Origin of the sequence: Microbaculum mangrovi (assembly GCF_051390635.1) — a bacterium.
Taxonomy (GTDB): Bacteria; Pseudomonadota; Alphaproteobacteria; order Rhizobiales; family Tepidamorphaceae; genus Microbaculum.
The window spans coordinates 1015028-1070053 of the sequence record NZ_JBPODT010000001.1; the positions used below are offsets into that span (position 1 = coordinate 1015028).

Below are 55026 nucleotides of genomic sequence, written 5' to 3' on the forward strand. Positions count from 1 at the left end.
GCTGAAACGCATCGGCACCGTCGCGGAGGCCGCCGCCGCCGTCCTGTTCCTCGCCTCGCACGAGGCCGGCTTCATCAACGGCGCGGCCCTGCCGATGGAAGGCGGCGCGACGGCCGGGCAATGGTGATCCGTTGCGGCAGGGGTGATCCGTTACGGCAGGGGTGATCCCCTGCGGCAGGGGTGATCGGTTTCGGCAGGCCCGGAGGCGTATATCCGACCGGCGTATATCCGACCGGCGCCTATCCGCCCGCCGCCGTCGCGATATAGACCCGCGCCGCCTGAAGCACGTTGTTGGCGGCGACGGCGGCAAGCAGCAGACCCATGACCCGGGCGAGCACGTTGGCGCCGGACGCGCCGATGATTCTGCTGATCGGGTTGGCGAGCATCAGCGCCACCCAGAGCAGGAACAGGACGACCAGCAGCAGGACGACGGTATCGACCTGCTCGCCGAACGAATAGCGCTCCTTGTCGGTCAGCAGCACGACGACGAGCATCGCGCCGGGCCCGGCGATCCCCGGGATCGCCAGGGGAAACACCGCGATCGACTCCTCCGGCTCGGACCCCGGCGACGCCTCCACCACTTGCGGCTTGGTGTGGCCGAAGATCATGTTGAGCGCGAACAGGAACAGTACGATGCCGCCGGCGATCTGGAACGAATAGAGCGGGATGTTCAGCGCGCTGAGCAGGAACTGGCCGGCGGCGATGAAGAACAGCAGCACGCCGGCGGAAATCAGCACCGCCTTCGTGGCCAGCGCCCGCCGTTGCGCCGCGACCATGCCCGGCGTCAGCGCCAGAAAGAAGCCGACCGTGCTGAGCGGGTCGAGCATCACCCAGAGCGTCACGAAATTCGTGACCAGTTCATGCCAGTGAAGCTGGATCAGGTTCGCCCCCCCAAACGCCTTGGCGTCTTCTGCGCCGCGGACGGACTCACCCTTGCGGTGAATCGCCTTCACACAGCTTGCCCGAGAAACGCCGGCATTTGAACCGGGCGAACCGCAGGGGCGAAGGCCTGCCCCGGATTGTCGACGGGATGCCGGCGCCGAAGGGATATCGGGGCGGAGGGGATGTCGGCGCCGAAGGGATGCCGACTCGGGGGGATGCCGACTCGGGGGGATGCCGACTCGGGGGGATGCCGGCGCGGAGGAGATGCCGGCACGGATCCATGCCGATGCCGCGCCGCTTACCCCGGCTAGCCTTCCGAAAACACAAAAGCGCCCGCCTTACGGCGAGCGCTTCGTCGTATCCTCTCGGGTTCGAACACCCCGACCGGTCTTCATCGTGCCGGTCGGCGGCGGGAGGTCAGTGTACGGAAACCTTTCTCGTACGAAGTCGCTCGATTTCTTCTTTAAGTCTGAGTTTCTTCTTCTTCATGTCCGCTACGCGGATATCGTCGGCATGTGGCCGGGACATCTCCTCCTCGATTGAGCGCTCCAGCGCCCGGTGTTTTTCGACGAGTTCGGCCAAATGCGATGCGACCGTCATATGCACCTCCTATGCCGCTATGAAGGATGACTGGAGTGTGACATAAGCACCGTTTCTTGTCGACAAATTGGCACCCAGAAACCGTCCGGCAAGGTGCACCGCGCGGAACGGCGTGGATAACTCGCATTCCGCCCTTGACGGCGCGCGACCGGCCGGGGGCTTCTGGTATGGTATTATCTGGAACGGACCGTTCCCGGAGGCCTGCATTTGATGAGTGACGAGGACGAAGAATCCTTGCGCGACCAGTTGGTTGCCCTGCAACAGGAACATCGCGATCTAGACAGCGCCATCGCCGCGCTGGACGCGTCCGGTTCCGCCGACAATCTGCAGATCAAGCGGCTGAAGAAACGCAAGCTGTTCCTCAAGGACCGGATGTCGCACATCGAGGACCGACTGACCCCCGACATCATCGCCTGATCGTCGCCCGGTTGCCCGCGCCCGCCCGGCGTCGCCGCTCTCCGGAAGGCTCAGGACCCGCCGCGCCTGGCCCCGTCCATGGCCTCGTCGGCGCGGCCCAGCGCGGTCTCGGCGGAATCCGTCGCGGCGAGCGCGGTCGCACCCGCCGATACCGCCACGATCACCTGATGGCCGACGACCGAAATCGGGGTCCCGGCAATTGCCGCGGCCAGCGCGTCTGCCTTCTGCTCGACATCTTCGGCCGAGGCCGTCCACAGGATCGCGCCGAATTCCCGCCCCCCGAGCCGGCCGACGATATCGGACGCCCTGAGCCGCGACCGCACGCGCGCGACGACCTCGCGCAGCACCGCGTCGCCGGCCGCGTGGCCGTAGGCGTCGTTGATCGCCTTGAGACCGTCGACATTGAGGCAGATCAGCGCCGCGGGCGTCGCGTAGCGGTCGACCACGGCAATTGCCCGTTTCAGCTCGCGCATGAAGCCACCGCGGTTCAGCACCGGCAGCAGCGCGTCCTCGTCGGCCAGCGTCTCCAGTTCGGCGACACGGCGGCGCGCCAGGTCGAGTTCGCCGGTCAGCGCGTCGACGCGGGTCGCCAGCTGCAACACCATCGAGCGCACGTCATCGCTCAGATCGGTCGCATCGATGTCCTTGAGCGCGCCGTCGGGGGACCGCCGGGCCTGTCGGCGCGGCGACTCGGACCGCCGGACGGTATCCTTGGCGGCCTTTGCGCGCCGGGTGCGTTTCGTTTCCATTCCGAATCCCCGCTAACGCGCCAATATAACCGAATCGGCGGCGGATTAACCATGGTTCGCGACGGGCATGGCGTACGCCGTTGTGCGTATATCGCCTCCCCGGGATGCCGCCGTCGACGTCCGTGCGCGCTATCGTTCACACACGCTTGAACCCGGCCGCGCCGTCCCTATAATCCGCCGTTTTTCCGGGAGAACCGCGATGGCCGAAACGCCACCCGCCGAAACGCCATCCGCCGATACGCCGGCCGCCGATACGCCACCCGTGGCCATCATCATGGGAAGCCAGTCCGACTGGGCGACCATGCGCGCCGCCGCCGAGGCGCTGGATGCGCTCGGCGTCGCCTACGACGCGCGCATCGTCTCGGCCCACCGCACGCCGAAGCGGCTCTACGACTTCGCCTCAGGCGCGCGCGAGGCCGGCTTCAAGGTGATCATCGCCGGCGCCGGCGGCGCCGCCCACCTGCCCGGCATGGCCGCCGCGATGACGCCGCTTCCCGTCTTCGGCGTGCCCGTCGAATCGAAGGCGCTGAGCGGCCAGGACAGCCTCTTGTCGATCGTGCAGATGCCGGCCGGCGTTCCCGTCGGCACGCTGGCGATCGGCAAGGCCGGCGCCACCAATGCCGCCCTGCTCGCCGTAGCCGTGCTGGCGCTCGCCGACCCCGCCCTGGCCGCGCGGCTCGACGCCTGGCGCGCGGCGCAGGCCGGGTCGGTCGCCGACCGGCCGAGGGACGAGGCGTGAGCGCGCGCCCCGCCCCGCTTGCGCCCGCCCCGCTTCCGCCCGGCTCGACCATCGGCATCTTCGGTGGCGGCCAGCTCGGCCGCATGCTGGCGATGGCGGCCGCCCGCATCGGCATGTCCTGCCACGTCTACTGCCCCGACCCGGACAGCCCGGCCTTCGCCGTCGCCGCCGCCCGCACGGTCGCCGCCTATGACGACAGGGCTGCGCTGGAGGCGTTCGCCTCGGCCTGCTCCGTCGTCACCTACGAGTTCGAGAACGTTCCCGCCGAAACGATCGAGATCCTGTCGGGACTGGTCGCCGCCCGCCCCTCCGGTCGCTCGCTCGCCGTCTGCCAGGACCGGCTCGAGGAAAAGCGGCTGTGCGAGGACCTCGGCGTCGGCACCGCCGCCTGGGCCCGCATCGACGGCCCCGACGACATCCGCGCCGCCGTTGAGCAGTTCGGCGCCCCGGCGATCCTGAAGACGCGCCGGCTCGGCTACGACGGCAAGGGCCAGGCCAACGTCATGGGCCAGCAGGACGCCGACGCCGCCTGGGCCGCGATCGGCGAAGCCCCGGCCGTGCTCGAGGCGCGGGTGCCGTTCGTCTGCGAGGTGTCCGTCGTCGCCGCGCGTGGGGAGGACGGCACGTTCGCCGCCTATGACGTCGCCGAGAACCGCCACGACGGCGGCATCCTGCGGGTTAGCCGCGTTCCCGCCCGCATCTCGCCCGAGATCGCCGACGAGGCCGTCGATGTCGCCAGGAGCATCGCCGAGGCGCTCGGCCATGTCGGTGTCCTCGCCGTCGAGATGTTCGTTGTGCGCCAGGCGCAGGGCGACTCGCTGCTCGTCAACGAGATCGCGCCGCGCGTGCACAACACCGGCCACTGGACGATCGAGGCCTGCCCGCTGTCCCAGTTCGAGGCGCATATGCGCGCGGTCGCCGGTTGGCCGGTACCCTCGACGGCCCGTTTCGCCGACGCCGAGATGACCAATCTCATCGGCACCGACGCCGATGCCTGGCAGGCGATCGCCGCCCAGCCCGGCACGGCCCTGCATCTCTACGGCAAGGCCGAAAGCCGGCCGGGCCGCAAGATGGGGCACGTCACCCGGCTTTTTCCGCTTGGCGAAATGCCCGCGGGTTAATATTCTCGAAGTAGACTTGGACGTCGATTTCTGCTAATCGACCGCCCGATTTTCACTCTCGACCGGAATGGTCGCGGGAACTTCTGCCGGTCCGGTGTGGACCGACGAAAGTGAAATCGGACATTTCGAGCTGTATCGGATCACAGGAAGGGTGCGCGCGTGCAGGTTATCGTTCGCGAAAATAACGTGGATCAGGCTCTCAGGGCGCTCAAGAAGAAGATGCAGCGCGAGGGTATTTTCCGCGAAATGAAGCTTCGGAATTTCTATGAGAAGCCGTCCGTGAAGAGGGCGCGCGAGAAGGCCGAGGCGATCCGCCGGGCCCGCAAGCTCGCCCGCAAGCGCGCCCAGCGCGAAGGCCTGATCGCCGGTAGCCGCAAGCGCTGAGCCGGCCGCCGGACCAACGCAAACCGCGCGGGGTGCCCGTCCACCCCGCTCAAGCGATCCCAAAACTGCCGCAAATGGCATCTAGGCGGAACAGGTTCCGCCCCGAATCCATGCCGGCTACGCGATCCATGACCTATTCCTTCTCGGCAAGACGCGCGGTTGCGACGGCTGGCGCGGTGCTGGGCATCGGCCTCCTGGCCGCCTCCTGCCAGTCCCTGCCGAGCGAAACCTTCGCCTCCGCCGATACCGGCACCTTCGCCGGTGCCTCGGTGAACATCGCCTCGCTCAGCGAGGTCATCAAGCGCGAGCCCAACAATCCGAGCGCCTACAACGTGCGCGGAACCGCCTACGGCGCCTCTGGGCGCTACGACGAGGCGCTCGTCGATTTCGACAAGGCCATCCAGCTCGACCCGCAGTTCCACCAGGCCTACGCCAACCGGGCGCTGGTCTACCGCCAGCTCGGCAAGATGGACCAGGCGCTGAAGGACTACGACCAGGCAATCCGCACCGAGCCGCGCTACGCGCCGGCCTATATCGGCCGCGGCAACGTCTACCGCCAGTCCGGCCAGATCTCGCTGGCGCTCGCCGATTTCGACCGCGCCATCCGCCTGCAGCCGGACGATCCGCAGGGCTTCCACAACCGCGCCCTGATCTATCAGAGCCGCGGCCTGCACAATTTCGCGATCGAGGACTTCACCACCGCGATCGGCCTCGATCCGGCCGCGCCGGAGCCCTATCACGGCCGCGGCATCTCCAACTTCCAGATCGGCAACGTCGACGCCGCGCTCGAGGACTTCAACCGCGCCCTCGAGATCAACGTGCGCTACTACGAGGCCTGGACCAGCCGCGGCATGGCGCTGGAGGCGCAGGAGGACTTTGTCCAGGCGGTCGCCGCCTACAACCGCGCCCTGTCGATCAACGGCAACTACGCCCCCGCCAGGGAAGGCCTGCAGCGGCTGCGCGGCAAGGTTCCCGGCGGCGGCATCCTCGGCGTCCGCTGACCGCCCACCAGCTCAAAGCCCGCCACGTCAAAGCCCGCCACGTCAAAGCCCGCCACGTCAAAGCCCGTCCGCGACGATCTCGTCGTCGGAGAGCGCCCATCGCTGCGCCGTCGCGGCTAGCCTCTCGGTGACCGCCATGCGCGCGGCCCGGTCGCCGCTCAGGCGGGCGACGAAATCCGTCAGCGCGGCCGCATACCCGACATACGCCCTGACCCGCTCCAGCATCTCCGGCTGGGACAGCGCCGGATAGCCCGTCTCCGCGCCGCCGGTCTGCGACAGCAGCACCGGGCTTGCGTCCGGCGCCGCCGCGCCGCGCGTCGACACGTAGGCCAGCGGCCGGGCGATCGTGACGCCCTCCACGGTCGCCGAGACCGCGTGCGGCGCCGCCAGCACGTAGTTCACGCCGAGCGATTCGGTGGCGTTGATATGGGCGAGTTCCTCCGCCGGCATCATCAGGACGTGCAGCGCCGCGCGGGCGTCCGCCGCGCGGTGCCTCGCGCCGTGCCCCAATGGGAATGGATGCATCGTCGCCGGCACCGAGCCGTACGACGCGATATGGGCGGAATAGACGCTGACCGCGCCCGCGACCGTCGCCGGCGCGATCAGGATGGGCCGGGCCGCGTGCCGGCCGCGATACTTTCGGGCGAGCTGCACCGTCGAGCCGTTCGACCCCGCCGCGATCAGCACAACCGCGTCCTCGATCTCGATCGTCTGGTGCTCGGTGGTGATCGCGACCGCGCGCGAGGGCACCGGCAGGCGCAGCCCGGCGGCGACATGCCCGCGCTCCGGGCCGATGTCGACCACATGCGCCGCGTGCGCGCCGGAGCCGGGATCGAACAGCACCGGACCGGGATGGCGCGCATAGGGATAGCCGAGTGCCCGGGCGATCGCGTCGTCGCCCGGGCCTTCGCCCGGCTCTCTCGCCGGCGCTCCGGGCAAGTCCACGTTTGGTTCGCTGGTGGGGTCCTCGGGCATGGCGCCAACAGATAGCGGGCGCGCCCGGCTTGTCCAGACGCCGCCGGACGGCGCGACGGCCTCCCGGCGGCGTCCGCGATGTCCCGCTACTTGTTGAGCGGCTGGATCGTCAGGATGACGCGCGTGGGCTGGAACACCTGCTGGTCGCTGCCCTGGTTGCACACGTCGTCGAAGCCGAAGCCGTAGGCCAGCCTCTTGTAGGCGTAGCGATGGATGGTCTTCGAGTACATGTTGACCGGCGCGTTCCGGTAATAGGCGGTCGTTGCCGGGCACGCGCTGATCGAGTTGCTGGCGAGCATGGTGGTCCGCATCAGCGTCGCCTGCACCATCGTCATCAGCTCGCCGGCGCCGGTTTGCAGATCCGCGTCGCCCGCCGGAGACACGGTCGGCGCCCACGCCTGATAGGCCTGCATGGTGGTCGGCTTGGCGAAGGTGACGGTGCCGCCGGCCCCCGTGCGGGTGAACACCAGATCGGTGCCGCTGACCGCGCCGGTGAAGCCCTGGGTCGGTCCCGTCGTCCTGGCAACGACGGTCTTGGCCGCGCTGCCCCCGGTGTACTTGTTCCACACCGAGTCGATGTAGCCGTCGAACTGGTCGGCCGGGAACACGCCCATGCTGATGCCGTTGTAGGGCGAGATCACCCGTAGCGGGATCTTCTTCCTGCCGCCGATGACGAGCCGCTTCCACGGCGCGCCGGCCTTCTTCATGGCGGCGAATATCCGCTTTCGCGCCTTGGCCGACTTGAACCCGCCGCGCAGCGTCGCCGGATTGTTGTTGGCGTCGACGCCCACGAAGGTGAACAGCATCGGCAGCCCGAACATGTCCACCTGCGTCTGGTTGCCGTTCAGGTAGGTCGCGTTGGCGGGAAGCTTCGGGGGAACCGGCGCCGGCTGCGGGCCCCAGCTGTATTCGAACCAGTCGAACAGCGTGCGGAAGTTCGGGTTCTTGCCGCCGGTCGGATCCGACTGCGACCAGCCGGAGGGCGTGCTCGGCACGCCGCCGGCGCTCGTGAACTTGAGCTTCCGGCCGTAGGACACGTAGACCCGGGTGTTCATCATCTCCGGGACGCGGATGGTGACCTTCTTCTTGTTCCCGAAGGCCAGCCCGTAGGCCTGGTAGCTGGTGCTGTTCGGAAAGGTGCTCACCGTCCCGGCCGGGTGAGCGACATAGTAGCTCGTGCCGTTGTACGTGCCGTAGACGAACACGAACATCTTGCCGCGTCCCGACCTGTTGACGATCGTCAGCGGCACCGTGCGCAGGTGCACTTTCGCTTGGATATCTTGGGCCGCGCCCGCTGCGCCGGAGGGCGCGACGGCTATCGTCACGGCAGCAGCGCAGGCGAATGCCAGAACGGCGAACGCACGCGCCAGCGTCTTGAATGAGATCATGTGGTCCAGCCCCAGGGTTGCCGGCGACCGAACGACACGATTGTCACGCGTAGTCGCCGCGCGGACGGAGACCTTGCCTGCAACGACATAATATTTCGTGAACCTGACGAGCCTGGACGACCAGCAAACACGACCCTTTTCGGTCGCAATACAGACAGAATCCGAATGGACATAGAAAAAGGGGCGCCGGAAAGGGCGCCCCAGTCAATTGTTACCGCCCCGTTACTTAATCGGCAGGATGTCGATCCTCATCCAGTCGGGATCATGCACACCGATATAGCTCGACTGGCTGCACGTATCGTCGTAGCCGAAGGCATAGGCCTTGCGCGCGATCGACGGCTTGTGGATCGCCTTGGCATACTCGTTCACCGGAGCATTCTTGTAGAAGCTCCTCTTCCTGCACGACTCGAGATTGCCCTGCTTGTTCAGCGTGGAGCGCAGGAAAGCGCCCTGAAGCAACGCGCCGATCGCGCGTGCCTGCTGTTCGACGAGCACACCGCCCGGCATCGGATCGGGCAGGATCGCGCCCTCGTAGACCTGCCGCGTCGTCGGCTTGGGGAACGAGAAGGACGTGGCCGGGTCGCCGTCCTTCTTGAACACCAGATTGCCGTTCTCCACCTGGCCGGTGTAGGCCACGTTCTGCGGCTTGGCGGTCATCTTGCCGGTCTCGTAGGTCTTCCAGACATCGTTGATGTAGGAATTGAGCTGCTTGGTCGGGAACACGCCGGCGTCCATCCCGTGATAGGGCGCGATGGCGCGCCGCGGATTCCGCTTCCTGCCGACCAGCAGTTTCTTCCAGGGCCGCTTCGCCTGCCTCAGATCGGCGAGGATCTGCCTGCGCGAGTATTTCGCGCGGAAGCCGCTCCGCTTGACCACGGGAGTGGTGTAGTCGCCCTGCTTGCCGGCGAGCTTGATGCGCGTGGCGAAGCCGAACATGTCGACCTGCGTGGCGTTACCGCCCAGCGTCGAGTGCGGGCCGTCCTGCACCCAGGTGAACTCGGTCCAGTCGAACAGCGTCCTGTAGTTGGGATCGCCCTTGGACCAGCCGGCCGGCACGCCCGGCACGTTGGCGGACGAGACGGTGAGCTTCAGCGGCTTGCCGAAGGAGAAGTAAATCCGCATGGCCTGAAGCTGCGGCAGGGTGATCGTGGTCCTGCGCGCCTTGCCAACGCTGAAGCCGAACGGCACCGGCGTCGTCTGCTCGGTGAAGGCGGCAATGTTGCCGCTCTTGTCGGTCATGTAGTACCAGGTCGGACCGTCCATGCCGACAACATAGACGTACAGATCCTTCCTCGATCCGGACTTGTTGATCAGCTTGAACGGAATGGTCGGCAGCACTTCCGCGGCCGCGGCGGCAGTTGGCGCGGCGGCAGCCGGCGTGACGGGAACCGTCCCCGCCAGCGCGAGAGCGCCGAGGACGATCGCCCCCGTTAAGGCGCCTCCGGACACGGTCCTGGCAATCGCCCCCCGTGTTGTGGCTATGAAGCTCTTCATGGTTCTGGTGTACCTCGCTCTTCAGGTCTTGCCGGGCCCTGGAACGAGACGGTCGCCGTGCCGTTTTTCCGCGGACGAACGGCATGACGAAGATTTCGAGGCCGGATCAGTACCGGCCTCGCTGGTGCCCCAGACCTCTTGGCCTGCAGCTTCCGTATACGTGATGTGTTAACGACTTTGCCGACTTCGCGAATTTATTTGAAAGAAAAAACATCGGCGAGGGACCGGGCGGTGACGATGACGGCCCAGCCCGACAGACCGGTCCTCCCGGCCGAACAGTCCGCCCGACCTGTAAGTCCGCCCGGTCTATCAGTCGGGCTGCCACAGGCAGGTCTTCTTGCCGTTGCCGCCGGTGTAGCAGGTACAGGTGTACTGCACCCCGTTGCGGAACCTGGTCTCGCCCTCGGGGCAGGCCATGGCCGGCGTGGCGACAGCGGCGAAGGCAGCGACAAAGCCGACGGCGGTGAGAAGAACGGCGCGTGCCCGTTGTGTCATCGGTGTCATCGGATTCTCCTTTGGAGATACCTACGGCACGTCCCGCCGAATGGACCAGTTTCCCCCGCCGCGTGTGCGGCAAAGAAAAAAGCCGCGCGGGATACCCCGCCCCCAATACCGCACAGAAAAAGCCGCGCGGGGTACCCGCGCGGCTTCCATCTTATTTGAGAGACAAGGCATCGATCGCGGGACCAGCGTCGAGCCGGGCCTGCGGCGCCTCGGATACGGCATCCACGACTTCGCGCGTTCTGGCGGGAAATGCAAAGCGATCAACTCAACCTCGTCCCATTATCCCCGTCCTGATTGCCGTACTCGCCTGCTGGAACCGCTTCTTCGGGCAAGGATTTTATTTCCGACTTATGTGCGATCGACTATCGGCCCGTGCGGGCTCGCGGATCGCGCATGTGCTGCCATGGGCTGCAGACGTGATTGCGCGCACCATTGAAACCGGAGGCATGAGATGAGGCTGAGAGCCACGATTGAAGGGGTCGTCCTCGCGACGTCTGTCCTGTTGTGCAACGGCGCGGCGTACGCGCAGGATATCCCGCAAAAAGAAGCCGACACGATCGCGGTGGAGGCTTATCTCTACCTCTATCCACTCGTCACCATGGATCTGACACGCCGGCAAGTGACCAGTCTGGATCCGTCCACCGATGCCTTCGGTGGCGTGCAGAACTGGTTCACCAATGTCCGTGCATATCCGACCGCCGGCCAGAAGGCGGTGGTCCGGCCGAACTTCGACACGCTCTATTCGTCCACCTTTCTCGATCTGACCGGGGAGCCGATGATCATTTCGGTTCCCGATACGGGCGGGCGCTACTATCTGCTGCCTATGCTCGACATGTGGACGGATGTCTTCGCCTCTCCCGGTTGGCGGACTACCGGCACCCAGGCGGGCAATTTCCTGGTTACCCCGCCCGGCTGGAAGCCCGGTCTGGGCCGGGATTTTGCCAAGGAGCTGGGCCTGCCGGAAGGCACGCAGCGGATCGACGCGCCGACGCCGTATGCCTGGATCATCGGGCGCACCAAGACCGATGGACCGTCCGATTATGCGGCCGTCCACGCCATCCAGGACGGGTACAAGATCACGCCTCTGTCCCAATGGGGACAGGAGGTCACGGAACCGAAGTTCTCGCCCGACCCCACCGTCGATACGAAAACGCCGCCGAAGATCCAGGTCGATACCATGGCTGGCAAGGACTACTTCGCCTACGCCGCCGAGCTGCTCAAGATCAATCCTCCGCACACCACCGATCAGCCGATTATCGCGCGGCTGAAGCGTCTCGGTATCGAGCAAGGCGAGAGTTTCGATTTCGACAATGCCGATCCGGTGGTAAAGGCGGCCATCGAGGCTGCTCCGAAGACCGCTCAGCATCTCATGGCCTGGAAGACGCCCACGATCGCACAATCCGTCAACGGATGGTCGATGGACGTCGACACGGTGGGCGTGTACGGCAACTACTATCTGAAGCGCGCGATCATGGCGCAGATCGGTCTCGGCGCCAATGTACCGCAGGACGCGGTCTATCCGATCACGCTCACTGACGGCAAAGGACGGCCGCTCGACGGTGCGAACGACTACGTGCTGCATTTCGAGGCGTCCGAGATCCCGCCGGTGGACGCCTTCTGGTCGGTGACTATCTATGACAATGACGGCTACCAGATCGCCAACAGCCAGAACCGGTTTGCCCTGTCGAGCTGGATGCCCCTTCAGCACAATCCCGACGGGTCGCTCGACCTCTATTTCCAGAGGGAAAGTCCCGGCGCGGACAAGGAAGCCAACTGGCTGCCGGCGCCCGACGGCGAGTTCAACGTGACGATGCGGCTCTATGCTCCCCGGCCCGACGCGCTCCTCGGAAAATGGGCGCCTCCGGCCATCGGCAGGATCCAGAAGCTCTCACCACACACGGCGCAGTAGCCGTCCGGGCCGAGACATGACCACGCCGGCGACACCCGGCCTCGACAGCTCAAGAAACACACCCAAGAAACACACGACGAAAGACACATGAAACGCATCGCATTCTGGGCCTTGATTGCCCAACTCGCCGCCTCCCTCGCCGCGCCCGTTTTCGCTCAGACGACCGCTCCGGAAGGTGGAAGTCTCGCGGAGAACGTCAAAGCGCTTCGCTCCTACGCACCGAAAACCAATCCCGGTCGGACGGACTTCAGTGCGACCGATCGTGCCGCAATCGCCAATCAGATCTACGCGTATTCCTTCGCCTACGACAACGCGGATGCGGACGCGTGGTTCAATCTGTTCACGCCCGACGCCGTGTTTGTCGCCGGTGTCCCCGGCGAGACGCCGGTCGCATTCTCGGGCGAGGGTTTCAGAGCGTTCTGGACCGCGCGGCTGAACACGTTCCGCGCGTCCGGGAATTTGCGCCGGCATTTGATGTCGAACATCCTGTTTCTCGAACAGACCGCCGACACGGCGCATGTCAGTGTCGTCGGATTGCTGACCAATGCGAAGGACGGCAAGACCTTCAGCGACGTGACGAGCCTCAACTACGAAGGCTGGTTGGTGAAAGGTCCGGACGGGTGGAAGATCCAGCGCTGGCATGACTTTCCGGATTCCGTCGTGCCTCAACAGTGAGATCGACAACGTCGCCGAGGCCTAAAGTCCCTCCTTTCACGGCCGCCGTCGGAGCGCTGTAGCCGTGAAAGGCAATGTTGCGTGTCCCGGACTTGAGGACGGAATTCCCCTGAGCTTCGCAAACCAGAGGACGACGGTCTCTTTTCCCTGAAACATGTTCCCGTTGCCGGCATTGTGGCCGCGGCGGCGACGGCGCGACTTTCGATGACTTCCCGGCTTGCGCACCACGGCGACAGTCGCCATGGTCCGCATCGCATTCTTCGCGGTTTGCGTTGTTTCGGGGAAGTAGGTGACAGACCGAGGGCCAATTTTCATAGTCAGAGCCGGCGGCTTTGGCCCTCTCCCTGCCGTCTTCAAGCGGCGCGCCGGTGAAAGAGCATTGTGGGGGGCCTTCGAGCAGGAGGGGCTTCCCGTAGAGCTGATCGGCGCGCCGCAGACGGCCGTTCCACTCCGCGCGATGATCGGCCTCTTCGAGCGATGCGCACGCGAATTGGATGACCGGGCATTCGGGCTCGACGTCGGATTCGAGATGCAGAGGTCCTGGGGATTCGGTTTGTGGGGCCGGTATGGTGCGCTTGCCCCAACCCTCGGATCGGCGATCGCGCGATACAATCGGACGTTCCGGGCCCACGCGTCCGGCGGCAAACTGGAGCTGATCCGACGCGGCTGCCATTGGCTGTGGCGCCATGTGAGACAGGATCTCGACATTCCCACCATACAGCATGTTGACCATCGGATCGGACCGATGGTCGCCCTTGCACGGGAGTTCCTCGGCCAGACCTGGTCACCGGAGTGGGTCGAGGTGTCGTACCCGCGGGATCCCGAAGCGCATGTGATGGAAGACCGTCTGCAGATTCCGGTGTACTTCGGCTGTCGGGGCACGGGGATCGTATTCAGGTCCGAAGACCTGTCGGCACGGAAGATCCAGAAGCCGGTAGACGACTCCAAGGTCATCACATTGCGGGAAGTCGTTGCCGAAGCCGTTCTGTCACAGGCGCCCGAGCCGGCCCGCTCGCTGTCGGCCATCGTCGCCCTTCGTCTGCTGGATGGGCACACCGACATCGAAGGCACGGCGCGTATGGCCGGGCTGAGCGTCCGGAGCCTGCAACGGCAGCTCCTGGAAAACGGACATTCCTATCGGGAGATTGTGACCGTCGCGCGCAGGGCGCGGGCGGTCGGCCTGTTACGGGAAACCGACCGCCCGATTGTCGATATCGCAATGCTGCTCGGCTACGCGGACCACGCCAGCTTTACCAGGGCGTTCCATCGCTGGCTGCAGTGTTCTCCCTCGGAGTTCAGACGCCGCGGCCATCGAAACGCCGCGGCGTAAAGTACCCCCTACATCGACTTGACGATCTCCTCGGCCATCTTCTTGGCGTCGCCGAGCAGCATCATCGTGTTGTCGCGGTAGAACAGCGGGTTGTCGATACCGGCGTAGCCGGACGCCAGCGAGCGCTTCACGAACATCACCGTGCCCGCCTTCCACACCTGCAGCACCGGCATGCCGTAGATCGGCGAGGACGGGTCGTCTTCCGCCGCCGGGTTGGTGACGTCGTTGGCGCCGATGACGAAGGCCACGTCGGTCTGCGCGAACTCCGAGTTGATGTCCTCGAGCTCGAACACCTCGTCGTAGGGCACGTTGGCCTCGGCGAGCAGCACGTTCATGTGGCCGGGCATGCGGCCGGCGACCGGGTGAATGGCGTATTTCACCTCGACGCCGTGCTCCTTGAGGGTGTCGGCCATCTCCCTGAGGGCGTGCTGGGCCTGGGCGACCGCCATGCCGTAGCCCGGCACGATGATCACCTTGCTCGAGTTCTTCATCAGGAAGGCGGCATCCTCGGCCGAGCCGAGCTTGACCGGCTTCTGCTCGCCGCCGCCGGACGCCGCCGCCGTCTCGCCGCCGAAGCCGCCGAGGATGACGGAGATGAACGAGCGGTTCATGCCCTTGCACATGATGTAGGACAGGATCGCGCCCGACGAGCCGACCAGCGCGCCGGTGATGATCAGCGCGGTGTTGCCGAGCGTGAAGCCGATGCCGGCCGCCGCCCACCCCGAATAGGAGTTGAGCATCGAGATCACCACCGGCATGTCGGCGCCGCCGATCGGGATGATGATCAGGATGCCGATCAGCAGCGACAGCGCCGTGATCGTCCAGAACACGGTGTGGCTCTCGTTCGTAACGAAGGCGACCACCAGCACCACGATCGCCACGGCGATGGCGATGTTGATGAGGTGGCGGGCCGGCAGCATGATCGGCGCGCCGCTCATGCGCCCGTCGAGCTTGAGGAAGGCGATGATCGAGCCGGTGAAGGTGATGGCGCCGATGACCACGCCGATCGACATCTCGACGAGGCTGGCCCCGTGGATGCCGCCGGGCGTGCCGATGCCGAAGGCCTGCGGCGCGTAGAGCGCGGCGGCCGCCACCAGCACCGCCGCCATGCCGACGAGCGAATGGAAGGCGGCGACGAGCTGCGGCATCGCGGTCATGGGGATGCGCCGGGCGATCAGCGCGCCGATGGCGCCGCCGATGGCGATGCCGAGCACGATCAGGCCCCAGGACATGATGCCCGAGGGGGCGGCCAGCGCCAGCGTCGTCAGGACGGCCAGCGTCATGCCGGCCATGCCGTAGAAGTTGCCCTGGCGCGAGGTCTCGGGGCTGGACAGCCCGCGCAGCGCCAGGATGAACAGGACGGCGGAAACGAGATACAGGAGTGCGGTGATGTCTGCGCTCATATCGCCGGCCTCACTTCGCTTTTTTCTTGTACATGGCCAGCATCCGCTGGGTGACGAGGAACCCGCCGAAGATGTTCACCGAGGCGAGCACCAGGGCGGCGAAGCCGAAGCCGCGCGCCCAGCCGGTGCCGGCTTCCATGATCCCCGAGGCGTCGACGCCGACGGCGAGCAGCGCGCCGACCACGATCACCGAGGAGATGGCGTTGGTCACCGACATCAGCGGCGTGTGCAGGGCCGGCGTCACCGACCAGACCACGTAGTAGCCGACGAACACCGCCATGACGAAGATCGACAGGCGGAAGACGAAGGGATCGATCGCGCCGCCGGTGGCCGCGTGCGCGGCCGCGCCGACCGCCTCGCTCAGGGAGTCGGCTACGGTTTGCGCGTGGGCGGCGGCGGCGTCGGCCGCCTTCTGGGCCTTGGCGGCGAGCCGCTCGGCCTTCTGTATGGCTTCCTCGGGTGTCAGACCGGCCATCGCTCAGTCTCCTTTTCCGGAAAAGGACGGATGCACGACCGCGCCGTCGCGGGTAAGCAGCGTCGCGGTGACGAGCTCGTCGTCCCAGTTGATGGCGAGTTCCTTCTTCTCCTTGTCGACCATGGTCTCGACGAAGGCGAAGAGGTTGCGCGCGTAGAGCGCCGAGGCGCTGGCGGCCAGCCGGCCGGGCACGTTGGTATGGCCGATGATCTTGACGGCCCCGACCTCGGCCACCTTGCCGGGCACGGCGCCCTCGACGTTGCCGCCGCGCTCCACCGCCAGGTCGACCAGGATCGAGCCGGGCTTCATGCTCTCGACCATCGTCTTCGACACCAGCTTCGGCGCCGGGCGGCCGGGGATCAGCGCCGTGGTGATGACGATGTCCTGCTTGGCGATGTGGGCGGCGACGAGCTCGGCCTGCTTGGCCTGATACTCCTTCGACATCTCCTTGGCGTAGCCGCCGGCGGTCTCGGCCTGCTTGAACTCCTCGTCTTCGACGGCGACGAACTTCGCCCCGAGCGACTCCACCTGCTCCTTGGCGGCGGGCCGCACGTCGGTGGCGGTGACCACCGCGCCGAGGCGCCGGGCGGTGGCGATCGCCTGCAGGCCGGCCACGCCCGCGCCCATGATGAAGACGCGCGCGGCGGGCACGGTGCCGGCCGCCGTCATCATCATCGGGAAGGCGCGGTCATATTCCGCCGCCGCGTCGATCACGGCGCGGTAGCCGGCGAGGTTGGCCTGCGACGACAGCACGTCCATCACCTGCGCGCGGGTGATCCGCGGCATCAGCTCCATGGCGAAGCCCAGGACCTTGGCCTCGGCCATCTCCTTGAGCGCCGCCTCGTTGCCGTAGGGGTCCATGATGGCGACGACGGCCGCGCCGGCCTTCATCTTCTTCAGCCCGGCGGCGGCGGGCCGGCGCACGGCCAGCACCACGTCGGCGTCCTTCACCGTGGCGTCGGCGGTCTTGGCGATCGTCGCGCCCGCCTCCTTGTAGTCGGCGTCGGGATAGCGCGATGCCGCGCCCGCGCCCGCCTGCACGCTCACCTCGGCGCCCAGCCCGATGAATTTCTTCACCGTCTCGGGCGTCGCGGCGACGCGCGGCTCGGTCTTCTCGGTTTCCGCTGGAACAGCGATCTTCATGCCCGTCTCCTCGCCCTCTCGGGGACACGCGACCGGCCGCATCCGGCCAGCCGGTCAAGCAAAGCCTGGTGGACGGCGACGGTGCCGCCGTCCGGTTACTGGTGCGGGTAACCCGTTACCCGATCAGCAGCTTGAGGACGAGTACGCCGAGCGTGAACACGGCGATGGGGATCGGCGAGCCGTTCATCACGAAGCCGACGACCGCACCGACGATGGCGAGGAACACGCCGAACCCGGCCAGGCCCCACGCGCCCGCATTGCCGACCGCCAGCATGACGACGACGGAGATGCAGAAGGCGACGGTCAGCGTCGTGAGGTGGATGAAACCCTGGTAGGTTTCGTCATGCTGCTTCATTTCGACGCTGGCTTCGGATTTTTCCGCCATGGGGCTCCCCCGGATTTCTGATGACTGCAACGTGCGCCCTGTATACCAGAGCCGCGCGCGGGGGCAATGCATCACGGCGCCGCGCCGTAACGGTAGCTGCGCTAAATCGCACCGGTTAGATGCCGCGGGACAGCATGATCGTCGAATACGCGACGAATGGCACCCCAACCACCATCCAGAGCGCGCGCAACCGGTAACGGAACGTCACGTACACAAGGATCAGGGCCCACACCGCAAGCGCGGCCACGGTCGCGATTTCAAGGTTCGTCGTCAGGTCCGCGAAGCGATCGGGAAACGGCGCATTGCCGCTGTAGCCCTTCGGCGGCAGCCGTCCCGCCAGACCGAAGAAATCCGTAGTGTCCGGGTCCGGCACCATGGGGATCTCGCCGGTCCATAGCATGTAGCCGGTCAGGAAGATCTTGCTGTTCACGATGACGACGCTCGCGAACGCCGGCACCAGCGAGCCGACCACGAACCAGCCGAGCCCCTTGCCACCGGGTGGCGGTGGCGGATTCTGTGCCAGCGGATTGTCGACGATGTCGCGATGTTCCGCACCGCAATGGACGAAGGCTATCGACAGGAAGACCGCGCCAAGCAGCGCGGTCGGCGGCAACGCCAGGCCGAACAGGACCGCCTTTGCGAGCCGGTCGTCGGGGAATACGTAATTGCTTACCACGGTCGCGACCGCCATCAGCGGGAAAATCGCCAGGAACAGGCCACCAGCCAACGCCAGCGTATTGCCGGCGCCCAGCCGCCATGCCTGGCCCCAGCTCAGCGTCTGGTCGAGCGCGCGCGAGGGCATGCGCAGCGCGAACCGTGCCGCCGGCGGAAACAGCAGGATCACCAGGAAAGCGATCACTGCCGTCGAATAGACTTGCGGCACAGCAGTGTAGCTACGAACGATCGGGCCGATGACGTTGGCGACCAGAAGCCCCGCGCCCACCCGAAAGCAGACGAACAGAAACGCCACCTCGGCGAAATAGATCCCCACCTTCTCGCCGTTGCCCCCGAACAGGCTTTCGTCGAAATGCGCTTCGCCTCGGATGATTTCGTGATGGGCAAGAAGCGCCAGCACGACGGCAACAAGCCCCTGCCCGACGAAACCGACGAGCGACGCGATGCTGCCCAGTGTGACAAGAAACGAAAGCCCGGCGGAGACGGCCACGGCGACGAGCAGCACCTCGCCGTATTTCTCGGCGATCATGAGCGCGGAATGGTAGGTCGACAGCGCGCTGTCCCAGACCCGAAGCGGTGTGTGTACGGACGCCATGGGAACCTCCCCTAATGGCAGGAAAGGTACACGCACTGCATTACCAGACCGTTGATTGCAACCTGAAGTAAATTAACGGTAGCCCCGACCGCCTTCGCGGATGAAGACGCGGAGGTTGACCCCGGGGGGCGGGCCAACGAGCTGTGTCCGGTCCTCCACGAGCTCAAGCCTGCTTGCCGCCAAGCTTGCTTGCTGCCGCTCATTCCCGCGACAGCGGGACTCGTCCTGCCCCTTGCTCCCTCTTCGGGCGTTCAGCCTCGGAAGTAGACGTGCGGATGCTCCTATCGCGCCATACGGATCGCGATTCCCGCTTTCGCGGGAATGAGCGGAAGACGGGAGGGGCAAGACAGAAAACATGGTCCGTTTCAGCCCCCCGCGCCCCCTTCCGTTTCTACGTCATGCCCGGGCTTGACCCGGGCATCTCGGGGAGATGGCACGAGACCCCCGGGTCAAGCCCGGGGGTGACGGTGAGAGCGGGTCGGGCGCAGCCTGACGACATGCACCGCAAGTCGACGCGCGAACGCCCGGGGCCCTGGTCGCGGGCCGAGACGCCGCGGCGCTCGGCTTCGGGCCGCGCGCGTTCACCGCTCGAAACGCGATGCGTTTCGTCCGCTCACGCGGACCGCGGCCCGCCTCACCACCCCAGCACGACCGTTGCGCCGGCCTGGCCGTTGCCGGTCTGGGTGACGTGGCCCTCGCTGGTCTCGCCGAACTGGAACAGGCCGTGGGCGTTGCCGTTGCCGGTCTGCGTCAGCGTGCCGGTGTGGCCGTTGCCCTCCTGGTGGACCAGGCCGAAATTTCCCGCGCCGGTCTGGGCAAGGCCGGCCATGTTGCCGAAGCCGTTCTGGATGATGGTGCCGCCGCTCTTCAGGCCGTTGGCGAAGGCGTAGAGGCCGAGGCCCATCTTCATCGCCTGCGCCTGCTGAGGCGTCTGCGCGTTGAAGGTGAGCGCCACCTGGCCGCCGGCCGCCGCCGGCGTCGCCAGCGCGGCCGCGCCGAGGGCGACGGCGAGACCGGTCGCGATTGTCAGGCTACGGGTCGTGCGGGTCATGACGTGTCTCCTCTGGGTGTCTGTTTGGCTGGTCGATCAGCCGACGGGAGGAGAATGGCGGGCAGCGACTGAACCGCGCCGGAACCCGCCGTTCAGACGGTGTTCAGGGTGGCGGATCGGGATCTGGCGCGGCCCCGAAGGACCGCTCGATCCTCTCCGTCTCCGCTCTGCCCCGCCCCCCGCCTCCACTCACCCCCGCGCAGGCGGGGGTCCTGAGCCATTTGCCACCGCGCCTGCTTCCCTTCGACGGGGACAGAAAAAAGGGCCCCGGAGAACCGGGGCCAAGGTGGAGGCTTGGGGAGGATGAAAGCGAATTAGATGGCCATCTATTGGATCGCCATCTAGATGGCGCCGCCGATGCGCCCGGCGCATTCGACGGTCCGGCCGCCGGCGGTGAGCGCGAGGCGCGCCTCGTAGGCCCGGCCGGTATTGCCGAGCATGACGCGGCCGAGCGTGGTCTCGCCGTCGGCGGAGAAGCCGCCGCCCTGGCGGATGTTCGAATTGCCCGCGCCGCCGGCGCTGGTGACCTTGAACGTGTACTGGCCGCTCACCGCGCCGTCGGACCGGACCACCGGCTCGAGCGCGACCATCGCGCCCATGGCGGTCTCGCGGATCTCGCAGGTGAGCGCGGGATCGGTGGACGCGGACACGGCCTGGACGGCGCCGGCGACGATGGCCGTCGCGCCGAGGCCGAGCAGCAGCGGCAGCAGCCGGGTGGCGATGCGCGTGTGGGGCGTGGTCATCGGAAATCTCCTTGAATGGACCCGTCAGGGAATGGACCCGTCAGGGAATGGGCCTGTCAGGCGGTGATCGGGGAATTCGCGGCTCGGTCCGCAGGGCCGGGAGGCGCCAGCGGCCCCTCCCGATGTGCCCGTTCGTCAGCCCGTCTCCGAGCTTTACGGGCAGGCCTGGACGAAGGCCGCCACGTTGCCGCCGCCGGCCTGGCTGACATCGGCGGCGCAGTTGTTGCCGACCTGCACGCCGGCGGCGATGTTGCCGTTGCCGTCCTGGCTCAGGATGGCGGTATGGTTGGCGCCGAACTGGCCGACGCCGGCCTGGTTGTGGTTGCCCTGCTGCCAGGTCTGCGCGGCGTTGTTGACGCCGTCCTGGCCGATGGCCGCGGTGTTGTGGTTGCCGAACTGGTGGCTGGCCGCGCCGTTCCAGACCCCGTTCTGGAACACGCCGATGGTGTTGCCGAAGCCGCCCTGGGCGCCACCGGCGGCGTTGCCCCAGCCGGTCTGGTTGATGAAGACGTCGTTGGCGGACGCCGGCAGCGCGGTGAAGCCGATGACGGCGGCGATGGCGGTGGCGAAGGCGATCGTGCGGGTCATTGTTCCGTCTCCTGGTTCGTGCGGATGCCCGGGGCGGGTCCGCGTTCGAGGACGAGACGGGTTTTACGCAGCCGCGCCGGAACCGGGGCTGAACCGGCCGTTCAGATTGCGTTCAGGCGAGGAACGAGGGTCGAAAGGCGAGCCTTGGCGAGCCTTGGCGAGCCTCGGCCGGCCTAGGCCGGCACGCCGGCGGCCTTCAGGGCCTTAGCCTGGCGCCGGGCCAGGCGGTCGAGATCGAAGGACTCGATGGCGTCGTTGAACAGGCGATAGAAGTTGAGCTCGGCGCGCAGGTGCAGGAACACCGCGCCCAGCCCGATCGCGGCACGGTCCATGAACACGAACTCGCGCGGCACCCGCACCGGCCCCTTCTCCTTCAGCGCCTTGTGCACGGTGAAGGCCTGCTTGCGGCCGTATTCGGCCGCGCTCACACCGTCGGCGATGGCGCGCACCCGGTCCTCCAGCAGCGGGCCGTAGATGAACCGCGCCCAGATGTTGAGGATGTCGATCAGCTCGCGGGTGAGCCCGGTGAAACCCCAGGTCTCGTAGGCGTGGACGACGAGGTCGTCGTCGCCGGTGCGCAGCCCGTTGTAGAGGTCGATGACGCCGCCGACGAACTTGGCCGGGAAGATGCGGATGCAGCCGTAGTCGAGCAGGTTGATGCCGGCCGGCGCGATCGCGCCCGATTCCAGCGCGTCCTCGTAGACGGTGTAGTTGCCCAGGTGCGGGTCGCCGTGGATGACGCCGAAGCGCGAGAACGGGAACCACCAGGCGCGAAACATCGCGGTGGCGAGCCGGTTGCGGGTGTCGAGGTCGGCCTGCTTGTGGGCCAGCAGCGGCGTGCCCTCGAGCCAGCCCATGGTGAGCAGCCGCCGGGTCGACAGGTCCTCGAACACGGCGGGCACGCGGATCGCCGCCTCGTCCTCGAGGATCGCGCGATAGAGCCGCATGTGCGCGGCCTCGCGGGTATAGTCCAGCTCCTCGCGGATGCGCGCGGCGATCTCCTCGCCCATCTGGCTGGTGTCGATCGCCGGGTCCATGCGCCGGTGGATCGCGAACAGCATGTCGAGCTGGGAGAGATCCGCCTCCACCGCCGACTGCATGTCGGGATATTGCAGTTTGCAGGCGAGATCCTCGCCCTTAAGCGAGACCGCCTTATGCACCTGCCCCAGCGAGGCCGAGGCCGCCGCCTGGTGCCCGAACGTCCGGAACCGGGTCTGCCAGTCGGCGCCGAGTTCGGCCGCCATCCGCCGCTTGACGAAGGCCCAGCCCATCGGCGGGGCCTGGCTCTGCAGCTTGGCGAGCTCAATCGCGTATTCGGCCGGCAGCGCGTCCGGGATGGTGGCCAGCAGCTGCGCCACCTTCATGATCGGGCCCTTGAGGCCGCCGAGCGCGGCGGCCAGCTCGAGCGCGTTCTTCTCGCGCGCCGCCTCGCGGCCCAGCAGCCGACGCCCCGCCGACTTGACGGCGACCGAACCGACGTGCGAGCCGACGCGCGCGTAGCGCCGGGCGCGCTTGGAAAACCGGTTGCGTTCGCTGTCGTGCTCGCTCATCGGCGTTTCATGTAGGTATGAAGCCCCGCCACGTCATCCCGCACCGATTGCCGCAGTCTCGGGCGCGGCAATAAAAGCCTCGAGCGCCGCGACGATGCGGCCGCGGTGTTCGAGCAGTGCCTTGTAGGCGGCTTGCGCCTCGTCGAGCGCCAGGAGCTGATCGCGCAGGCTGCGGGCCAGCGATCGGCCCTCGGGATGCCGCGCCAGCGCCGCCAGCGGATCGACGTAAATCCTTATGGTGAAAAGGATATCGCCGGATATCGGGAGACGGCGCAGCGTCTGCCGCTCGACCCGGATGAAGGCGCTCGGCACGATCGCGCCGGAAACCCCGCCGCCGGAAGAATCACCGCCGAAAGAACCGCCGCCGGAAAACCAGTCCCGGGGGCGCTCGCGGGATTCGGGATGGTGCAGCTCGGCATCGGGATACAGCGACCAGTTGAGCCGCCACACCGGCCGGTCGACCTTGAGCGTCTGGAAAATCCGGTCAACGCGCTGCCCCATTTTGCCTTCCCAGTTAGGAACCGGCGCGTGGATCTGTGACATCGGCCTGCCGAACTTCTCGGCAAGCGACCAGGATGAGGGAAAACACAGGCTCGCCGCGACCAGCCGGTAGCCCTCCGGCCCCTGGCGCATCACGACGAGATCCTCCTGGATTAGCCGCGATGCGGTCAGGAGCGGCGCCGCACCGGTGTCCAGATCGACGGTCCGCCCGGTCCCGGCAATGGCGACATGGTCGCCGTCCCGCGTGTAGATCCCGGGAAATCGGGCCGGCAGATGATCGGCCAGCAGCGCCAGCACCTCGGCCTGCGCGGTCCGCGTATCCGGCTCCTCGCCGAACACCGCCTCCCGGCTTGCAGCGAACAGGCGCTCCTTTTCGTCCAGATGGGCGCGAAGATGCGCGTCCGGCTCGATCCAATCGGCAAGGTCGAGCGGCTGCAGGCCGATCGAGAACGGCGATCGCCCGCCGGCATAGGGGGTGTGGACCAGTTCGTTCATCGGCTCGCCGGCGGCATCAGGTCCGCGGCCGCGTCCGCCTGGCGATGATCAGGCCGAGCACCGCCAGCGCCAGCACGACCAGGACGACCAGCAACCCGATCATCGCGATCGCACCGAGGATCGAGCCCAGCGTCTTCCAGAAACCGACCTGCGCGATGATCAGCGCCAGCAGCAGGATCAGCAGGATCGGCATGGCTTCAGTCCTCCATCGCCTCGAGTTCGTCGATCAGCCCCGAGATCACCTTAAGCCCCATGCGCCAGAATTCCGGGTCGCGCGCGTCGAGCCCGAACGGGGCGAGCAGCTCGGAATGGTGCCTGGTACCGCCGGCCCGCAGCATGTCGAAATACTTCTCGACAAACCCGTCGGACGCGTTCTCGTAGATGGCGTAGAGCGAGTTCACCAGACAGTCGCCGAACGCATAGGCATAGACGTAGAAAGGCGAATGGATGAAGTGGGGCACGTAGCACCAGAAGGTCTCGTAGCCCTCGCCGAGCCGGATCGCCGGTCCCAGGCTTTCGGCCTGCACCTCCTTCCAGATCGCGTTGATGTCGTCGACCGTCAGTTCGCCCTCGCGCCGGGCGGTGTGGATGCGGCGCTCGAACACATAGAAGGCGATCTGGCGCACCACCGTGTTGATCATGTCCTCGACCTTGGCCGCGATCAGGCCCTTGCGCGCCTTCGCGTCGGTGGTCTTGGCCAGCAGCGCCTTGAAGGTCAGCATCTCGCCGAACACGCTGGCCGTCTCCGCCAGCGTCAGCGGCGTCGGCGCCATCAGCGGCCCCTGCGGCGCGGCAAGCACCTGATGCACGCCATGGCCGAGTTCATGGGCGAGCGTCATCACGTCGCGCGGCCGGCCGAGATAGTTCAGCAGCACGTAAGGGTGCGCGCTCGGCACAGTCGGATGCGCGAAGGCGCCCGGCGCCTTGCCCGGCTTCACGGCCGCGTCGATCCAGCCCTTGTCGAAGAAAGGTTCGGCAAGCTTCGCCATGTCCGGCGAAAAGGCCGAATAGGCCGACAACACCGTCTCGCGCGCTTCCGACCAGACGTACGTCTTCTGCTCGATCTTGGGCAGCGGCGCGTTGCGGTCCCAGAAGTCCAGCACGTCCTTGCCGAACCAGCCCGCCTTGAGCTTGTAGTAGCGGTGCGACAGCTCGGGGTAGGCGCCGCGCACGCTTTCGACCAGCGCGTCGACCACCTCGCGCTCGACCCGGTTGGCCAGATGCCGCGCATCGGCAACGTCCTCGAACCCGCGCCAGCGGTCGGAAATCTCCTTGTCCTTGGCGAGCGTGTTCGTGACCAGCGAAAAGGTCGGCAGATGATCGCCGAACGCCGCGATCAGCGCCTGCGCGGCCTTGCGGCGCTTCTCGCCGTCGCTGTCCTGCAGCAGATTGAGCGTCGGCTCGAGGGTCAGTTCCTCGCCGTCGACGTCGAAGCGCAGCGCCGCCATCGTTTCGTCGAACAGCCGGTTCCAGGCGCCGCGCCCGGTGATCGATTTCTCGTGGAACAACCGCTCCAGCTGGTCGTCGAGCTGATAGGGCCGCTCCTTGCGCTCGTCCTCGATCCACGGCCGATAGTGGTCGAGCGCCGGCTCGGACTGCATCGCCGCCTCGATCTTCGCGTCGTCCAGCCGATTGAGCTCCAGCGGGAAGAACAGGAGGTGGATGCCGGCATTGGTGACCTTCTCGCGCACGTCACCGAAGAATTTCGACCGCTTCGGGTCGGAGACGTCGAGGGCGTGCTGCAGGCCCGCGTAGGAAACGAGACGGCCGAGAACGTCGTGCAGCACCTCGAATGCGGCAATCGCTTCGGCAAGCGCCTTCGCCCCGTCCGGCTTTTCGAGGAGATCGGCCAGTGTACCTTTCCACTTGGCCTCGAACGCTTGCGAATCCTTCAGGGACCGGTCGAGATCGGCGCGCACCTCCGGCGACTCCATGCCGGGGTACAGATCGTCGAGGTTCCACGTCGGCAATGCCCCGAGATCGAACTTCGTGGCTGCCTGCGCTCCCGTGGCCGCATTACGGACCTTCATGCTCGAAAACTCCGTTCGATTCAGGAATTGGCCTGGCGAGGATTTCGAACATCCGTCCGCCTTCGGCCGAAACTGCAGCGATATTAGCTTCGCAACGCCGCGCATCAAGGACAACAGCGTCTTTCCGGCCGTAATTCGACGAAAATGCCCGCCCGATCACTATTAGATTAGTTTAAGGGCCCTTTTACCGGAGGTGGTCACAATGCCCAAAATGGGACAGCCCCCCGGACCGCCGCCAGGCGCGTTCGACTTGGAGGACGTATGGCCGAGCGTATTCTGATCGTCGACGACGATCCCGTACAGCGTCGCATTCTGGAAACCGCCATCCAGCGGTTCGGCTTCGAGACGGCGACCGCGGAGACGGGCGATGAAGCGATAGCCGCACTCACCGCGCCGGACGCGGGCGCAATCGTTCTGATCGTGCTCGATCTCGTCATGCCCGATCTTGACGGCATGGGCACACTGGAACGGATGCGCAAGGAGGGCCTCTACCGCCCCGTCATCGTCCAGACGGCCCACGGCGGCATCGACACCGTGGTCAGCGCGGTCAGGGCCGGCGCCATCGATTTCTTCGTGAAGCCGGTAAGCCCCGAGCGGCTCGAGATCTCGATCCGCAACGCCCTGAAGGTCAACGCGCTGGAAGGCGAGATCGCCCGGATCAAGCGCCGCGTCGACGGCACCCTGACCTTCGACGACATCGTGACCCGTTCGCCGGCGATGCAGCGCGTCATCGAACTCGGCGAGCGCGCCGCCGGTTCGAACATTCCGATCATCATCGAAGGCGAATCCGGCGTCGGCAAGGAACTGATCGCAAGGGCGATCCAGGGTTCCAGCGCCCGCGCCGGCAAGTCCTTCGTCGCCGTCAACTGCGGCGCGATCCCGGAAAATCTCGTCGAGTCGACCCTGTTCGGGCACGAAAAGGGCGCGTTTACCGGGGCGACCGAGAAGCGCATCGGCAAGTTCGTCGATGCCGACGGCGGCACGCTGTTTCTCGACGAGGTCGGCGAGCTGCCGCCCGAAGCGCAGGTCAAGCTCCTGCGCGCCCTGCAGGAAGGCGAGGTGGAACCCGTCGGCGCCCGCAGGCCGCTGAAGAGCGACTTCCGTCTGATCTCGGCCACCAACCGCTCGATGATCGACCTGGTTTGCCAGAAGCGCTTCCGCGAAGACCTCTATTACCGCCTCAACGTGTTTCCGATCCTGGTCCCCCCGCTCAGGGAGCGGACCGAGGACATTCCTCTCCTGGTCAAGCACTTCCTTACCCGCTTCGGCGCGGAGGAAGGCAAGCGCGTCGATTCGATCACGCCGGAAGCGCTGACGCTGCTGATGCGCCATCGCTGGCCGGGCAATGTCCGGCAGCTCGAGAACACGGTGTTCCGGGCGGTGGTTCTGGCCGACGGCAACCAGCTCGACGTCGACAGTTTCCCGCAGATCGCAGCCCAGATCGACGACTTCCAGGATGTCGAGCTGACCCGGCCCACCATCGAGCTCAGCGTCCAGAGGGACGCGCACGTCGAACCGGGAATGCAGGTGCCGCGGCCCGCGACGCTTCCCCCGATCGCGACCATGCCGGCCCCCGCGCGCGGCGTGGTGCCTATCCTGTCGGAAGACGGCGACGTCAGACCTCTTGACGAAATCGAGGCCGACCTAATCCGTTTTGCCGTCGAGCACTATCGCGGCCGCATGAGCGAAGTTGCACGCCGGCTCGGCATCGGGCGGTCGACATTGTATCGGCGCCTCAAGGAACTGGAACTCGACGCGGCGGAGTGATCGGGAACAGGTGGCGATTTCCGGCAAATGCCGCTAGTTTTGCCTGATGAATCGGACACATCTCCAGATGCGCACCTCCATCGTTCGCTCGCTGGCCACAGGCCTTCTCGTTTCCGTCGCCTGGACGCTCCCCGCCCGGGCTCAGGATGCGGTGCCCGAGCCGCGGACGCAGGAAATCGCCAAGCCGGCCCAGACGGAAAGCCCGACGCCGGGGCTATCCCCGGAATCGTCCGATAAGCCGGCTGCGGCCGCCGCGAGCGAAGCGCCAGACACCGCCCCCTCCGAAACGGGACCGACGGTCGCGAACGCCACGCCGCCCGCTTCGGATCCGGTGTCGCCTGCGATCGAGACCGCGCTCGAAAACACCGGAGCGTTCGGCAAGGCCGATCATATGGCGCTGGTCGGCTTTTACGCCGAGCGCCAATTCGCCCCGCTCTGGATCAAGGACGGCAAGTTCGACGGCGCCGCCCGCGCGGTCGTCCGTCGCCTCGAGAACGCGGATGCCTACGGCCTCGACCCAGGCCGCTACGTCCTGCCCGATCTCGATGTCGGCCTTTCCGGCACCGCCGACCCGGCAAAGCTCGCCGATGCCGAGCTGGTCCTGACGGTCGCAGCGATGCGATTCGCAGCCGACGCGCAGGCTGGCATCTTCGATCCGGCCACCCTGGGCAAGTTCATGACGGCGGCGCCGGTGCGCCCGGCGCGCAAGGCCGTTCTCGAGGGCCTCGGCAAGGCCGACGACAAGGTCGTCTATCTGGAAAGCTTCAATCCTCAGCACCCGGCCTTCGCCGCGTTGAAGCAACTGCTCGCGGACCTGCGCGCGCGGACGACGGAGGAGACACCGCCGGAGATCCCGGACGGCAAGTCGCTGAAACCCGGCATGTCCGATGAGCGGGTGCCGGTGCTTCGCGCCCGCCTGGGCGTGCCCGCGGTCACCGGCGCGGGTGAACAGGTCTACGACGATGCCGCAGTGGAGGCCGTGAAGGCCTTCCAGGAGCGAGCAAGCCTAGAAGTCGACGGCGTGATCGGCCCGCAGACGCGCGCCGCGCTCAACGGCGGCAGCCAGATCACGGTCGCCGACGTTCTCGTCAACATGGAGCGTTGGCGCTGGGTTCCCCGCGACATGGGCGCGCACCACGTCTGGGTGAACATTCCCGAATACATGCTCCGGGTCGTTACCGGTGGAGCGGTGGAATTCGATACCCGCGTCATCGTCGGCACGTCGGAAAACCAGACGCCGGTCTTCTCCGACGAGATCGAGTATGTCGACGTCAATCCCTACTGGAACGTACCGCGCTCCATCGCCACCAAGGAGATGATGCCGGAAATCCGCCGCGACCCGGACTTCTTCGCGCGCCGCGGCCTCGAGGTGATCTATACCGGCGGCGGCAGCGACATGGTGATCGATCCGCGGTCGGTGGACTGGGGCCTTTGGAACCCGGAAAACATGCCGTTCCGGTTCCGCCAGCCGCCCGGCAATGCCAACGCGCTGGGGCGGGTGAAGTTCATGTTCCCCAACAAGCACGACGTCTATTTGCACGACACGCCGACGCGGAACCTGTTTTCACGGTCGGCGCGCTCCTTCAGCCACGGCTGCGTCCGCGTCGACAAGCCGGTCGAGTTCGCCGACGCGCTGTTGTCGCGCGAGGAGCAGCTCAACGGCCAGCGCATCAAGCACCTGATCGGGGGCGGCGAGAACGGCTCGCTGCCCATAAAGCGCCACGTCCCGGTGCACCTCACCTATTTCACCGTGTGGGTCGACGACGCCGGCGAAACGCAGAAGCGCCCGGACATCTACGATTACGACGCGCGCATGAAGGCGGCCATGAACCTGGGCAGCTGAGAAGCTGGAAACAGGTGCGACCAAATAGCCCGGGGCTGTTGAAAAGTAGGCTTTTGATCTCCACACTCGGCGGCGGGCCCAAATGCGCCATGATTTGGGTTCAGGTTACATCCTAATCAGGGATTAACCTTTTAAGCTGAAGAATTCCCCTGGCCGGTCGCCGGGGGGATTAGACTGAGCCTTAGACGGGACCTTCGAACGGAATTCTTTTGGTGGGAACGCGTAAAACGGGGGCGGGACGAGTGCGCAGCGCTGTACGCGCTGCCTGCGCGTTTGCGCTTTACGGATTGGCATTCGTCGCCATCGATGGCCTGACCGCCGAGGCGCGTTCGGAAACCCGGACGCTGTCGTTCAAGCAGCTCCACACCGGCGAAACGGTCACCATCACCTTCAAGCGCAACGGACGCTACGACTCCGAAGGCCTGAAGAAGATCAACTACATCCTGCGCGACTGGCGCCGCAATGAATCCACCACCATGGATCCCGCCCTGCTGGACCTCGTCTGGGAGGTGCGCAACGCCGTCGGCTCGAAGGCGCCAATCTACGTACTGTCCGGATACCGTTCGCCGGTCACAAATGCCATGCTGCGCTCCCGGTCGCGCGGCGTCGCCAAGACCAGCCAGCATATGGTCGGCAAGGCGATGGACTTCTACCTGCCCGACGTTCCCCTGACGAAGCTGCGCGAAACCGCGCTGAAATTCCAGGGCGGCGGCGTCGGCTACTATCCGACCTCTGGCTCGCCCTTCGTCCACATGGACACCGGCAGCGTCCGCCACTGGCCGCGGATGACGCGCCAGCAACTCGCCAAGCTGTTCCCTGACGGCAAGACCCTTCACATCCCCTCCGACGGCAAGCCGATGCCCGGCTACAACCAGGCCGTTGCCTCGGTGCAAAGTGGCACGCGCTCGCGCACCGCGTCGGCCTCCTCGAGCACATCGAGAAGCCGGCAGGTCGCGGTCGCCAGCTATCCCCGCCTCGATCCGTCGGTGGCGATCACCCCGGCCGCCGTGGCCAGAAGCACCGGCGGCAGCTCCAGCGGCGGCCGCAGCCTGATCGCCGCACTGTTCGAGTCCGGCGAGGACGGCGACGAGGAAGGCGCGTCAAACGCTCAGGCCAAGGCTGCGCCGACGCCGGCCGCCGAGGTTGCGCCGGCCCCCGCGCCTGAGCCGCAGGCGCCGACGGTGGTGGCGTCCCTCGCCAACACACCGGTTCCACGGACGAAGCCGCTTGCCGACGTGCCCGCCGTCGCGGCCTTGCCCGACGCGCCCATTCCGACACCGAAACCGGTACTGGTCGCGATGGCGGAACCCGCTTCCGAAAGTGCAGCGACCGGGACGCCGCTGATGACGGCCAGCGTGTCGCCGCAGGCCCTTGTCACGCAGATGCCGCGTGCACGGCCGTTAATGACCGGAACCGACGCCATCGGCATGCTGATCGCCCGGGGTGGCGACGACGCGGCGGTGCCCGCGCAGACCGCCGTCTCGCCAGCTCCGCTTGAGCCGGAGAACGAACTGACGACGGCGACCGCGCTCGCGGCAACCGGACCGCACGCCGAGATGCCGCCCTTCGCGGCGACGTTCACCGGCTCGGAGATTCCCGTGCGCGACCGTCCGGTGCTAGTAGCCATAGACTACCGCGCTCACGCGCTGCTGCCCTATCTGGGCGGCGACAATTCCCTGCGGGGTCACAAGTTCGTGGTGCTGCGCCATCCCGATCAGACCGATCTGGGCGCGCTGACGGCGGTATCCGGGCCCGTCGTGGTCAACCGGTTTGCCGCTGGCCCGCAGCTCATCTATCCGATGCGCCGGTTCACCGGTCCGGCGGTGTCGCCGGTGGAGACGCGAACCTACGAGTTCGCGAGCCTTGCCGACAACATGACGACCGGCAGCGTGTCCGATCGCCAGGCAGAGCGCGCCGCCGCCCTGCGCTAAGACGTCGAAGGGGCCATCGAAGGCCCCCTCTCCTTACTCGTCCGTGACCATTCCGAGCGCCACCATATAGGTAGCCAGGATTGCCTCGTGCTCCTGACGCTCGGCCGTATCCTGTTTCCGCAACTTGACGATCGTCCTGAGCGCCTTGACGTCGAAGCCGTTCGCTTTCGCCTCGGCGTAAACGTCGCGGATATCGTCGGCGAGCGCCTTCTTTTCCTCTTCCAGCCGCTCGATACGCTGAACGATGGAATGCAATTGTGTGGTGGCGATGCCGCCGGTGTCGTTCATGATGTCCTCCGTTGCCGGACCAGTTGGCCTCAGTGATCCTTGTGCGTCGCCGCGTGCGAGACCGCGAACGCGGCCTTCTGCTCGGACGTCGCCTCTGTCTGATACTTCGATTTCCACTCGTCGTAGGGCATGCCATAGACGACGAGGCGGCTGTCCTCCTTGTCGACGGGCAGGCCGCGTTCCTCCGCCGCCTCCCGATACCAGTTCGACAGGCAATTGCGGCAAAAACCGGCGAGATTCATCAGGTCGATGTTCTGAACGTCGGTTCGGTCGCGCAGGTGCTGCACCAGCCGGCGGAAGGCGGCCGCTTCCAGTTCGGTGCGCGTCTTTTGATCGAGTTCGGTCATAACAAGCCTCGCTTTTGCGGTCCGCCCGGCGCCGTCACATCTCGCCCGGCGCGCCGGAGCCGTAGTGGCGAATCTCGTTCAGGCCCTCGCGTCCGGCAAGGGCGCGCAGCACGTCGACGAGCCGGCCCGCCCATTCCGCCTGTCCCGGCGCCTCGGCGATCAGGTCCTGGCGCAGCTCGACGAGGGCGTGCGCAAGGCCGCGCCGGGTGCCGTGCCGGTACATGGTGTCGCCCCTGAGGCGGCCCGAATAGGGTTCGTTGTCGCCGACGGTGAGCAGCGGATCGGCGGCGAAGGCCTCGATCATCGGCACCGCGAGCCGGGGGTCCTTGTCCCACAGGATACCGATTTCCCACGGCCGGCGGGTGCCCCGCCATAGCGGCGTAAAACTGTGGATCGAAACGATCGCCGGCGGATGTCCCGCCGAGATCGCCGTGTCGATCGCCGTCTCGATCGCACGGTGATAGGGCTCGTAGTAGGCGGCGACGCGCTTCGCCTTCTCCGCGGCGTCGGCCCGTGCGTTGCCGGGCACCACCGCGCCGTCCGACAACCGCATCAACAGCGTCGGATCGTCCGCGCCGCGATTGGGATCGATCAGCAGACGCGAGAACCGCGACAGCACCGCCGGCGCGCCGAGTTCCCTTGCCAGCTGCCGGGTCACGGCCTCCGCGCCGATATCGTAGGCGATGTGCCGCTCGAATTCCTCCGGCGGAAGACCAAGGTCGCCATACGCCGCCGGCAGCCGGCTCGAGGCGTGATCGCACAGGATCAGCCAGCCGGTCTCGACGGCGCCGGATATCGTTTCGCTCGGGACGAACGTATCGGCAGCGTCCCGCGCGGGTGCGTCGGAGGTCGGATACTCGGCTACGCGCGTCATGGAACGATACGATCGGGCGATTCTGCGTGACGGGCGGGCGATGCTGCCCTAGGAATGGCGAACTCTTAGGCGATCCCGACGCCGGCGGCAACGTGCCCGCGGCGTGGATGCACAACCCGAGGCCGGACGGAGAGCGATGACGCGCGTCCTCGAGACCGAAATCGGCGCTTCAGAAGCACGGACGGCGGCGTTCGCCTTCGGCGCGTTGGCGCTCGGTGCCGTGGCGATGGGCGCGTCGCCGATCTTCGTTCGCCTTGCCGAAGTCGGCCCGTTCGCCAGCGCCTTCTGGCGCGTGGCCCTGGCACTGCCCGCGCTCTACGCCTGGATGACCTACGAGGCGCGCCGCGGCCCCCGCTCCACCGCGCCGCGTTTCGACCGGTATGTTTTGGTGGCCGGGCTCTTGTTCGCTGGAGACCTGTTCTTCTGGCACCTCGCGATCATGAACACGACGGTCGCCAACGCCACCTTCCTGGCGGCTTTGGCGCCGGTTTTCGTCGTCAGCCTGTCCTGGCTCATCCTGCGCGAGGCGATCGGCCCGGAGATCGTCGTCGGGCTCGGCGCCGGCCTCGCCGGCGCGGCGTTCCTGCTCGGATCGAGCTACAGCTTCGCCCCCTCCAACCTCCTCGGCGATACTTTCGGCCTGATCACCGCGTGCTTTTTCGGCTCCTACATCCTGGCGATCCGTCCGGCCCGCAAGCACCATCCGGCCGGACGCCTCATCTTCATGTCGTCGCTGGTGACCGCCGCCGTACTGCTGGTGATCGCGCTGATCCTGGAGCCGACCCTGTTTCCCGCGACGTCCAAGGGGCTGATGATGCTGATCGCCCTGGCGCTGATCAGCCATGCCGGTGGCCAGGGGCTTCTGGCGCTCGCCCTCGGTTACCTGCCGGCCGGCTTCTCGTCGCTCGTGATCTTCCTGGAGGGCGTGGCCGCCGCGGTGTTCGGCTGGATGATCCTCGGCGAGGACATGACCGGCATGCAGCTTCTGGGCGCCGCCGCGATCCTTCTGGGCGTCTGGATAGCCCGCCCGCGCCGCCGCAGACAGACCGGCTGATCGCGCCGATGAGCCGAGACCGACGAGATACGCTCCGTGCCCTGTTCGATGCCGCCGTCGCCGCCGCGCATCCCGACGGCTGCCTGCCGCCGCACCTGCCCGAGCCGCCGGCCGGCCGGATCGTCGTGCTCGCCGCCGGCAAGGCCGCCGGCAGCATGGCGGCCGCTGCCGAGCGCCATTACCTCGATGCCCTGTCGCTGCCGCCCGACCGTCTGACCGGCCTTGCCATCGCCCGCTACGGCTATGGACGGCCGACGCGCCGGATCCGCATGGTCGAGGCCTCCCATCCGGTGCCGGACGAGGCCGGTATCGCCGCGACCGGCCAGGCGCTGGAACGCGCCGCGTCCGCCGGCCCCGACGACCTGGTGCTGGTGCTCCTGTCGGGCGGCGGCTCCGCCCTGTGGATAGCGCCGGCGAACGGCGTGACGCTCGAGGCCAAGCAGGAGCTGACCCGCGCCCTGCTCGCTTCCGGCGCCCGCATCGGCGAGATCAACACGGTCCGCCGCCACCTGTCGCGCATCAAGGGTGGACGGCTCGCGGCCGCCGCCTATCCGGCCCGGCTGCTGACACTGGCGATTTCCGATGTCGCCGGCAACGATCCGGCGGCGATCGCCTCGGGTCCGACGGTCGCCGACCCGACCAGCCTCGCCGACGCCCGCGCCGTTCTCGACAAATACGCAATCACGCCGGGCCCCGAGATCGCCGCAGCCCTCTCCGATCCGGCCAACGAAACGCCGAAACCCGCCGATTCGCGCCTTGCGAACGCCACGTATCGGCTCGTCGCGACGCCTGCGATGGCGATCGCGGCCGCCGATCGCGAAGCCCGCGCACTCGGTTTCGAAACGGAGATTCTCGGTAGCGACCTGGAGGACGATGCGCGCGATCTTGCCGGAGATCACGCCGAATTGGCCCGCAAACGCGCCGACCAGGGCCGCAAGGTCGCTATCCTGTCAGGCGGCGAGGCGACGGTGACACTGCGCGGCCGCGGCCGCGGCGGGCCGAATCAGGAGTTCGCTCTGGCGCTTGCCATCGCCCTGCACGGCCGCCCCGGCATCTGGGGGCTTGCCGGCGACACCGACGGAACCGACGGCGGCAAAGGCGCGGCCGACGATCCCGCTGGTGCGATTATCGGCCCGGATACGCTCCCCAGAGCCACCCAACTCGGCCTCGACGCTGACGCATTTCTGGAAGACAACGATTCTACCGGCTTCTTCGAGCGTCTCGGCGATCTTCTGGTCCCCGGCCCGACGTTCACAAACGTCAACGATTTCCGGGCTGTAATCGTTGACACGGACGCCGACTGACATCACTTTCGGCGCAAGCGAAGCGCTTGCCGACAAAGGCGCCATGAGAACAGCACTTTCTTTGCCACGGCATCCGTTCCGATCTACCTATCTGCTAGCCGCCGCCCTCGGCGGCATGGTGCTTGCCGCCTCCGCGCGCGACGCGGCGGCCGATTTCCGCATCTGCAACACCACGCCTGGCCGCGTCGGCGTCGCCGTCGGCTACAAGGACGATAAGGGCTGGGCGACGGAGGGCTGGTGGAATATCGGCCCGAACAGCTGCGAAACCGTGCTGCGCGGCGAACTGGCATCGCGCTACTACTACGTCTACGCGATCGACTACGATCACGGCGGCGAATGGGCCGGTGAAGCCTTTATGTGCACGCAGGATCAGATGTTCACGATCCGCGGCATCAACGGGTGCGAGGATCGCGGCTATCAGCGCACAGGCTTCTTCGAGATCGATACGCAGGAGCAGACCACCTGGACGGTCCAGCTCCAGGATCCCTCCCTCGGCGGCGAAGGCACCGGCGGCGACTAATCCGCCGCAGTCGCCACCGTTATCGCCGCGACAAGCCGGTCCCGAGCCTTTTCTCCACGCAAATGCGTGCGCCCCCTGACTTTCTGCGCCGATTCGTCATACAAAAGAAGCAGTGCCGGGATATCGGGGCCAAAGACCTCGAATATGCCCGATGTCGGACGAAACAGGGGGCTCCTTCGCCATGCGACGGCGACGTTCCATCAAGATACTGGCGACACTCGGCCCGGCCACTTCGGAGGAAGACCGAATCGCCGAACTGTTCGAGGCCGGCGCGGACGTCTTCCGCATCAACATGAGCCATACCCCGCACGACCTGCTGCGGACCCTGCATAGCCGCATTCGCGCAGTGGAGGAGCGGTTCGCCCGCCCGATCGGCATCCTTGTCGACCTGCAGGGCCCGAAGCTCCGGGTCGGTCAATTCGCCAACGGGAAAGTGGACCTCGAAGAAGGCGCGACCTTCGTCCTCGACACGTCCAGCAAGCCGGGCGACGTCTCTCGGGTCCATTTGCCGCACCCGCCCGTGTTCCAGACGGCCGAGGCCGGCCACCGCGTTCTGCTCGACGACGGCCGCATCCGGCTGCGCATCGAGCATGCCTCTGCGAAACGGCTCGAATGCACTGTCGAGATCGGCGGCAGGCTGTCGGACCGCAAGGGCATCAGCCTGCCCGATACGCTACTGCCCTTCGGCGCAATGACCGACAAGGACCGCGCCGACCTGGATGCCGCCGTCAATCTCGGTGTCGACTGGATCGCGCTGTCCTTCGTGCAGCGCCCGGACGATCTCGCCGAGGCGCGCAAGATGACCCGCGGCCGCGCCTTCGTCATGGCGAAGATCGAGAAACCCTCCGCGGTCGAGCGCCTCGACGAGATTATCGAGATGGCCGACGGCTTGATGGTGGCGCGCGGCGATCTCGGCGTTGAAATGCCGCTGGAAGCCGTGCCCGGCGTGCAGAAGCGCATCACCCGGGTCTGCCGCCATGCCGGACGACCCGTCGTGATCGCGACCCAGATGCTCGAATCGATGATCTCCGCTCCGGTTCCCACGCGCGCGGAGGTGTCCGACGTGGCAACGGCGGTCTTCGAGGGTGCCGACGCCATCATGCTTTCGGCGGAATCGGCCGTCGGCGACTTCCCGATCGAGGCGGTCGCCACCATGAACCGCATCGCCGAGAAGGTCGAAACCGATCCGGTCTTCGCCAACGTCATCCACGCCCAGCGCACCGATCCCGAGCCGACCGGCCCGGACGCCATCTCGGCCGCCGCCCGTACCGTCGCCGAGACGCTGAAATTGCCGGCGATCGTCTGCTACACGTCCTCGGGCGCGACCGGCCTGCGCGTCGCCCGCGAACGTCCGGACCGGCCGATCATCACCTTGAGCCCCAATACCGCCACGGCGCGCCGGCTGGCGCTGGTCTGGGGCGTGCACTGTGTCGAGACCGAGGATGCGAGCGACGAGACCGACATGGTCGATCGCGCCTGCCGCATCGCCTATCAGGAAGGGTTCGCCCGGCCCGGCCAGCGCATTATCGTCACCGCCGGCGTTCCATTCGGCACGCCCGGCGCGACCAACATGCTGAGGATTGCCTTCGTGGGATCCGACAAGCTCGGCGAGGGTTGATCCCCTCCCCGGCCCGAAGGCGGGCGCCCCGGTTCGCGTCAGAGCCTCGGTTCGGGTCAGATATCGCGTCCCTCGACTTCGGTCTCGAGCTTCTCGACCGATTGACGGGCCTTGCCGAAATAAGGGTGCACCGCCAGCACCTGGCGATACGCCTCCAGCGCCTTTTCCGGCTCGTCGAGCTCTCGGAAAATCAGGCCGAGCCCGGTCAACGCCCCGAAATGCCGGGGCTGCAGCGCGAGCGTGCGCTGGATATCCGCCAGTGAAAGCTCGTACTCGTCGAGCAGGTAATAGACCGTCGCCCGCATGTTCCAGCCTTCGGCATAGTCGGGCAGCATCTGGGTGACGAGGTCGAGATATTGCAGCGCGATACCGAGATCCTTGTCCTCGATCGCCGCACCGGCGCGCTGGACTAGAAGATCGACCGTGTCGCTGCCCGATTCGTTCCAGGCGGCGACGATCTTGCGCTCGAGCGCTTTCGCTTCATCTTCGCTTGCCGATTGCGACAGCCTGTCGAGCAGATCCTCGACCGAGGATGCGACTGCCTCGGCGGATTTGTCGCTTTTTCCGGGCACGGCTTCCGGACCGGTGGGATCCTCCGCGGACACGGCGATCGGTGCCGCCGACACAAGCGCGGTGAAGCAGACGACGCAGATCAGGCCACGGAACTTGTCCATGACCCGAAAAGATGGGGCAGCAATCGTGTCTGGTCAACGCCTGCGGGTATTTCCCGCAAGTCGGTTCGGGCCTTAGCCCTGACGCGCCTTGAACCGCCGATTCGTCTTGTTGATGACGTAAATCCGGCCCTTGCGGCGGACAATGCGGTTGTTACGGTGGCGCTTGACCAGCGACTTGATCGAATTTCTGATTTTCATGGCTCTTGATCGCCGTCGACGGCACCCATTTCTGGGGCCGTGCTTTCCTGATGTTTTCGACAGAAAAAGGTCGGCGCGCGGCCGACCCTGAAATTCAGGCCGGAAAATAGCCATGCCCCCCGTTTCTGTCAACGCAGGCGGCCAAATTCGGGCTCAAAAAGGCGATCCATAAAGGCGGCAGACTGCCGGACTGGCGCCCTGTCCGCGCCAGACATGCCGCCTCGTGGACCGCCGGACGCGAAAAAATGGCGGCGGGCCGGAGGGCCCGCCGCCATCATATGTCTTATCGAGGACGGCCGAAGCCGTCCGGTCGCCGATCAGGCGGCACGCACCGTGCCGATGAACGTATCGACCTGCTGGCGCAGCAATTCGGACTGCTGGCTGAGCTCGCTCGCAGCGGTCAGAACCTGCTCCGCCGACTGACCGGTCTCGCCGGCGGCCTGGGTGACGCCGGTGATGTTGGTGGAGACATCGCGGGTGCCGGCGGCCGCCTGCTGGACGTTGCGGGCGATCTCCTGGGTCGCCGCGGCCTGCTCTTCGACGGCGGAGGCGATTGCCGTCGAGATCGAGCTGATCTGCTCGATGGTGCCGCTGATCGCCCGGATAGCGCCGACCGAGTCCTCGACCTGCGACTGCACGGCCGTGATCTGCTGGCCGATTTCCTCGGTCGCCTTGGCCGTCTGGCCGGCCAGCGATTTCACCTCCTGGGCGACGACCGCGAAGCCCTTGCCGGCTTCACCGGCGCGGGCTGCCTCGATCGTGGCGTTGAGGGCCAGCAGATTGGTCTGCTCGGCGATATCGCTGATCAGTTCGACGACCTGGCCGATCTTCTGCGCGGCCGACGACAGGTTTTCGATCGTGGCGTTGGTCCGCTGCGCATCGTCGACCGCCTTGCCTGCGATCTCGCTCGCCTGCGACACCTGACGACCGATCTCGGAGACCGAGGCGGAGAGCTCCTCCGCGGCGGACGACACGGTCTGGACGTTGGTCGAGGCCTGTTCCGACGCGGCGGCCACCGCCGTCGACTGCCGGTTGGTCTCTTCCGCGGTTCCCGACAGAGCCTCGGCGGAGGACTGAAGCTCGGTGGCGGCCGACGAGACGGTATTGACGATGCCCTTGACCGAGGATTCGAACTCGTCGGCCATCTTGTTCATCGTCTCGCGCTTCTCGATCTCGGCGCGCTTCTTCATCTCCTCCTGTTCGGCGGTAAGTTTGTCGGCCTTAATCATGTTCTCCTTGAACACCTGCACCGCGGCAGCCATTTCGCCGACCTCGTCCTTGCGGTCCTGGGCGGGAATCTCGAGTTCCTTGTCGCCGTCGGCGAGACGGCCCATGGCCTCGGTCATGCTGGTGATCGGGCGGGTGATCGAACGGGCCAGGAACAGCGCGACCAGGATACCGAAGGCGATGGCGACGGCGGATATGATGATCGCCGTCAACATTGCGCTGTTGATCTCAGCCTCGGCGCGCGGCCCCAGTTCGTCCTGCATGGCGCGATTCGTGTCGGTCACCTGCGCCAGCAGCTCACGCATCTGCGGACCGAGCGTATCGAGCTGGTTGGCGATGATGTCGTTGCGCTTGAAGATGAGTTCCTGAACGCCCTCGAATTCCTCGGCATACAGGTCACTGGTGTTCTTGATGTCAGTGGCCAGCCTGCGGCGTTCCGGGTTCTGCAACTCCGCCAGCATCCGGCTGGTGCCTTCGCGGAACGTGGAAAGTTCCTCCCGGACGCGGTCGACCGAGTCCTGCGAATTGTCCATCAGGAACTTCATGGCGTAGAGCCGGGCGAGCAGAAGGCTGTGCATAGCGTCGCCCGCGGCGTAGGCGGCCGATGCGTCGCCATCCCGATTGGCGCTCCGCATGATGGTGGACAGGTCCTGTTCCATCTTCGGACCCTGCTCGTTCATCTGATCGACATACGCGTTCCGCTTGACGCGCATTTCGGTGACCGAAACGAAATTGGCCCTGTATTCGGCAATCTTGCCGGCGACGGATTCGATCCGGGCAAACTGATCAGAGCCCTTGGAGAACAGCTCTTTCGCCGATTCGATTTCCGTCAACGCATAGTCCGCGCCCTTGAGCACCCGCTCCTGCGCTTCGTCGGTACCTTCGGTGAGGAAATCCTTCAGCGCCAGGCGCATGGAATAGAGATCGGCACTGATCGCCTGGGCGGCCACGGTCTGGCGCGCCGACAATCGATACTCGGTGAAATTCGACGTGGCGCCGGAGAGGCCGAAGGTCGATATGCCGGCGACTGCGACAAGCAGCAGCAGGATGATCGAAAATCCCGATATGAGGCGAACGCCGATCCGCAGATCGGTGAACCGTTTGATGAGTGACATGCCAGATCTCTTTGTTGCCGTAAGGTAAGATAGAAATTTCGGTCGTTAGGGAACGTCGGTATTTCGTTGATATCTTAAAGTACTGACGTATTAACCAATCCTGAATGGCCAATATTCATGTTATTATTATGTATTTATAGGTATATACATAATATATATTCGCTTGATACGACCTATACAATGAATATATTTCGAATATAATTCACGGCTACTAGTTCATTGAAGTTTTTTTGCCATATGAATAAATATTTTCACAAAACATGTGGCTCAGAAAAAATATTGCCGAGCTAGGGAGACCACAAATTTGACCTGCCCCGAAATTCTCCAATGATCCCGGCCGCCAATAAACACTGAAATTTCGGCATTCCTGGCGAGATTTTTGAACGCGACACGCAATTTGCGGGAAAAATCCGGTCAAACGTTCCACGTCCGAATCAATATCGCGAGGACTTCGCTGACTGCGGAAGGATTCGATTACATGGAATCGATCGGAACGACAGCGCACGTCGGCCAATCAAGACTCAAGCCGCGGTGCCCACGACTTTCATCCGGCCGCAGACCCGAAATACGTTTGTGACCAAGATTGATTCGGATTCGTACCCGCCCCCCCGGGGGCATGCGGGTTCGTCGTCGCCGCATCGGCGGACGACCCGCACGGGGCGGGATACACCATACGCATTCGCGGATATTGGGATATTTCGCGGATTTGAATGGTGGGCGCGGCTGGGATTGAACCAGCGACCCCTACGATGTCAACGTAGTGCTCTCCCGCTGAGCTACGCGCCCTTGGCGCCATCCGACCACTGGCCGGCGGCGACTGGTTCTGGCATATAGCCGGAGCGGACGGCGCGTGCAAGCACGTGTCGCGATACCGTTGCACTTAGCGCGCGCCTCGTTTAGATCGGGCGGGCCATCTCGGTGCCATCGGCCCGCCCCGCAGCCGCGGACGATGCCGCCAGTCACATTCGGCGGGACCGCCGCCACTACTCTGGAGATATGCCTAATGTCGTCCACCTTCGATACGGTCGCCGACATCATTTCGGAAACGTGCGACATTCCGCGCGACGATATCAAGCCGGACAGCCATGTCATCGACGATCTGGGCATCGACAGCCTGGACTTCCTTGATATCGCGTTCGCCATCGACAAGGCGTTCGGAATCAAGATGCCGTTCGAGCAGTGGACCCAGGAAGTGAATGAGGGCAAGGCATCCGCCGAGCAGTATTTCGTCCTGAAGAACCTGTGCGAGCGCATCGACGAGCTGATCGCCGCCAAGACCGCCTGAACCCGCCAAGCTGACCCGACGATGCGTATCGAGTATTTCCAGCTCATCGACGAGATTGTCGAGGTCGGCAAGGATGCGGAGCTGATCCGCGCCCGTGCGACGGTCCCCGAGGAAAACACGATCTTCGAGGGGCACTTCCCCGGCCATCCGCTGATGCCCGGTGTTCTGCTCATCGAATCGATGGCGCAGACGTCGGGCTATCTTGTTCTGTCGGTCAACGGCTTTAAAAGCATGCCGTTCCTGGCCGGCGTCCGCGAAGCGAAGTTCCGTACCTTCGTCACCCCCGGCGACGTGCTCGACCTGGAGGCCGTCCTCGAGCATGACGGCTCGGGCTACGCGATGACGAAGGCGAAGATCGAACGCCAGGGCAAGCCGATCTGCGACGCGCGGCTCACCTTCCGCGTCATGCCGTTCCCGACGCCGGAATTCCGCACGCTCATGACCGGCAACGCCATCCGGCTCGGCTATCCGCAAGAGCTCATCGCATGAACACCGAAGCGCGACGCGACGTTCTCATCACCGGGGTCGGCCTGGTCTCATCGCTTGGCGAGGGGCTGGATCAGCACCGCGACGCGCTCAACGCCGCGGGCGGCGCGAAACCGGTCGTCGATCGCGAGACCTACGCGCCCTACCCCATCCATCCGCTGGTCGAAGTCGATTTCGACCAGCAGATCCCCAAGCGCGGCGATCAGCGCCAGATGGAGCCCTGGCAGCGCATCGGTACCTACGCGGCCGGCCTGGCGCTCGACGATGCGGGCATCAAGTCAGAGGCGGATATCCTCGCCCGCACCGACATGATCGTCTCGGCGGGCGGCGGCGAGCGCGACACCGATGTCGACAGCGCCATCCTGACCGACCTGCTGAAGTCGAACGATCCCGGACGCCTGCTCAACGAGCGGCTGTCCAACGACCTGCGACCGACGCTGTTCCTCGCCCAGCTGCCCAACCTTCTGGCCGGCAACATCTCGATCGTCCACAAGGTGACCGGCTCCTCGCGCACCTTCATGGGCGAAGAAGCCGCCGGCGTCGACGCGGTCCGCACCGCCCATGCCCGCGTCGCCTCCCGCCAGAGCGACATCTGCCTCGTCGGCGGCTCCTACAACGCCGCCCGGCTCGACATGCTGCTTCTGTTCCAACTCGGCAATTTCCTGTCGCGCGAAGAGTGGCAGCCGATCTGGGAAAGGGTTCAGGGGAACGGTGGCATGATTACCGGCTCGATGGGCGCGTTTCTCGTCCTCGAATCGCCGGACCACGCCGCGTCCCGCGGGGCAAAACCGATCGCCAGGCTCGACGCGGTCCTCTCCGACCGCTGCAATCGCGAACCGGGCCAGGCCACGGCTTCGGCACGACGTCAGTTCGACGCCATAAAGCCGCTCATTTCCGGTCGCACCGCGATCTACAGCGGCGCGACCGGCGCCCAGACCGTTTCCGCGGAGGAGCGGGAATTCTTGACGGGTCTTCTCTCCGGCGATATCGACGGGACTGCAAGAGCGGTCGGATCGCTGATCGGCCATGGACTGGAAGCGCAGTTTCCCGCGCTCGTAGCACTCGCCGCAATGGCGGCTTCGGATGGCCGGTCCTATCCTCCACTCGATGCTACGGGCCTCGAAACCGGGACGGACGCGCCGATCGACCAGGTGCTCGTGAATTTGTGGGGCCACTGGCGCGGCGAAGGCATGGCATTGGTGAGCCCCGTCGGCCGCTGAACGAGGCTGAACCGGCTGCGCGATTTGCCGCAGCAACAGGAGTCCGTGGACATGTCTGCTACCAACGGCACCCATGACAGCAAGGGCCGCCCGGTCGTCGTCGTGACCGGAATGGGCATCGTCACGTCGCTGGGTCGCGGCCGCGAGGACAACTGGAAGGCGCTGACGTCCGGCACCTCCGGCATCCATACCATCACCCGCTTTCCCATCGATGGCCTGCGCACCACGATCGGCGGCACCGTCGAATTCGTCGACGTGGAACCGTTTTTCTGCGCGCCCGCCCTGTCCGAGACGCTCGCCGACATGGCGGTCTCCGAGGCGATCGAGCAGTCCGATGTCGGCTCGCGCGGCGATTTCCCCGGTCCTTTGTTCATTGCCGTACCGCCGGTCGAAATGGAATGGCCGCAGCGCGAGGAACTGGCGCGGTCGATGAACCCGGACGGTCCGGTCGACTACAGCACCCTGCTCGCCGCCGCGCGCAAGGGCCGGCCCGACCTGCACCGCCGCTTCCTGTTCGGCAGCGTCGCCGAGACGCTTGCCGACCGCTACGGCACCAAGGGCTCGCCGATCTCGCTGTCGACCGCCTGCGCTTCCGGCGCGACGGCGATCCAGCTCGGTATCGAGGCAATTCGCCGCGGCGAAGCCGACGCGGCCCTGTCGGTCGGCACCGACGGCTCGATCCACGCCGAGGCGCTGATCCGCTTCTCGCTTCTGTCGGCCCTGTCGACCCAGAACACGCCGCCGGAAGGCGCCGCCAAGCCGTTCGCGAAGAATCGCGATGGCTTCGTCATGGCCGAAGGTGCGGCCGCTCTCGTGCTGGAAAGCCTTGAACACGCCAAAGCGCGCGGCGCCCGCATTCTCGGTGTCCTCGAAGGCGCCGGCGAGCAGGCCGATTCGTTCCACCGCACCCGCTCCAACCCGGACGGGCACGCCATCATCGACTGCATCCAGGCCGCCCTAGACGACGCCGGCGTGAAGCCCGAAGACGTCGACTACATCAATGCGCACGGCACCGGGACGCCGGAAAACGACAAGATGGAGTGCCTCGGCGTCCAGACCGTGTTCGGCGACCACGCCGAGGCCGTTCCCATCAGCTCCAACAAGTCGATGATCGGCCACACCCTGACAGCCGCCGGCGCTGTCGAGGCCGTGTTCTCGCTGATGACGATCGCGGAGGGCCGCATCCCGCCGACGATCAATTACGACCTTCCCGATCCGGCGATCCCGCTCGACGTGGTGCCCAACACGGCCCGCGACGCCGAGGTTCGCCGCGTCCTGTCGAATTCCTTCGGCTTCGGTGGACAAAACGTCTCTCTGGTCCTGGCCGCGGAGCCTGCGTGATGGCGGCTGCCGCCGACGACCAGACGCCGGCGCGACGCGTGCTGGTGACCGGCGGAGCGCGCGGGCTCGGCCGCGCCATCGTCCATGCAATGGCGGCCTCCGGACATGATGTCACCTTCACCTACAACGCGTCCCCCGACAAGGCCGAGACGACGCTTGAGGAGTTGCGGGCGGCCTATCCGAACGGCTCGTTCAAGGCCCATTCGGTAGACCTGTCCGATCGCGGCTCGATCGATGAATTCATAACGTTGATCGAGGACGACACCTTCTACGGCCTCGTCCACAATGCCGGTCTGACCTACGACAGCCTCGCGGCGGTCATGGACCAGGACCGCGCCGAGGTCGCGATGCAGGTCAATTTCTGGTCGATGACCCGGCTCGCCGCCGGCCTTGTGCGACGCATGACGCGGGCGCGCAACGGCCGCATCGTCGTGATCGGTTCCGTGATCGCGCTGCGCGGCACCATCGGCAATTCCGCATACGGAGCGTCGAAAGCGGCGCTGCTCGGATATGTGCGGACGCTGGCGCTGGAAACGGCGCGGCGCGGGGTGACCGTGAATTTCGTCGCGCCGGGCTTTATCGACACCGACATGTTGGCGCCCTATGCCGACTATCACGAGCACATGGAAAGCCAGATTCCCGCCGGCCGCTTCGCCGCGCCCGAGGAAATCGCCAATCTGGTGGACTTTCTCATGTCGCCGGGGGCGGGTTATATAACCGGCGCGGTATTGCCGGTCGACGGCGGATTGACCGCGGCAATACCCGTTCACCGCTGATCCGTCAGCCTAAGAAAAAACGAAAGACAGTGCGATGCGCGCCCTAACGCTCGTCTCCGATCGGAATTTGCAGTTGATCGAACAGCCCGATCCGCCGCCGCCCGGACCCGGCGAGGTTCAGGTGCGCGTGCGTGCGATGGCGCTCAATCACATCGACGTCTGGGGCTGGCGCGGCATGGCCTTCGCCAAGCGCAAGCTGCCGCTGGTCGTCGGTGCCGAAGCCGCCGGCGAGATCGTCGCGATCGGCCCCGATGTGACCGACCGCAAGGTGGGCGACAAGGTCGCGCTCTACGGCGCCATAACCTGCGGCACCTGCCGGCCCTGCCGGGAAGGCCGCGATAATCTGTGCGAGAACGTCGCCGGCGTCCTGGGCTTCCATGTCGACGGCTTCGCCCGCGAACTCATGAACACGCAGGCCCGGCTGACCGTGCCGGTGCCCGACGGCGTCTCGTGGATCGACGCGGCCTGCGCGCCGGTCACCTTCGGCACGGTCCAGCACATGCTGTTCGACAACGCCAGGCTGGAAAGCGACGAGACGGTCCTGGTCCACGCCGGCGGCAGCGGCATAGGCACCGCCGCGATCCGCATGGCCAAGGCGATCGGGGCCACCGTCATCACCACCGTCGGCGACGACGAGAAGGCGGAGAAGGCGAAGGCGCTGGGCGCCGATCACGTCATCAACTACCGCACCGACCGGTTCGAGCACATGGTGCGCAAGATCACCGGCAAGAAGGGCGTCGAGGTCGTGTTCGAGCATGTCGGGCCGGACACATGGGCCGGCAGCATGTTGTCGCTGAAACGCGGTGGGCGCCTTGTCACCTGCGGCTCGACCTCCGGCGTCACCACCCAGATCAACCTGATGCAGCTCTTCCAGCAGCAGCTCAAGATCTTTGGCAGCTTCGGCTGCACCATGCGCAACATCGCCGAAAGCCTCGCCAAGATGGCCGACGGCATCCACCCGGTCATCGACACCAAGATCAATATCGCCGATTTCGAGGTCGGACTCGATCGGCTGGAAAGCCGCAAGGTGTTCGGCAAGATCGTCACGCTGATCTGAAGACCGATGCCGCTTCGGATACGCCTGTACATCCTGTGGAGACGGATCGATCGGGCGGTACGCCCCGCGATCGACTGGCTCGTGGCGACGATAGCGGTATCGATATTCCGCCTGGTGCGTGCGCTCGATGTCGACAGGGCAAGCAACATCGGCGGCTGGATCGCCCGGACGTTCGGGCCGCTGCTTCCGGTCAACAAGCTCGGCATGGACAATCTGCGGCATGCATTTCCCGAAAAGAGCGAACCGGAACTGAAGGCGATCCTGCGCGAGGTCTGGGACAATCTGGGCCGCACTGCCGCCGAATATCCGCATCTGGACCGGATCTGGGACTGGACCGATTCGAACCCCGGCGGCGGCCGCGTCGAGGCGACGGGTCTCGAGTACTTCGCCGATCTGCGCGGCGACGGACGACCGGCGATCATCTTCACCGCGCACCTGGCCAACTGGGAGCTGCCGGCGGTATGCGCCGCGCGCCATGATCTGCCGGTCACCGCGGTGTTCCGGACCCCGAACAACGCCTATATCGCCAAGCGCCTATTGAAGATTCGCCGCGGCACCATGGGCGAACTGCTTGCAGCCGGCTCGGGCCAGGCGGTCGCCTTCGCGATGGCCTCGGTGCTCGAGAACGGCGGCCATCTCGGCATCCTCGTCGATCAGCGGCTGACCCGCGGCTACAAGATCGACTTCTTCGGCCGTCCCGCATCGACCAATCCGACCCTTGGCCGCCTCGCCCGGCAATTCGACTGCCCGGTTCACGGTGTCCGGGTCGTGCGCCTGCCCGGCAACCGCTTCCGCCTGGACCTGACGCCGCCGATCGATCTGCCGCGCGACGAGGAGGGACTCATCGATCCCGAAGGAGCAATGCGGGTGGTCAATGGCGTCGTTGAAGGCTGGGTCCGCGAGCATCCCGGCCAGTGGCTGTGGCTGCACAACCGCTGGCGCATGTGAGCCCCGCGAAATTGGCACGGCAGATGCCCCGCGCGTTCGCCTGAGCCCGCCCTCAGGCGGCCAGCATGCGCTCGACCTGCGCCACCAGATCGCGCAGGTGGAACGGCTTGGACAGGACCTTGGCGTTCTTCGGCGCGTTCGAATCAGGATTGAGCGCAACCGCGGCAAAGCCGGTGATGAACATCACCTTGATGTCGGGATCGAGCTCGGTCGCTCGGCGCGCCAGTTCGATGCCGTCCATCTCCGGCATGACGATATCGGTAAGCAGCAGCGTGAACGGCTCTTCGCAAAGCCGGTTGTAGGCGCTGAGGCCGTTATCGTAGGACGTAACCTCGTATCCGGCGTTTTCGAGCGCCCGCACGAGGAACTTCCGCATGTCGTTGTCGTCTTCGGCCAGTAGGATCTTCGGCATGTATGGCGGCTCCCCCGCCGCATTGGATCGTGGTCGTTTTCGTTGATCGGTCAATCAACCCGGTTCGAGTAAAGATTTCACGAATTCCGGGCTTTTCAAGCTCTGTCGATTGGCGGTGAGAATGGACAGCCGGCGCCGTTCTTGGCAAAGTCATCGGTAAGCATTCTGGCCCGAAGGTGCAATGGCAATCCTGACTGATCCCGAGCTCGAACCCGCCCACGACATCCTCGTCCCCCAAGACGGGGCCGGATCGCCGTTCGTGTTCAATTCGCCCCACAGCGGCAGGCACTACCCGCGCACATTCCTGAAGGCGTCGAAACTCGACACCATGACGCTACGGCGCTCTGAGGACACCTTCGTCGAGGAGCTGTTTTCGGGTGTCGTCGACTTCGGCGCGCCGCTCATGCATGCGCGGTTTCCCCGCGCTTTCGTCGACGTCAACCGCGAGGCCTACGAACTCGACCCGACGATGTTCGATGGTCGCCTGCCCAGCTTCGCGAACACCCGTTCCATGCGCGTCGCCGGCGGGCTTGGAACCATTGCCCGCATCGTCGCCGACGGCGCCGAGATCTATTCCACGCCGATCAGCGTCGCCGAAGGGCTCGACCGGATCGAGCGATACTACAAGCCCTATCACCGCGATCTGCGGTCTCTGGTCGACCAGGCGCTGAACCGGTTCGGCACCGCCATCGTCATCGATTGCCACTCGATGCCGTCCTCGCGAATCACCCGGGAAAACCGTCGCCGGCCCGATTTCGTGCTCGGCGACCGCTACGGCACCAGCTGCACCTCGATCCTGACCGACGTCGCCCAGGAAACCCTGCAGCGCCTCGGCTATACGGTGGCGCGCAACAAGCCCTATGCCGGTGGCTTCATCACGGAGACCTACGGCAGCCCCGGCGATGGCCAGCACGCCTTGCAGATCGAGATCAATCGATCGCTCTACATGGATGAGACGCGTTACGTCCGCGGCGGCGGATTCGCCTGGCTCGTCGCCGATATAACCCATGTCTGCCGGCGGCTGATGAGCATTTCGGTCGAAGCGCTGCGGCCCGGCCGGGCGGCGGCCGAATAGCGAATAGACAGTCCGCACAAAAAAAATGGGCCGCCCAACAGGACGGCCCAAGTCTAGGGAGGAAACGCCCAAGGAGGGCTACGGTATCGCGAAACGGCAGGGCGATACCGCACTGCACAAAGATGCGTGTGCGACGCACAAAAGTCAATGATTTCCGCGCGCGTTAGCGCATAGCTGCCATGCGACCCGCCGGTCGCCGTCGCTTACGCTGACGTAAGCGGAAAACGGCTTTTAAGGAGCCCGATCCCTCAGTCCGTGTCGACTTTCGGGTCGGGCGCCGTCCGGTAGAACACCCAGGCGACGATGACGGAGAGTGCCAGGAACGCGAACGCGGCCTGGTAAGCTGCGAACGGCCGTCCGATTTCACCGGTAGCCAGCTCGATCGGCGGAAAGGCGCCGATGATGACCCCGGTTACGGCCTGCAGCACGAAAACCCCGCCGATCGTCGCCAGATTCAGGAATGTTATTCCGCGCCCGACGAGACGCTTGTCGAATAGTGCCCGGCCGTGGCCGGTCTGCACCGGGACAAACCCGGCAACGAAACCGAGAACGATGAAGATCGTGTAGATCGTCGCACCGCCCCGGTCTCCGAAAACACACAGAACCAGGAGCACAGCCGCGGTCGACAGGGCGCCGATCGACACCGGCAGTCTGCGATAGCCGTACAGCCGGTCGGTTGGGCCCCAGGCGAACAGCCCGACGATCTGGGCTGCCGCCAGGACCAGCAGGATGTTGCCGCGCTGGTTGAGATCGTAGCCGAGCACATCGGTGACAAAGGGCCCGCCCCAAAGGCCAAGCACGGTCACGAAGGCTGCATATCCGACGAAATGGATGGCAAACAGCTGCCAGAACCCGGGCACGCGGATCACCTCGCTTAAGCCCGCGAAGCTCTCCCTGAGGCTTGCCGGTCGATGCGTCTCCGACCGGCTACCCGGGGGCGCGTCGCGTGCGATCGCAGCCACCAGCAGGCCAACGAAGGCCGCGCCGACGGCGACGAAAACGAAGGTTGCCCGCCAGCCGTACAGCCCCGTCGACCAGGCAAGCGGCGCGGTGGCGAACAGGGTGCCGATCGTGCCGACGCCGAGCTGGACGCCCGTCAGTGTCGAGAACTGCCTCGCATGGAACCAGCGCGTATAGATCGTCAGCGGCCCCATGAAGAAGCTCGAGCAGCCAAGCCCCATCAGTGCACGGGCCACAGTCAGACCGATAAGGCTGTCCGACCAGGCAAATAACAGACAGCCGATGACGGCGATGCCCACGGACGCCAGCATGCACCGTTTTGGTCCGTAGCGGTCGATGGCCACGCCGAGCGGTATCTGCGCGGCGGCGAAGGCAAGAAAGAACGTGCTCGAAAGGACACCGAGCTCCTGCGGCGCGAGACCGAGCTCGTCACTCAGGTTCGGCGCGATCACCCCGACGGAGTTGCGCAGGAACTGGCTTACCACGTAAATCGCGCACAGCACCGCGATGAGCGCGAAAACCGTGGCGGCCGGTGGCGGGGCGGCCCCTGCCCGGCTATCGTCTGACATCGGCGTTCTCCCGGCGGCCCGTTCTTGTTTCGGCGGCTTGAAGCCAACCTGTCGTTGCGGGCACGTCGGAGCCGTCCTATAGCCTTCGGCAACACCGCCACAACCCCGATTTGTGCATATGACCCGCGACGAATTCGAAACATTCGCTCATCGCCTTGCCGACGCAGCCGCGGCGGCGACGCTGCCGCACTTCCGTTCAGCGCTCGCCGTGGAAAACAAGATCGGCGCCGACGACGGGTCGGCGGAGGCATTCGACCCGGTGACCGTCGCCGACCGCGCCGCCGAACAGGCGATCCGGGATCTGATCTTCGAGGCCTACCCGGACCATGGTCTGCATGGCGAGGAATTCGGCATCGTGCCCGGCGCCGGCGTCTACGAATGGGTCATAGACCCCATCGACGGCACCCGCTCCTTCGTCTCCGGCGTCCCGCTGTGGACGACCATCATCGGACTGCGGCGAAACGGTGTGCCGCTCTACGGACTGGTCGACCAGCCCTATGTCGGCGATCGGTTCTGGGGCGGGGAAGGTTCGGCCTTCACGCGGTGCCGCGACGGCGAGCCCCGGCAGATCCGCACCCGCGCCTGCGCCAGCCTCGCCGAGGCCACGATGATGACCACGGCGCCCGCCGCGATCAGCGGTCCGGGCGAACGGGCACGGTACGAGAAGGTCGAACGCCAGGTTCGGCTCGCCCGCTACGGCGCCGACGGCTATGCCTATTGCCTGCTGGCGGCCGGCCAGATCGATCTCGTCATCGAATCCGGCCTGCAGGCCTACGACGTCGTCGGTCTGGTCCCGATTATCGAAGCGGCCGGCGGCGTCTTCACCAGTTGGTCCGGCGACGATGCCCACTACGGCGGAACCGTGGTCGCCGCCGGCGACCCCCGCGTCCACGCTGCCGCGCTCGAAGCCCTGAACGCCTAGGCGAAAACCGGCGACCCGGGCACGAACGCGTCGAAAGCGGCCCAGAACTGCTCGCGGATGTAGTCGCGCTCCATGAGGATCTCGTGGCGCGCGGCCGGGATGACGACCTGCGACCCCGTCTTCATGCGGAACGCCAGCGTCTCGATCGCCCGGCTCGATACGATCCTGTCGTCGCCGGCCGCCACCATCAGCGTCGGCACGTGCAGCCGCGGCGGGAAATCCGGGTCCATGACTTCGGCCATCGCGTCCCCGGCAGCCCTGAACCAGGAAAGCGTCGGCGAACCGAGCCCCAACGCCGGTTCCACCTCGATGATCCGGTTCGAGCGACGGAAGCGGACCGGATCCGATGTCAGTGCGTTCCCGGCAAACGGCATGGTGCCGGCGTGGGTGGCGCCGCCGCCGGGCACGAAAGCATCCCCGAACCCCATCAGGCAGAACACCTCGGCAACGCCGAACAGGTAGGGCTTCCGCACCTGCTCGGCCGTGAGCGAGAGCATCGGCGCGCTGAGGACCTGTCGTTCGAACCAGGCCGGCGCCCTGCGCGCATTGCGCAGGAGGATGTTCCCCCCCATCGAATGGGCGACCGCGAAGTAGGGCGGCGGACAGTCGGGCAGTACCACGGTCTCCATGAAGGCGGAAAGGTCCCGATCGTACTGCTCGAAGGTGTCGACGTGGCCCTTGCGCCGATTGCGCAGGGGGCGCTCGGAGCCTCCCTGGCCGCGCCAGTCGAGCATCGCGACGGTGAAGCCGCGGCGGCGCAGCTCGCCGACGACCTCGAAATATTTCTCGATGAACTCGGCGCGCCCCGGGAACACGCAGACCGTGCCGAGGGACCTGCGCGCCGTCGGCCGCCAGCGCGCGAAGCGCAGCCGTGCTCCGTCGCTCGCCTGGATCATGCCGCTGACGACGCCGCTGGGCACCGGGTTTTCTGGGATATCGACGAGATCCATCGGCGGGAATCGAGATGCGGACCGGAGACGAAGTGGCGACGGGGGTTGTTATAGCAGTGCCCGACGCACGCCCGATAGTCCGTTGCGACAGTGATACGCCCGGCGTCGGGAACGCACAGGCCGGCGATCCTTGGGAGGATCGCCGGCCATTCACCGGATACCCCGGGGGCTGCGATGGCATCCGGCAGCGCGGGTGGACGGCGGGAGGGATACCGTCCGGGTCCAGAGTCGCTGGGCTGAAGTCCAGCGAACGAATGCATCGTGCCCGAACCAACCTGAACGAACGCGGACCGCGCCGTTCATCTGCCGTTCATTTGAAAATCCCGCGGAAAAGGCCGTGTTCAGGGGTGTCTTGAAATCGGGAATCCGCGCCCCCAAATCTTTGGGGCGCATGCCGCTCCAGCGGGTGCGCGCACCGAATGCCCGGCCCCTGGCGGCGGGCAGTGCACATGTCGCTTCAATAGGAGGATATGCAATGCGTCACTTCGATCTTTCCCCCCTGTACCGCTCTACCGTCGGCTTCGATCGGCTGTTTTCGATGATGAACCAGATGGCCAATGTCGAGAATGGGACCGGCGGCTACCCGCCCTACAATATCGAGCGCACCGGCGAGAACGCCTACCGCATCACTATGGCGATAGCCGGCTTCGGCGAGAGCGACCTGACCATCGAGGTCAAGGAAAACACCCTGTCGATCCACGGCGAAAAAGCCGCCAAGGAAGGTGAGGAGCGCGGTGACGTGCTCTATCGCGGCATCGCCGAGCGCAGCTTCGACCGTCGCTTCCAGCTTGCCGACCACGTCATCGTTCGCGGCGCGGCGCTCGAGAACGGGCTTCTGCACGTCGATCTCGTCCGCGAGATTCCCGAGGCCCTGAAGCCGCGCACCATCGAGATCACCACGAAGACGGACGAGGCCAAGGTCATCGACCAGAAGGCCGCCTGATCGTCGGTTCGATATCGAGGACTAACACGAAACGCCCCGGCATGGCCGGGGCGTTTTTTATGCCGCCCCGATCACCTGGGCGAAACGGCCGACCTCCTGGCCGGTGGTCTGGAAGGAGGCGACGAAGCGCACCAGCTTCTCCCCATCGACCGGGGGATCCTCCGGGTCCGGAATGCCGGCCGGCCAGTCGTGATAGGCGGCGCCGGCCTCCGTCAGCGCCCTGTCGACGGACGGGGCGATGAAGGCGAAGACCTCGTTGGCCTGAACCGGAACGGCAAGCCGGCAATTCGGGGCAGCCTCGATGGCCGCACCGAGGTCCTTCGCCTTGGCGTTGGCGTGACCGGCAAGCTCCAGCCAGTGACCGTCCTCGAGATAGGCGAGGAATTGCGCCGCCAGGAACCGGCCCTTCGACAGGAGCTGGCCGGCCTTCATGCGCCGATAAGCCAGCGACGCGGCGAGATCGGGATCGAAGACCACGATCGCCTCGGCCGCGAGAGCCCCGTTCTTGGTGGCCCCGAACGACAGGATGTCGACGCCTGCCCGCCAGGTGACGTCGGCGGGCGCGCAGCCGAGCGCCGCCACGGCGTTGGCGAACCTGGCGCCGTCCATGTGCAGCTTCAAGCCGTTCCGTTTGGCGATCTCGCCGATCGCCCCGACTTCCGCGACGCTCCACACCGCCCCGAACTCGCTCACTTGGCTGATCGAGACAGCGGCGGGCTGAACGTGATGGGGCACCCCGCCCGGCCACGCTTCCAATCGGCGCGCCAGTTCGTCCGCATCGAATTTGGCGTGGCGGCCGTCGATGCCGAACAGCTTGGCGCCGCCGGTGAACATTTCTGCGGCGCCGCATTCGTCCGTCATCACATGCGCGTCGTGGCTGCACAGGATTCCGGTCCAGGGCGGAGCGATCGCCGCCATCGACAGGGCGTTCGCCGCGGTCCCCGTCACGACCGGGAAGATCGTAACATCCCGCTCGAACAGGTCCACCATGCGCCCTTCCAACGCCCGCGTCCGTTCGTCGCCGCCGTAGGAGCCGGCGAATCCGCTGCTCGCCTCGGTGATCGCCGTGAGGATCCGCTCGGAAATGCCGGCGGTATTGTCGCTTGCAAACTGCATGGTCGCGCCCGTGCTCGAGAAGTGTCGCACGGACCTTAGCGATCGGCGCGGGATGGCGAAATCCCCGAAAGGTTCGTTCGGCGCCGCACGAGCCGCCCGAGCAGGGCGTCGAAGGAAAAAAGCCCCGGCCCGAGCGCAACGATAACCAGAAGCAACACGGCCCAGGTGGCGTGAACCGGCAAACCGGTCGGAATGACGAGCTGGATCACGATGGTCATGACCAGCAGCCCGAGCGCGGACAGCCGCGTCAGCAGACCGATCAGGATCATGGCCGGCAGCACGATTTCGCCGGCACCGGCGAGCGCCGCCATCGTTTCCGGGAACGGGAAGACCCACTGCACCAGCGGGCTCTGCTCGCTCCCCCAGATGCGGATGTTGAAGCAGAAACTGCAGGAATTGGAGAA

The 55026-nt window shown here is 66.1% G+C and carries 56 protein-coding genes and 1 tRNA gene (2 of these 57 only partly in view); 26 read left to right on the forward strand and 31 right to left on the reverse strand.

The annotated features are described in order from the left end of the window. Positions 1-127: the end of an SDR family NAD(P)-dependent oxidoreductase gene (locus tag ACSF9G_RS04890; protein ID WP_436638990.1), read on the forward strand. The gene continues 632 nt to the left of window position 1, outside the view; 127 of the gene's 759 nt are visible here — the last part of the coding sequence; the start codon falls outside the window, past its left edge; it ends in the stop codon at positions 125-127. A gap of 112 nt (positions 128-239) precedes the next feature. Here ACSF9G_RS04890 and ACSF9G_RS04895 read toward each other — a convergent pair whose 3' ends face one another. Both ACSF9G_RS04895 and ACSF9G_RS04900 read right to left on the reverse strand, forming a co-directional pair. After that, the gene (locus tag ACSF9G_RS04895) at positions 240-953 is read right to left on the reverse strand and encodes a MarC family protein (protein ID WP_436638993.1); all 714 of its coding nucleotides are present in this window, start codon (positions 951-953) and stop codon (positions 240-242) included. Positions 954-1299: 346 nt separating this feature from the next. Beyond that, complete coding sequence (locus ACSF9G_RS04900; protein ID WP_436638995.1) at positions 1300-1482, reverse strand: YdcH family protein; 183 nt, start codon at positions 1480-1482, stop codon at positions 1300-1302. Positions 1483-1692: 210 nt separating this feature from the next. Between ACSF9G_RS04900 and ACSF9G_RS04905 the strand changes: the two genes are divergently transcribed. Beyond that, positions 1693-1899, forward strand: a complete 207-nt coding sequence (locus ACSF9G_RS04905; protein WP_436638997.1) for a YdcH family protein — start codon at positions 1693-1695, stop codon at positions 1897-1899. Between the two features lie 50 nt (positions 1900-1949). Here ACSF9G_RS04905 and ACSF9G_RS04910 read toward each other — a convergent pair whose 3' ends face one another. Continuing rightward, positions 1950-2648 carry a GGDEF domain-containing protein gene (locus ACSF9G_RS04910; protein ID WP_436639000.1) on the reverse strand — a complete coding sequence of 233 codons (699 nt, stop codon included), beginning with the start codon at positions 2646-2648 and terminating at the stop codon, positions 1950-1952. Between the two features lie 199 nt (positions 2649-2847). Between ACSF9G_RS04910 and purE the strand changes: the two genes are divergently transcribed. From purE to ACSF9G_RS04930, 4 genes are all read left to right on the forward strand, one after another. Next, positions 2848-3387: a 5-(carboxyamino)imidazole ribonucleotide mutase gene (purE, locus tag ACSF9G_RS04915; RefSeq protein ID WP_436639002.1), complete on the forward strand. Its 540-nt coding sequence runs from the start codon at positions 2848-2850 to the stop codon at positions 3385-3387. Then, positions 3384-4508, forward strand: a complete 1125-nt coding sequence (locus ACSF9G_RS04920) for a 5-(carboxyamino)imidazole ribonucleotide synthase (RefSeq protein ID WP_436639004.1) — start codon at positions 3384-3386, stop codon at positions 4506-4508. The genes purE and ACSF9G_RS04920 overlap by 4 nt, the downstream gene beginning before the upstream one ends. A 159-nt stretch (positions 4509-4667) precedes the next feature. Continuing rightward, positions 4668-4892: a 30S ribosomal protein S21 gene (gene rpsU / locus ACSF9G_RS04925; RefSeq protein WP_436639006.1), complete on the forward strand. Its 225-nt coding sequence runs from the start codon at positions 4668-4670 to the stop codon at positions 4890-4892. 128 nt (positions 4893-5020) lie between these two features. Beyond that, entirely contained in the window at positions 5021-5893 is an 873-nt protein-coding gene (locus ACSF9G_RS04930; protein WP_436639009.1) for a tetratricopeptide repeat protein, read from the forward strand. A gap of 57 nt (positions 5894-5950) precedes the next feature. On the opposite strand, the gene ACSF9G_RS04935 is transcribed toward ACSF9G_RS04930, so the two are convergent. The 4 genes from ACSF9G_RS04935 to ACSF9G_RS04950 all read right to left on the reverse strand — a co-directional run bounded on the left by ACSF9G_RS04935 (position 5951) and on the right by ACSF9G_RS04950 (position 10254). Next, positions 5951-6838, reverse strand: coding sequence for a hypothetical protein (locus ACSF9G_RS04935; RefSeq protein WP_436639011.1), 888 nt, complete (start codon positions 6836-6838; stop codon positions 5951-5953). Between the two features lie 116 nt (positions 6839-6954). After that, the gene (locus tag ACSF9G_RS04940) at positions 6955-8256 is read right to left on the reverse strand and encodes a beta-1,3-glucanase family protein (RefSeq protein ID WP_436639013.1); all 1302 of its coding nucleotides are present in this window, start codon (positions 8254-8256) and stop codon (positions 6955-6957) included. Between the two features lie 222 nt (positions 8257-8478). Then, positions 8479-9750, reverse strand: a complete 1272-nt coding sequence (locus tag ACSF9G_RS04945; protein ID WP_436639015.1) for a beta-1,3-glucanase family protein — start codon at positions 9748-9750, stop codon at positions 8479-8481. 309 nt (positions 9751-10059) lie between these two features. Continuing rightward, positions 10060-10254 carry a hypothetical protein gene (locus ACSF9G_RS04950; RefSeq protein WP_436639017.1) on the reverse strand — a complete coding sequence of 65 codons (195 nt, stop codon included), beginning with the start codon at positions 10252-10254 and terminating at the stop codon, positions 10060-10062. Between the two features lie 451 nt (positions 10255-10705). Between ACSF9G_RS04950 and ACSF9G_RS04955 the strand changes: the two genes are divergently transcribed. The 3 genes from ACSF9G_RS04955 (at position 10706) to ACSF9G_RS04965 (ending at position 14168) form a co-directional block, all read left to right on the forward strand. After that, a complete protein-coding gene (locus tag ACSF9G_RS04955) occupies positions 10706-12163 on the forward strand; it encodes a DUF1254 domain-containing protein (RefSeq protein WP_436639019.1) in 1458 nt (485 codons plus the stop codon). A gap of 87 nt (positions 12164-12250) precedes the next feature. Next, positions 12251-12838 carry a nuclear transport factor 2 family protein gene (locus ACSF9G_RS04960; RefSeq protein ID WP_436639021.1) on the forward strand — a complete coding sequence of 196 codons (588 nt, stop codon included), beginning with the start codon at positions 12251-12253 and terminating at the stop codon, positions 12836-12838. 289 nt (positions 12839-13127) lie between these two features. Continuing rightward, a complete protein-coding gene (locus ACSF9G_RS04965; protein ID WP_436639024.1) occupies positions 13128-14168 on the forward strand; it encodes an AraC family transcriptional regulator in 1041 nt (346 codons plus the stop codon). Between the two features lie 8 nt (positions 14169-14176). Here the strand turns inward: ACSF9G_RS04965 and ACSF9G_RS04970 are convergent, their stop codons facing one another. From ACSF9G_RS04970 to ACSF9G_RS05025, 12 genes are all read right to left on the reverse strand, one after another. Next, positions 14177-15571: an NAD(P)(+) transhydrogenase (Re/Si-specific) subunit beta gene (locus ACSF9G_RS04970; RefSeq protein ID WP_436639026.1), complete on the reverse strand. Its 1395-nt coding sequence runs from the start codon at positions 15569-15571 to the stop codon at positions 14177-14179. A gap of 10 nt (positions 15572-15581) precedes the next feature. Then, positions 15582-16046, reverse strand: coding sequence for an NAD(P) transhydrogenase subunit alpha part 2 (locus ACSF9G_RS04975; protein ID WP_261615259.1), 465 nt, complete (start codon positions 16044-16046; stop codon positions 15582-15584). Positions 16047-16049: 3 nt separating this feature from the next. Continuing rightward, entirely contained in the window at positions 16050-17189 is a 1140-nt protein-coding gene (locus tag ACSF9G_RS04980) for a Re/Si-specific NAD(P)(+) transhydrogenase subunit alpha (protein WP_436639029.1), read from the reverse strand. A 115-nt stretch (positions 17190-17304) separates the two neighbouring features. Continuing rightward, positions 17305-17574 carry an aa3-type cytochrome c oxidase subunit IV gene (locus ACSF9G_RS04985; protein WP_436639031.1) on the reverse strand — a complete coding sequence of 90 codons (270 nt, stop codon included), beginning with the start codon at positions 17572-17574 and terminating at the stop codon, positions 17305-17307. Positions 17575-17689: 115 nt separating this feature from the next. After that, positions 17690-18844, reverse strand: a complete 1155-nt coding sequence (locus tag ACSF9G_RS04990) for a hypothetical protein (protein ID WP_436639033.1) — start codon at positions 18842-18844, stop codon at positions 17690-17692. Between the two features lie 634 nt (positions 18845-19478). Continuing rightward, positions 19479-19895 (reverse strand): curlin, encoded by a 417-nt coding sequence (locus ACSF9G_RS04995; RefSeq protein WP_436639035.1) that lies wholly within the window; start codon positions 19893-19895, stop codon positions 19479-19481. A 341-nt stretch (positions 19896-20236) separates the two neighbouring features. After that, entirely contained in the window at positions 20237-20638 is a 402-nt protein-coding gene (csgH, locus tag ACSF9G_RS05000) for a curli-like amyloid fiber formation chaperone CsgH (protein ID WP_436639037.1), read from the reverse strand. A gap of 153 nt (positions 20639-20791) precedes the next feature. Beyond that, positions 20792-21226: a curlin gene (locus tag ACSF9G_RS05005; protein ID WP_261615253.1), complete on the reverse strand. Its 435-nt coding sequence runs from the start codon at positions 21224-21226 to the stop codon at positions 20792-20794. 173 nt (positions 21227-21399) lie between these two features. Further along, positions 21400-22776 (reverse strand): ABC1 kinase family protein, encoded by a 1377-nt coding sequence (locus ACSF9G_RS05010; protein ID WP_436639040.1) that lies wholly within the window; start codon positions 22774-22776, stop codon positions 21400-21402. Between the two features lie 33 nt (positions 22777-22809). Beyond that, a complete protein-coding gene (locus ACSF9G_RS05015) occupies positions 22810-23772 on the reverse strand; it encodes a heme-dependent oxidative N-demethylase family protein (RefSeq protein ID WP_436639042.1) in 963 nt (320 codons plus the stop codon). A 16-nt stretch (positions 23773-23788) separates the two neighbouring features. After that, a complete protein-coding gene (locus tag ACSF9G_RS05020) occupies positions 23789-23965 on the reverse strand; it encodes a hypothetical protein (protein WP_436639044.1) in 177 nt (58 codons plus the stop codon). A 4-nt stretch (positions 23966-23969) separates the two neighbouring features. Further along, positions 23970-25802 (reverse strand): M3 family oligoendopeptidase, encoded by a 1833-nt coding sequence (locus ACSF9G_RS05025; protein ID WP_436639046.1) that lies wholly within the window; start codon positions 25800-25802, stop codon positions 23970-23972. A gap of 261 nt (positions 25803-26063) precedes the next feature. On the opposite strand from ACSF9G_RS05025, the gene ACSF9G_RS05030 reads away from it, so the two are divergent. The 3 genes from ACSF9G_RS05030 to mepK all read left to right on the forward strand — a co-directional run bounded on the left by ACSF9G_RS05030 (position 26064) and on the right by mepK (position 31343). Continuing rightward, positions 26064-27569 (forward strand): sigma-54-dependent transcriptional regulator, encoded by a 1506-nt coding sequence (locus ACSF9G_RS05030; protein WP_436639048.1) that lies wholly within the window; start codon positions 26064-26066, stop codon positions 27567-27569. A 67-nt stretch (positions 27570-27636) separates the two neighbouring features. Further along, positions 27637-29412: a L,D-transpeptidase family protein gene (locus ACSF9G_RS05035; RefSeq protein ID WP_436639050.1), complete on the forward strand. Its 1776-nt coding sequence runs from the start codon at positions 27637-27639 to the stop codon at positions 29410-29412. Between the two features lie 242 nt (positions 29413-29654). Next, positions 29655-31343, forward strand: coding sequence for a peptidoglycan L,D-endopeptidase MepK (gene mepK, locus ACSF9G_RS05040; protein ID WP_436639052.1), 1689 nt, complete (start codon positions 29655-29657; stop codon positions 31341-31343). 33 nt (positions 31344-31376) lie between these two features. Here the strand turns inward: mepK and ACSF9G_RS05045 are convergent, their stop codons facing one another. From ACSF9G_RS05045 to ACSF9G_RS05055, 3 genes are read right to left on the reverse strand one after another with little or no spacing between them, the layout of a single operon-like run. After that, positions 31377-31631, reverse strand: coding sequence for a DUF2312 domain-containing protein (locus tag ACSF9G_RS05045; RefSeq protein WP_261615245.1), 255 nt, complete (start codon positions 31629-31631; stop codon positions 31377-31379). 29 nt (positions 31632-31660) lie between these two features. Then, complete coding sequence (locus ACSF9G_RS05050; protein WP_436639054.1) at positions 31661-31978, reverse strand: DUF1244 domain-containing protein; 318 nt, start codon at positions 31976-31978, stop codon at positions 31661-31663. 34 nt (positions 31979-32012) lie between these two features. After that, complete coding sequence (locus ACSF9G_RS05055; protein WP_436639056.1) at positions 32013-32852, reverse strand: N-formylglutamate amidohydrolase; 840 nt, start codon at positions 32850-32852, stop codon at positions 32013-32015. A 136-nt stretch (positions 32853-32988) separates the two neighbouring features. On the opposite strand from ACSF9G_RS05055, the gene ACSF9G_RS05060 reads away from it, so the two are divergent. The 4 genes from ACSF9G_RS05060 (at position 32989) to pyk (ending at position 37348) form a co-directional block, all read left to right on the forward strand. Then, positions 32989-33906, forward strand: a complete 918-nt coding sequence (locus tag ACSF9G_RS05060) for a DMT family transporter (RefSeq protein WP_436639058.1) — start codon at positions 32989-32991, stop codon at positions 33904-33906. 8 nt (positions 33907-33914) lie between these two features. After that, on the forward strand, positions 33915-35210 hold the full coding sequence (locus ACSF9G_RS05065; protein WP_436639060.1) for a glycerate kinase type-2 family protein: 1296 nt from the start codon (positions 33915-33917) through the stop codon (positions 35208-35210). Positions 35211-35253: 43 nt separating this feature from the next. After that, positions 35254-35730 carry a DUF1036 domain-containing protein gene (locus ACSF9G_RS05070; RefSeq protein ID WP_436639062.1) on the forward strand — a complete coding sequence of 159 codons (477 nt, stop codon included), beginning with the start codon at positions 35254-35256 and terminating at the stop codon, positions 35728-35730. 181 nt (positions 35731-35911) lie between these two features. Further along, positions 35912-37348 carry a pyruvate kinase gene (pyk, locus tag ACSF9G_RS05075; RefSeq protein ID WP_436639064.1) on the forward strand — a complete coding sequence of 479 codons (1437 nt, stop codon included), beginning with the start codon at positions 35912-35914 and terminating at the stop codon, positions 37346-37348. 56 nt (positions 37349-37404) lie between these two features. On the opposite strand, the gene ACSF9G_RS05080 is transcribed toward pyk, so the two are convergent. The 4 genes from ACSF9G_RS05080 to ACSF9G_RS05095 all read right to left on the reverse strand — a co-directional run bounded on the left by ACSF9G_RS05080 (position 37405) and on the right by ACSF9G_RS05095 (position 41348). Next, entirely contained in the window at positions 37405-38022 is a 618-nt protein-coding gene (locus ACSF9G_RS05080) for a tetratricopeptide repeat protein (RefSeq protein ID WP_436639066.1), read from the reverse strand. Between the two features lie 72 nt (positions 38023-38094). Next, a complete protein-coding gene (ykgO, locus tag ACSF9G_RS05085; protein WP_436639068.1) occupies positions 38095-38220 on the reverse strand; it encodes a type B 50S ribosomal protein L36 in 126 nt (41 codons plus the stop codon). Between the two features lie 317 nt (positions 38221-38537). After that, on the reverse strand, positions 38538-40562 hold the full coding sequence (locus ACSF9G_RS05090; protein WP_436639070.1) for a HAMP domain-containing methyl-accepting chemotaxis protein: 2025 nt from the start codon (positions 40560-40562) through the stop codon (positions 38538-38540). Between the two features lie 711 nt (positions 40563-41273). Next, positions 41274-41348: transfer RNA gene (locus tag ACSF9G_RS05095), tRNA-Val, on the reverse strand. Positions 41349-41565: 217 nt separating this feature from the next. Between ACSF9G_RS05095 and ACSF9G_RS05100 the strand changes: the two genes are divergently transcribed. The 7 genes from ACSF9G_RS05100 to ACSF9G_RS05130 are packed head-to-tail and all read left to right on the forward strand — an operon-like array spanning position 41566 to position 47675. Next, positions 41566-41847 (forward strand): acyl carrier protein, encoded by a 282-nt coding sequence (locus ACSF9G_RS05100; protein WP_261615234.1) that lies wholly within the window; start codon positions 41566-41568, stop codon positions 41845-41847. Between the two features lie 21 nt (positions 41848-41868). After that, positions 41869-42336 (forward strand): 3-hydroxyacyl-ACP dehydratase FabZ family protein, encoded by a 468-nt coding sequence (locus ACSF9G_RS05105; protein WP_436639073.1) that lies wholly within the window; start codon positions 41869-41871, stop codon positions 42334-42336. After that, positions 42333-43553, forward strand: a complete 1221-nt coding sequence (locus tag ACSF9G_RS05110) for a beta-ketoacyl-ACP synthase (protein WP_436639092.1) — start codon at positions 42333-42335, stop codon at positions 43551-43553. The genes ACSF9G_RS05105 and ACSF9G_RS05110 overlap by 4 nt, the downstream gene beginning before the upstream one ends. Positions 43554-43604: 51 nt before the next feature. Further along, positions 43605-44894 (forward strand): beta-ketoacyl-ACP synthase, encoded by a 1290-nt coding sequence (locus ACSF9G_RS05115; RefSeq protein WP_436639111.1) that lies wholly within the window; start codon positions 43605-43607, stop codon positions 44892-44894. Then, positions 44894-45670, forward strand: a complete 777-nt coding sequence (locus ACSF9G_RS05120) for an SDR family oxidoreductase (RefSeq protein WP_436639113.1) — start codon at positions 44894-44896, stop codon at positions 45668-45670. Before ACSF9G_RS05115 ends, ACSF9G_RS05120 begins: the two co-directional genes overlap by 1 nt. Positions 45671-45704: 34 nt before the next feature. Beyond that, entirely contained in the window at positions 45705-46727 is a 1023-nt protein-coding gene (locus ACSF9G_RS05125) for a zinc-binding dehydrogenase (protein ID WP_436639115.1), read from the forward strand. A 6-nt stretch (positions 46728-46733) separates the two neighbouring features. Next, positions 46734-47675 (forward strand): lipid A biosynthesis lauroyl acyltransferase, encoded by a 942-nt coding sequence (locus tag ACSF9G_RS05130; protein ID WP_436639117.1) that lies wholly within the window; start codon positions 46734-46736, stop codon positions 47673-47675. Between the two features lie 52 nt (positions 47676-47727). Here ACSF9G_RS05130 and cpdR read toward each other — a convergent pair whose 3' ends face one another. Continuing rightward, a complete protein-coding gene (cpdR, locus tag ACSF9G_RS05135) occupies positions 47728-48087 on the reverse strand; it encodes a cell cycle two-component system response regulator CpdR (protein ID WP_436639119.1) in 360 nt (119 codons plus the stop codon). Positions 48088-48268: 181 nt separating this feature from the next. On the opposite strand from cpdR, the gene ACSF9G_RS05140 reads away from it, so the two are divergent. Then, positions 48269-49162: an N-formylglutamate amidohydrolase gene (locus ACSF9G_RS05140; RefSeq protein WP_436639121.1), complete on the forward strand. Its 894-nt coding sequence runs from the start codon at positions 48269-48271 to the stop codon at positions 49160-49162. Positions 49163-49410: 248 nt separating this feature from the next. Here the strand turns inward: ACSF9G_RS05140 and ACSF9G_RS05145 are convergent, their stop codons facing one another. After that, entirely contained in the window at positions 49411-50691 is a 1281-nt protein-coding gene (locus ACSF9G_RS05145; RefSeq protein ID WP_436639123.1) for an MFS transporter, read from the reverse strand. Between the two features lie 118 nt (positions 50692-50809). Here ACSF9G_RS05145 and hisN point away from each other — a divergent pair, with 118 nt between their 5' ends. After that, positions 50810-51613 (forward strand): histidinol-phosphatase, encoded by an 804-nt coding sequence (gene hisN / locus ACSF9G_RS05150; protein WP_436639125.1) that lies wholly within the window; start codon positions 50810-50812, stop codon positions 51611-51613. On the opposite strand, the gene ACSF9G_RS05155 is transcribed toward hisN, so the two are convergent. After that, entirely contained in the window at positions 51610-52563 is a 954-nt protein-coding gene (locus tag ACSF9G_RS05155; RefSeq protein WP_436639127.1) for an alpha/beta fold hydrolase, read from the reverse strand. The two genes, hisN and ACSF9G_RS05155, sit on opposite strands and share 4 nt — an antisense overlap. Before the next feature lie 475 nt (positions 52564-53038). Between ACSF9G_RS05155 and ACSF9G_RS05160 the strand changes: the two genes are divergently transcribed. Continuing rightward, on the forward strand, positions 53039-53506 hold the full coding sequence (locus ACSF9G_RS05160; RefSeq protein ID WP_436639129.1) for an Hsp20 family protein: 468 nt from the start codon (positions 53039-53041) through the stop codon (positions 53504-53506). Between the two features lie 57 nt (positions 53507-53563). On the opposite strand, the gene ACSF9G_RS05165 is transcribed toward ACSF9G_RS05160, so the two are convergent. After that, positions 53564-54622, reverse strand: coding sequence for a threonine aldolase family protein (locus ACSF9G_RS05165; RefSeq protein ID WP_436639131.1), 1059 nt, complete (start codon positions 54620-54622; stop codon positions 53564-53566). Positions 54623-54657: 35 nt separating this feature from the next. Next, on the reverse strand, positions 54658-55026 hold the 3' portion of the coding sequence (locus tag ACSF9G_RS05170; RefSeq protein ID WP_436639133.1) for a DoxX family protein. The gene runs 261 nt beyond the window's last position; the window shows 369 of its 630 coding nt (coding positions 262-630); its start codon lies beyond the right edge, outside the window — the gene reads right to left on this strand; the stop codon is at positions 54658-54660.

Coding starts and splice junctions, on each gene's coding strand:
- ACSF9G_RS05090 (WP_436639070.1), bottom strand. CDS start 40,562: ATGTCACTCATCAAACGGTTCACCGATCTGCGGATCGGCGTTCGCCTC.
- ACSF9G_RS05050 (WP_436639054.1), bottom strand. CDS start 31,978: ATGACCGAACTCGATCAAAAGACGCGCACCGAACTGGAAGCGGCCGCC.
- ACSF9G_RS05115 (WP_436639111.1), top strand. CDS start 43,605: ATGTCTGCTACCAACGGCACCCATGACAGCAAGGGCCGCCCGGTCGTC.
- ACSF9G_RS05035 (WP_436639050.1), top strand. CDS start 27,637: ATGCGCACCTCCATCGTTCGCTCGCTGGCCACAGGCCTTCTCGTTTCC.
- ACSF9G_RS05030 (WP_436639048.1), top strand. CDS start 26,064: ATGGCCGAGCGTATTCTGATCGTCGACGACGATCCCGTACAGCGTCGC.
- ACSF9G_RS05065 (WP_436639060.1), top strand. CDS start 33,915: ATGAGCCGAGACCGACGAGATACGCTCCGTGCCCTGTTCGATGCCGCC.
- ACSF9G_RS05100 (WP_261615234.1), top strand. CDS start 41,566: ATGTCGTCCACCTTCGATACGGTCGCCGACATCATTTCGGAAACGTGC.
- ACSF9G_RS05145 (WP_436639123.1), bottom strand. CDS start 50,691: ATGTCAGACGATAGCCGGGCAGGGGCCGCCCCGCCACCGGCCGCCACG.
- ACSF9G_RS05060 (WP_436639058.1), top strand. CDS start 32,989: ATGACGCGCGTCCTCGAGACCGAAATCGGCGCTTCAGAAGCACGGACG.
- ACSF9G_RS04990 (WP_436639033.1), bottom strand. CDS start 18,844: ATGGCGTCCGTACACACACCGCTTCGGGTCTGGGACAGCGCGCTGTCG.
- ACSF9G_RS05105 (WP_436639073.1), top strand. CDS start 41,869: ATGCGTATCGAGTATTTCCAGCTCATCGACGAGATTGTCGAGGTCGGC.
- ACSF9G_RS05160 (WP_436639129.1), top strand. CDS start 53,039: ATGCGTCACTTCGATCTTTCCCCCCTGTACCGCTCTACCGTCGGCTTC.
- ACSF9G_RS05055 (WP_436639056.1), bottom strand. CDS start 32,852: ATGACGCGCGTAGCCGAGTATCCGACCTCCGACGCACCCGCGCGGGAC.
- purE (WP_436639002.1), top strand. CDS start 2,848: ATGGCCGAAACGCCACCCGCCGAAACGCCATCCGCCGATACGCCGGCC.
- ACSF9G_RS05165 (WP_436639131.1), bottom strand. CDS start 54,622: ATGCAGTTTGCAAGCGACAATACCGCCGGCATTTCCGAGCGGATCCTC.
- ACSF9G_RS04975 (WP_261615259.1), bottom strand. CDS start 16,046: ATGGCCGGTCTGACACCCGAGGAAGCCATACAGAAGGCCGAGCGGCTC.
- ACSF9G_RS04930 (WP_436639009.1), top strand. CDS start 5,021: ATGACCTATTCCTTCTCGGCAAGACGCGCGGTTGCGACGGCTGGCGCG.
- ACSF9G_RS05120 (WP_436639113.1), top strand. CDS start 44,894: ATGGCGGCTGCCGCCGACGACCAGACGCCGGCGCGACGCGTGCTGGTG.
- ACSF9G_RS05070 (WP_436639062.1), top strand. CDS start 35,254: ATGAGAACAGCACTTTCTTTGCCACGGCATCCGTTCCGATCTACCTAT.
- cpdR (WP_436639119.1), bottom strand. CDS start 48,087: ATGCCGAAGATCCTACTGGCCGAAGACGACAACGACATGCGGAAGTTC.
- ACSF9G_RS04970 (WP_436639026.1), bottom strand. CDS start 15,571: ATGAGCGCAGACATCACCGCACTCCTGTATCTCGTTTCCGCCGTCCTG.
- ACSF9G_RS04980 (WP_436639029.1), bottom strand. CDS start 17,189: ATGAAGATCGCTGTTCCAGCGGAAACCGAGAAGACCGAGCCGCGCGTC.
- ACSF9G_RS04985 (WP_436639031.1), bottom strand. CDS start 17,574: ATGGCGGAAAAATCCGAAGCCAGCGTCGAAATGAAGCAGCATGACGAA.
- ACSF9G_RS05130 (WP_436639117.1), top strand. CDS start 46,734: ATGCCGCTTCGGATACGCCTGTACATCCTGTGGAGACGGATCGATCGG.
- ACSF9G_RS05005 (WP_261615253.1), bottom strand. CDS start 21,226: ATGACCCGCACGATCGCCTTCGCCACCGCCATCGCCGCCGTCATCGGC.
- ACSF9G_RS04940 (WP_436639013.1), bottom strand. CDS start 8,256: ATGATCTCATTCAAGACGCTGGCGCGTGCGTTCGCCGTTCTGGCATTC.
- ACSF9G_RS05080 (WP_436639066.1), bottom strand. CDS start 38,022: ATGGACAAGTTCCGTGGCCTGATCTGCGTCGTCTGCTTCACCGCGCTT.
- ACSF9G_RS05140 (WP_436639121.1), top strand. CDS start 48,269: ATGGCAATCCTGACTGATCCCGAGCTCGAACCCGCCCACGACATCCTC.
- csgH (WP_436639037.1), bottom strand. CDS start 20,638: ATGACCACGCCCCACACGCGCATCGCCACCCGGCTGCTGCCGCTGCTG.
- pyk (WP_436639064.1), top strand. CDS start 35,912: ATGCGACGGCGACGTTCCATCAAGATACTGGCGACACTCGGCCCGGCC.
- hisN (WP_436639125.1), top strand. CDS start 50,810: ATGACCCGCGACGAATTCGAAACATTCGCTCATCGCCTTGCCGACGCA.
- ACSF9G_RS04905 (WP_436638997.1), top strand. CDS start 1,693: ATGAGTGACGAGGACGAAGAATCCTTGCGCGACCAGTTGGTTGCCCTG.
- ACSF9G_RS05110 (WP_436639092.1), top strand. CDS start 42,333: ATGAACACCGAAGCGCGACGCGACGTTCTCATCACCGGGGTCGGCCTG.
- ACSF9G_RS05020 (WP_436639044.1), bottom strand. CDS start 23,965: ATGCCGATCCTGCTGATCCTGCTGCTGGCGCTGATCATCGCGCAGGTC.
- ACSF9G_RS05155 (WP_436639127.1), bottom strand. CDS start 52,563: ATGGATCTCGTCGATATCCCAGAAAACCCGGTGCCCAGCGGCGTCGTC.
- ACSF9G_RS05025 (WP_436639046.1), bottom strand. CDS start 25,802: ATGAAGGTCCGTAATGCGGCCACGGGAGCGCAGGCAGCCACGAAGTTC.
- ACSF9G_RS04995 (WP_436639035.1), bottom strand. CDS start 19,895: ATGACCCGCACGACCCGTAGCCTGACAATCGCGACCGGTCTCGCCGTC.
- ACSF9G_RS04960 (WP_436639021.1), top strand. CDS start 12,251: ATGAAACGCATCGCATTCTGGGCCTTGATTGCCCAACTCGCCGCCTCC.
- ACSF9G_RS04945 (WP_436639015.1), bottom strand. CDS start 9,750: ATGAAGAGCTTCATAGCCACAACACGGGGGGCGATTGCCAGGACCGTG.
- ACSF9G_RS04900 (WP_436638995.1), bottom strand. CDS start 1,482: ATGACGGTCGCATCGCATTTGGCCGAACTCGTCGAAAAACACCGGGCG.
- ACSF9G_RS05045 (WP_261615245.1), bottom strand. CDS start 31,631: ATGAACGACACCGGCGGCATCGCCACCACACAATTGCATTCCATCGTT.
- ACSF9G_RS05010 (WP_436639040.1), bottom strand. CDS start 22,776: ATGAGCGAGCACGACAGCGAACGCAACCGGTTTTCCAAGCGCGCCCGG.
- ACSF9G_RS05125 (WP_436639115.1), top strand. CDS start 45,705: ATGCGCGCCCTAACGCTCGTCTCCGATCGGAATTTGCAGTTGATCGAA.
- ACSF9G_RS04955 (WP_436639019.1), top strand. CDS start 10,706: ATGAGGCTGAGAGCCACGATTGAAGGGGTCGTCCTCGCGACGTCTGTC.
- ACSF9G_RS05015 (WP_436639042.1), bottom strand. CDS start 23,772: ATGAACGAACTGGTCCACACCCCCTATGCCGGCGGGCGATCGCCGTTC.
- ACSF9G_RS04910 (WP_436639000.1), bottom strand. CDS start 2,648: ATGGAAACGAAACGCACCCGGCGCGCAAAGGCCGCCAAGGATACCGTC.
- ykgO (WP_436639068.1), bottom strand. CDS start 38,220: ATGAAAATCAGAAATTCGATCAAGTCGCTGGTCAAGCGCCACCGTAAC.
- ACSF9G_RS04950 (WP_436639017.1), bottom strand. CDS start 10,254: ATGACACCGATGACACAACGGGCACGCGCCGTTCTTCTCACCGCCGTC.